At 41.2% G+C, this 57,671-nt stretch carries 51 protein-coding genes and 2 pseudogenes (1 of these 53 running past the window's edge); 41 read left to right on the top strand and 12 right to left on the bottom strand.

Features of this window, described 5'->3' with window-relative positions; all coding sequences use genetic code 11:
• From BO26_RS06775 to BO26_RS21970, 5 genes and pseudogenes are all read left to right on the top strand, one after another.
• On the top strand, positions 1-308 hold the 3' portion of the coding sequence (locus BO26_RS06775) for a VOC family protein (protein ID WP_036770229.1). 271 nt of this gene lie to the left of the window's left edge; 308 of the gene's 579 nt are visible here — the last part of the coding sequence; its start codon lies off the left edge, out of view; it ends in the stop codon at positions 306-308.
• A 682-nt stretch (positions 309-990) separates the two neighbouring features.
• Positions 991-2,016 carry a tRNA dihydrouridine(20/20a) synthase DusA gene (gene dusA / locus BO26_RS06770; RefSeq protein ID WP_036770227.1) on the top strand — a complete coding sequence of 342 codons (1,026 nt, stop codon included), beginning with the start codon at positions 991-993 and terminating at the stop codon, positions 2,014-2,016.
• A 177-nt stretch (positions 2,017-2,193) separates the two neighbouring features.
• Positions 2,194-2,510, top strand: a pseudogene (locus tag BO26_RS06765) (winged helix-turn-helix domain-containing protein); the annotation flags it as partial.
• A 311-nt stretch (positions 2,511-2,821) separates the two neighbouring features.
• A pseudogene (locus tag BO26_RS24605) lies at positions 2,822-3,322 on the top strand (hypothetical protein); the annotation flags it as partial.
• Positions 3,323-3,587: 265 nt separating this feature from the next.
• Positions 3,588-3,983 carry a DUF1240 domain-containing protein gene (locus BO26_RS21970; RefSeq protein WP_036811720.1) on the top strand — a complete coding sequence of 132 codons (396 nt, stop codon included), beginning with the start codon at positions 3,588-3,590 and terminating at the stop codon, positions 3,981-3,983.
• 171 nt (positions 3,984-4,154) lie between these two features.
• Here the strand turns inward: BO26_RS21970 and BO26_RS06755 are convergent, their stop codons facing one another.
• A complete protein-coding gene (locus BO26_RS06755; protein WP_036770223.1) occupies positions 4,155-5,138 on the bottom strand; it encodes a quinone oxidoreductase in 984 nt (327 codons plus the stop codon).
• Positions 5,139-5,310: 172 nt separating this feature from the next.
• On the opposite strand from BO26_RS06755, the gene dnaB reads away from it, so the two are divergent.
• From dnaB to BO26_RS06715, 9 genes are all read left to right on the top strand, one after another.
• Positions 5,311-6,720 carry a replicative DNA helicase gene (gene dnaB, locus BO26_RS06750; protein WP_036770221.1) on the top strand — a complete coding sequence of 470 codons (1,410 nt, stop codon included), beginning with the start codon at positions 5,311-5,313 and terminating at the stop codon, positions 6,718-6,720.
• A gap of 39 nt (positions 6,721-6,759) precedes the next feature.
• On the top strand, positions 6,760-7,839 hold the full coding sequence (gene alr, locus BO26_RS06745) for an alanine racemase (RefSeq protein WP_036770219.1): 1,080 nt from the start codon (positions 6,760-6,762) through the stop codon (positions 7,837-7,839).
• Positions 7,840-7,891: 52 nt separating this feature from the next.
• Entirely contained in the window at positions 7,892-9,088 is a 1,197-nt protein-coding gene (locus BO26_RS06740; RefSeq protein WP_036770217.1) for an amino acid aminotransferase, read from the top strand.
• Between the two features lie 327 nt (positions 9,089-9,415).
• The gene (locus tag BO26_RS06735; protein WP_036770215.1) at positions 9,416-11,200 is read left to right on the top strand and encodes a colicin-like bacteriocin tRNase domain-containing protein; all 1,785 of its coding nucleotides are present in this window, start codon (positions 9,416-9,418) and stop codon (positions 11,198-11,200) included.
• Between the two features lie 9 nt (positions 11,201-11,209).
• Positions 11,210-11,464 carry a colicin E3-like toxin immunity protein gene (locus BO26_RS06730; RefSeq protein ID WP_036770213.1) on the top strand — a complete coding sequence of 85 codons (255 nt, stop codon included), beginning with the start codon at positions 11,210-11,212 and terminating at the stop codon, positions 11,462-11,464.
• A gap of 172 nt (positions 11,465-11,636) precedes the next feature.
• Positions 11,637-11,912, top strand: a complete 276-nt coding sequence (locus BO26_RS21965; RefSeq protein ID WP_081861866.1) for a colicin E5-related ribonuclease — start codon at positions 11,637-11,639, stop codon at positions 11,910-11,912.
• A gap of 1 nt (position 11,913) precedes the next feature.
• The gene (locus BO26_RS06725) at positions 11,914-12,255 is read left to right on the top strand and encodes a hypothetical protein (RefSeq protein ID WP_036770211.1); all 342 of its coding nucleotides are present in this window, start codon (positions 11,914-11,916) and stop codon (positions 12,253-12,255) included.
• 835 nt (positions 12,256-13,090) lie between these two features.
• The gene (locus tag BO26_RS06720; RefSeq protein ID WP_036770209.1) at positions 13,091-14,182 is read left to right on the top strand and encodes a PfkB family carbohydrate kinase; all 1,092 of its coding nucleotides are present in this window, start codon (positions 13,091-13,093) and stop codon (positions 14,180-14,182) included.
• Positions 14,179-15,117: a pseudouridine-5'-phosphate glycosidase gene (locus BO26_RS06715; RefSeq protein ID WP_036770207.1), complete on the top strand. Its 939-nt coding sequence runs from the start codon at positions 14,179-14,181 to the stop codon at positions 15,115-15,117. Before BO26_RS06720 ends, BO26_RS06715 begins: the two co-directional genes overlap by 4 nt.
• Positions 15,118-15,165: 48 nt before the next feature.
• On the opposite strand, the gene uvrA is transcribed toward BO26_RS06715, so the two are convergent.
• On the bottom strand, positions 15,166-18,000 hold the full coding sequence (uvrA, locus tag BO26_RS06710; RefSeq protein ID WP_036770206.1) for an excinuclease ABC subunit UvrA: 2,835 nt from the start codon (positions 17,998-18,000) through the stop codon (positions 15,166-15,168).
• 349 nt (positions 18,001-18,349) lie between these two features.
• Between uvrA and BO26_RS06705 the strand changes: the two genes are divergently transcribed.
• Positions 18,350-18,883, top strand: coding sequence for a single-stranded DNA-binding protein (locus BO26_RS06705; RefSeq protein ID WP_036770204.1), 534 nt, complete (start codon positions 18,350-18,352; stop codon positions 18,881-18,883).
• A 215-nt stretch (positions 18,884-19,098) separates the two neighbouring features.
• Here BO26_RS06705 and fghA read toward each other — a convergent pair whose 3' ends face one another.
• Together fghA and BO26_RS06695 are read right to left on the bottom strand one after the other, a co-directional pair.
• Positions 19,099-19,947 carry an S-formylglutathione hydrolase gene (gene fghA, locus BO26_RS06700; protein ID WP_036770203.1) on the bottom strand — a complete coding sequence of 283 codons (849 nt, stop codon included), beginning with the start codon at positions 19,945-19,947 and terminating at the stop codon, positions 19,099-19,101.
• Between the two features lie 118 nt (positions 19,948-20,065).
• Positions 20,066-21,175 carry an S-(hydroxymethyl)glutathione dehydrogenase/class III alcohol dehydrogenase gene (locus BO26_RS06695; protein ID WP_036770202.1) on the bottom strand — a complete coding sequence of 370 codons (1,110 nt, stop codon included), beginning with the start codon at positions 21,173-21,175 and terminating at the stop codon, positions 20,066-20,068.
• 488 nt (positions 21,176-21,663) lie between these two features.
• Here BO26_RS06695 and BO26_RS06690 point away from each other — a divergent pair, with 488 nt between their 5' ends.
• Positions 21,664-22,125, top strand: a complete 462-nt coding sequence (locus BO26_RS06690; protein WP_236637358.1) for a DUF6392 family protein — start codon at positions 21,664-21,666, stop codon at positions 22,123-22,125.
• 1,124 nt (positions 22,126-23,249) lie between these two features.
• Here BO26_RS06690 and BO26_RS06685 read toward each other — a convergent pair.
• On the bottom strand, positions 23,250-23,582 hold the full coding sequence (locus BO26_RS06685; RefSeq protein ID WP_036770201.1) for a hypothetical protein: 333 nt from the start codon (positions 23,580-23,582) through the stop codon (positions 23,250-23,252).
• Between the two features lie 811 nt (positions 23,583-24,393).
• Between BO26_RS06685 and BO26_RS06680 the strand changes: the two genes are divergently transcribed.
• The 3 genes from BO26_RS06680 (at position 24,394) to BO26_RS06670 (ending at position 26,528) form a co-directional block, all read left to right on the top strand.
• Positions 24,394-25,005: a hypothetical protein gene (locus BO26_RS06680; protein ID WP_036770200.1), complete on the top strand. Its 612-nt coding sequence runs from the start codon at positions 24,394-24,396 to the stop codon at positions 25,003-25,005.
• Positions 25,005-25,487: a surface-adhesin E family protein gene (locus BO26_RS06675; RefSeq protein ID WP_036770199.1), complete on the top strand. Its 483-nt coding sequence runs from the start codon at positions 25,005-25,007 to the stop codon at positions 25,485-25,487. The genes BO26_RS06680 and BO26_RS06675 overlap by 1 nt, the downstream gene beginning before the upstream one ends.
• A 288-nt stretch (positions 25,488-25,775) precedes the next feature.
• Positions 25,776-26,528 carry a sulfite exporter TauE/SafE family protein gene (locus BO26_RS06670; RefSeq protein WP_036770198.1) on the top strand — a complete coding sequence of 251 codons (753 nt, stop codon included), beginning with the start codon at positions 25,776-25,778 and terminating at the stop codon, positions 26,526-26,528.
• Between the two features lie 387 nt (positions 26,529-26,915).
• Here BO26_RS06670 and BO26_RS24825 read toward each other — a convergent pair whose 3' ends face one another.
• Positions 26,916-27,119 (bottom strand): hypothetical protein, encoded by a 204-nt coding sequence (locus BO26_RS24825; protein ID WP_477707010.1) that lies wholly within the window; start codon positions 27,117-27,119, stop codon positions 26,916-26,918.
• 216 nt (positions 27,120-27,335) lie between these two features.
• Here BO26_RS24825 and BO26_RS06660 point away from each other — a divergent pair, with 216 nt between their 5' ends.
• On the top strand, positions 27,336-28,682 hold the full coding sequence (locus tag BO26_RS06660; RefSeq protein ID WP_036770196.1) for an NCS2 family permease: 1,347 nt from the start codon (positions 27,336-27,338) through the stop codon (positions 28,680-28,682).
• Between the two features lie 270 nt (positions 28,683-28,952).
• The gene (locus tag BO26_RS06655; RefSeq protein ID WP_036770296.1) at positions 28,953-30,602 is read left to right on the top strand and encodes a Na+/H+ antiporter; all 1,650 of its coding nucleotides are present in this window, start codon (positions 28,953-28,955) and stop codon (positions 30,600-30,602) included.
• A 45-nt stretch (positions 30,603-30,647) separates the two neighbouring features.
• Here the strand turns inward: BO26_RS06655 and BO26_RS24820 are convergent, their stop codons facing one another.
• Positions 30,648-30,815 carry a hypothetical protein gene (locus BO26_RS24820; protein WP_477707009.1) on the bottom strand — a complete coding sequence of 56 codons (168 nt, stop codon included), beginning with the start codon at positions 30,813-30,815 and terminating at the stop codon, positions 30,648-30,650.
• A complete protein-coding gene (metR, locus tag BO26_RS06650; protein ID WP_036770195.1) occupies positions 30,809-31,765 on the bottom strand; it encodes an HTH-type transcriptional regulator MetR in 957 nt (318 codons plus the stop codon). The genes BO26_RS24820 and metR overlap by 7 nt, the downstream gene beginning before the upstream one ends.
• A 108-nt stretch (positions 31,766-31,873) precedes the next feature.
• Here metR and metE point away from each other — a divergent pair, with 108 nt between their 5' ends.
• Together metE and BO26_RS06640 are read left to right on the top strand one after the other, a co-directional pair.
• Positions 31,874-34,150, top strand: coding sequence for a 5-methyltetrahydropteroyltriglutamate--homocysteine S-methyltransferase (metE, locus tag BO26_RS06645; protein ID WP_036770194.1), 2,277 nt, complete (start codon positions 31,874-31,876; stop codon positions 34,148-34,150).
• A gap of 250 nt (positions 34,151-34,400) precedes the next feature.
• Complete coding sequence (locus BO26_RS06640) at positions 34,401-35,234, top strand: intradiol ring-cleavage dioxygenase (RefSeq protein WP_036770193.1); 834 nt, start codon at positions 34,401-34,403, stop codon at positions 35,232-35,234.
• Between the two features lie 243 nt (positions 35,235-35,477).
• On the opposite strand, the gene pcp is transcribed toward BO26_RS06640, so the two are convergent.
• Complete coding sequence (gene pcp, locus BO26_RS06635) at positions 35,478-36,134, bottom strand: pyroglutamyl-peptidase I (protein ID WP_036770192.1); 657 nt, start codon at positions 36,132-36,134, stop codon at positions 35,478-35,480.
• A gap of 700 nt (positions 36,135-36,834) precedes the next feature.
• Here pcp and udp point away from each other — a divergent pair.
• The 11 genes from udp (at position 36,835) to hemB (ending at position 46,370) form a co-directional block, all read left to right on the top strand.
• Positions 36,835-37,590 carry a uridine phosphorylase gene (gene udp / locus BO26_RS06630; RefSeq protein ID WP_036770190.1) on the top strand — a complete coding sequence of 252 codons (756 nt, stop codon included), beginning with the start codon at positions 36,835-36,837 and terminating at the stop codon, positions 37,588-37,590.
• A 96-nt stretch (positions 37,591-37,686) separates the two neighbouring features.
• Positions 37,687-38,469, top strand: coding sequence for a tyrosine-protein phosphatase (locus BO26_RS06625; RefSeq protein ID WP_036770189.1), 783 nt, complete (start codon positions 37,687-37,689; stop codon positions 38,467-38,469).
• Positions 38,470-38,537: 68 nt separating this feature from the next.
• Positions 38,538-39,074 carry a DedA family protein gene (locus BO26_RS06620; protein WP_420864684.1) on the top strand — a complete coding sequence of 179 codons (537 nt, stop codon included), beginning with the start codon at positions 38,538-38,540 and terminating at the stop codon, positions 39,072-39,074.
• A 150-nt stretch (positions 39,075-39,224) separates the two neighbouring features.
• Positions 39,225-40,535 carry a DNA recombination protein RmuC gene (gene rmuC / locus BO26_RS06615; RefSeq protein WP_420864688.1) on the top strand — a complete coding sequence of 437 codons (1,311 nt, stop codon included), beginning with the start codon at positions 39,225-39,227 and terminating at the stop codon, positions 40,533-40,535.
• 72 nt (positions 40,536-40,607) lie between these two features.
• Entirely contained in the window at positions 40,608-41,363 is a 756-nt protein-coding gene (ubiE, locus tag BO26_RS06610) for a bifunctional demethylmenaquinone methyltransferase/2-methoxy-6-polyprenyl-1,4-benzoquinol methylase UbiE (protein ID WP_036770291.1), read from the top strand.
• A 1-nt stretch (position 41,364) separates the two neighbouring features.
• Positions 41,365-42,015 (top strand): ubiquinone biosynthesis protein UbiJ, encoded by a 651-nt coding sequence (gene ubiJ / locus BO26_RS06605; RefSeq protein WP_036770188.1) that lies wholly within the window; start codon positions 41,365-41,367, stop codon positions 42,013-42,015.
• Positions 42,002-43,639 (top strand): ubiquinone biosynthesis regulatory protein kinase UbiB, encoded by a 1,638-nt coding sequence (gene ubiB / locus BO26_RS06600; RefSeq protein WP_036770187.1) that lies wholly within the window; start codon positions 42,002-42,004, stop codon positions 43,637-43,639. The genes ubiJ and ubiB overlap by 14 nt, the downstream gene beginning before the upstream one ends.
• A 103-nt stretch (positions 43,640-43,742) precedes the next feature.
• Positions 43,743-44,003, top strand: a complete 261-nt coding sequence (gene tatA / locus BO26_RS06595; RefSeq protein WP_015835962.1) for a Sec-independent protein translocase subunit TatA — start codon at positions 43,743-43,745, stop codon at positions 44,001-44,003.
• A 3-nt stretch (positions 44,004-44,006) separates the two neighbouring features.
• Entirely contained in the window at positions 44,007-44,450 is a 444-nt protein-coding gene (tatB, locus tag BO26_RS06590) for a Sec-independent protein translocase protein TatB (protein ID WP_036770186.1), read from the top strand.
• A 21-nt stretch (positions 44,451-44,471) separates the two neighbouring features.
• A complete protein-coding gene (gene tatC / locus BO26_RS06585) occupies positions 44,472-45,248 on the top strand; it encodes a Sec-independent protein translocase subunit TatC (RefSeq protein WP_036770183.1) in 777 nt (258 codons plus the stop codon).
• A gap of 108 nt (positions 45,249-45,356) precedes the next feature.
• Complete coding sequence (hemB, locus tag BO26_RS06580) at positions 45,357-46,370, top strand: porphobilinogen synthase (protein ID WP_036770181.1); 1,014 nt, start codon at positions 45,357-45,359, stop codon at positions 46,368-46,370.
• 51 nt (positions 46,371-46,421) lie between these two features.
• On the opposite strand, the gene rfaH is transcribed toward hemB, so the two are convergent.
• Entirely contained in the window at positions 46,422-46,910 is a 489-nt protein-coding gene (gene rfaH / locus BO26_RS06575; RefSeq protein ID WP_036770178.1) for a transcription/translation regulatory transformer protein RfaH, read from the bottom strand.
• A 492-nt stretch (positions 46,911-47,402) separates the two neighbouring features.
• Here rfaH and ubiD point away from each other — a divergent pair, with 492 nt between their 5' ends.
• Together ubiD and fre are read left to right on the top strand one after the other, a co-directional pair.
• On the top strand, positions 47,403-48,905 hold the full coding sequence (gene ubiD / locus BO26_RS06570) for a 4-hydroxy-3-polyprenylbenzoate decarboxylase (RefSeq protein ID WP_051690895.1): 1,503 nt from the start codon (positions 47,403-47,405) through the stop codon (positions 48,903-48,905).
• Positions 48,886-49,587: an NAD(P)H-flavin reductase gene (gene fre / locus BO26_RS06565; RefSeq protein WP_036770169.1), complete on the top strand. Its 702-nt coding sequence runs from the start codon at positions 48,886-48,888 to the stop codon at positions 49,585-49,587. Before ubiD ends, fre begins: the two co-directional genes overlap by 20 nt.
• 85 nt (positions 49,588-49,672) lie before the next feature.
• Here fre and fadA read toward each other — a convergent pair whose 3' ends face one another.
• Positions 49,673-50,839, bottom strand: coding sequence for an acetyl-CoA C-acyltransferase FadA (fadA, locus tag BO26_RS06560; protein WP_036770166.1), 1,167 nt, complete (start codon positions 50,837-50,839; stop codon positions 49,673-49,675).
• 11 nt (positions 50,840-50,850) lie between these two features.
• Positions 50,851-53,037: a fatty acid oxidation complex subunit alpha FadB gene (gene fadB / locus BO26_RS06555; protein WP_036770163.1), complete on the bottom strand. Its 2,187-nt coding sequence runs from the start codon at positions 53,035-53,037 to the stop codon at positions 50,851-50,853.
• 275 nt (positions 53,038-53,312) lie between these two features.
• Between fadB and pepQ the strand changes: the two genes are divergently transcribed.
• From pepQ to BO26_RS24815, 5 genes are all read left to right on the top strand, one after another.
• Positions 53,313-54,647, top strand: a complete 1,335-nt coding sequence (pepQ, locus tag BO26_RS06550) for a Xaa-Pro dipeptidase (RefSeq protein WP_036770160.1) — start codon at positions 53,313-53,315, stop codon at positions 54,645-54,647.
• Positions 54,647-55,258, top strand: a complete 612-nt coding sequence (locus tag BO26_RS06545) for an IMPACT family protein (RefSeq protein WP_036770157.1) — start codon at positions 54,647-54,649, stop codon at positions 55,256-55,258. Before pepQ ends, BO26_RS06545 begins: the two co-directional genes overlap by 1 nt.
• A gap of 37 nt (positions 55,259-55,295) precedes the next feature.
• Positions 55,296-56,747 (top strand): Trk system potassium transporter TrkH, encoded by a 1,452-nt coding sequence (gene trkH, locus BO26_RS06540; protein WP_036770155.1) that lies wholly within the window; start codon positions 55,296-55,298, stop codon positions 56,745-56,747.
• 23 nt (positions 56,748-56,770) lie between these two features.
• Positions 56,771-57,307 carry a menaquinone-dependent protoporphyrinogen IX dehydrogenase gene (gene hemG, locus BO26_RS06535; RefSeq protein ID WP_036770153.1) on the top strand — a complete coding sequence of 179 codons (537 nt, stop codon included), beginning with the start codon at positions 56,771-56,773 and terminating at the stop codon, positions 57,305-57,307.
• A gap of 119 nt (positions 57,308-57,426) precedes the next feature.
• Positions 57,427-57,558 carry a hypothetical protein gene (locus BO26_RS24815; protein WP_477707004.1) on the top strand — a complete coding sequence of 44 codons (132 nt, stop codon included), beginning with the start codon at positions 57,427-57,429 and terminating at the stop codon, positions 57,556-57,558.
• Positions 57,559-57,671 lie beyond the last annotated feature (113 nt).

The following is a 57,671-nucleotide window of genomic DNA, read 5'->3' as shown; positions in this document are numbered from 1 at the left end:
AGGCTAATGACATTGGTGGTGTCGGGCATATTTGTTTTAGAGTACAAGATATAGATAGTGTATTTGAGCACGTAAAAAATTTTCCTGGTGTCAGATTGATAAACCCATCACCATTATATAAAGCCTATAAGATAGATGAAATCACGAGCGATGAGTTTATGTTCTTTAATGAGGAAGATGAAAAAAATACTGTTCTAAAACAAGAAACCTGTAAGATTATAGGCAAGATAAGGTATTTTTATTTTATAGACAAATATAATATTCAATGGGAGTTTGAAGAAGGGCATGATGATATTGGATCTAATTAATTGACTCAAAAACATACTCAGTTTAGTACGAATATGTTTGATTAATTGAAAAATATACATGTAAATATTTAATTATATTTACATGTATAATTAATAATTTTTTATAGTTTTCATATCATTATATGATGATAAACATCTGAAGTGAGAGTTTGCTATTTTACATAATAGATATTCAATGTTATATATTTGGTTGGAACCTACCCGTGATAGCTTTATCATGTATCAGTATATACCCTTCATCTTTCAAGCTGCTGCTTTGTTGGCTGCGTTCACTTGCCGCCGCCCTGCAATTTGAAATCTATTGGGTATATTTCATAAAGGATAATAAAAATTTTATTTTACGAATTATTTATGAAATTCGTTTGGTATACCGGCTATAAATTAGGGTGAAAATATATTGCTTTGATAATCTAATAGTGATTTTCTCCAATATTATATTTGAAGAATAGCTATTTTTATTAGTTAAGTAACTTATTTTTCTTGTTATTCTTTGTCTTATGCTTAGCTAATTTTCTGAGGTATGATTCTCCAGGTAAATATATTTCTTATCTATTTTGTACTAACTGTGTAGTGATTTTTTCTAATATCATCAGTACCTATGTTATAATAAGTGATATTACCACGATTTCCGTGTTTGATTCCCTGTGATATTTGGGAGATTGAGAGAGTTAAATTAGTAAAAATGTATGAAAATAAAGAAATTGTAAATAACAAAGAAGCCAATATTTCCAATAAGTTATGGCCTGGTCGTTTCTCTGTTGCCCCAATGCTCGATTGGACGGACCGTCATTGCCGTTATTTCCATCGTTTATTGAGTCAGCAAACTCTGCTATATACCGAAATGGTAACAACGGGGGCGATTATTCACGGTAAAGGCAACTATCTGGCATATAGTGAAGAGGAACACCCGGTTGCATTGCAACTGGGGGGCAGTGATCCGCAGGCGTTGGCGCATTGTGCGAAGATTGCTCAGGAACGTGGCTATGATGAAATTAACCTGAATGTAGGTTGTCCCTCTGACCGGGTACAAAATGGCCGTTTTGGTGCTTGTTTGATGGGAGACGCTAAACTGGTCGCTGATTGTGTTAAAGCCATGCAGGATGTGGTAAATGTGCCGGTGACCGTTAAAACCCGTATCGGTATTGATGAACAGGACAGTTACCAATTCCTGTGTGATTTTATTGATATTGTTGTGCAACGCAGTGGGTGCAATATATTTACCATTCATGCCCGTAAAGCCTGGCTTTCTGGTTTAAGTCCAAAAGAAAACCGTGAGATCCCACCGTTGGATTATCCACGGGTTTATCAGCTGAAAAAAGATTTTCCTCAATTAACGATTGCTATTAATGGCGGTATTAAATCGCTGGAAGAAGCGAAGCTGCATCTACAACATGTAGATGGGGTTATGGTTGGGCGTGAGGTGTATCAGAATCCGGCTATTTTGGCACAAGTTGATCATGAATTATTTGATGCTTCAATGCCGGTAGTTGATACCGTTGCAGTGGTCAGAGCGCTTTATCCTTATATAGCGCAAGAACTTTCACAAGGAACATATTTAGGGCATATCACTCGCCATATTTTAGGTATTTTTCAGGGGATTCCGGGGGCGCGTCAGTGGCGTCGTCATCTTAGTGAGAATGCTCATAAACCGGGCGCAGATATTTCCGTTGTAGAACAGGCGTTGGCTATGGTAACAGAGCGGATGTAATATCCGCTCATTTTACTGTTAAAGGCACAGTCATATATGAGAATTGAGCACTAAAATATTTATGGGTATTGCGTGATTTTTTACTGTGCTTTAATTTGTTTTTTCGAGTTAGTTCTTCATTATCGGACAAAAATAGATATCTATATATTTGTGTGAAACTGCTCGAATAAATTAATTTGTGGTTATTTGATGCCCGTGGCTGATACTGCTGGGATGAAGATAGGGAATAAGAATATCACCCACGTGCACCGAGAATGTATCTGTATCATGCTTATCTGTCTTTTATGGAGGCACATGGCTTTGAACGTCCGCTCACACTGACCAGGTTTGGTGAATCACTTCCCAAAATTATGCTGGAGTATTGCAAGGAGTATCGGAAAGTGCGAACTAATAAAGGTTACTCTTATAATGTTGAATTATCGGGAGAAGCCGAAAAGTGGCTGCCGTCCGTGCCTGAGTTACGAAACAGGATGGTTATATGGGCGATTTTTTAAGGGGTAATGTAGGGATTAATCAGCTAAAACCCCAGCATGAATTTTTTGATGCCGTTGGGTTAGAAAAAGTATTGAGTGATAATACCCAATATCACTTTGTTCTCACATTAGCGCAAGCCAAAAGCATTATTGAGGATATTAGTCCCTCCCATCCACAAACCCCAAGTCATGGAGAAGCATTTGCAAGAGGTACGGAAGCAGAAAATCTAAGTTACGGAGACGAATTTGCAAGAGGCACGGAAGCAGAAAATCTAAGTTACGGAGACGAATTTGCAAGAGGCACGGAAGTAGATAACAAGAAAAAAAATCCTATGGCGTATGTATTTTCTGTCACAGATCCTATTTCCACCTATGCGGGAAATATTTATGATTCACATGGGTTTTCTGATGTTTGCCGGGAATTTAAGAGGTTAAGTATTACTGCAAAAACTTATGTGGGAGAAAATGGGAAAAAATATATTCATCTGTCAGGTCATGCTGGTCTTAGGCGTCTTGTCAGGGGAACCCGATACGGTGCTAGCCACCCTCAAATGTTAGCCATGGGGATAGGACAGCAGGGTCTTAATGCTAGTATTATCAAAGGTGTTAGATTCTGTATTGTCTTTTCGATTGGTTATAGATTGATAGAAAGTATTTTTAAGGATGAATATACTTTAGCCGATTTTATCGGTAACATAACAATGGATATGGCTAAAACTGCTATTATTGCTGCTTCCTCTTGGATTGTAGGATCACTTTTAACTGCCACTGCTTTGGTAGGTGGAAGTATTATTGTTGTTGCGGGAATAGTTTTAGTTGTTGGAATTCTAGCGGCTATCGGTTTATACCCGTCATCTTTCAAGCTGCTGCTTTGTTGGCTGCGTTCACTTACCCCAGTCACATAGCTATCTATGCTCCTGGGGATGCGTTCTCTTGTCGCCGCACTGCAACTTGAAATCTATTGGGTATAGATCTTGTTGATAAGCAATATGGAATAAGCGAAAAATTAATAGCACTTTTGAAAGAAGAAATGAAGAGAAAGCCAAGAACACCGGAAGCAGACTTACAATATTTTTTTTATACGATGGGAAGAATTAGGTGAATAGCAAATATTTAAAAGCCTTGGGTGGAGTAATATTGTTATTATTCCTTACATTTCTGATGTGCTTCATTATTAAATCTGCTGTTTCATTAGTATTAATGAAAGATGAAATAACATTCTCCAGCGCAGTTATTATAAGTATTCTATCTTTCCCTATAATATTTTACTCTTTATCAGGTTCTATTTTTTTCTTTATATTTGATAGATTACCTAAATACAATAAGATACTTGTTAAGTACCTGAGTAGATTGATGATTGCATCATTTGTCATTAGCTTACCTATCTCTTTTTATGTTGATTATAAGTTAAAAAATGATGGTTATTTGACATGTGATAAAATATCGTGGATGTCACCAACAACCTACGTAAAAAATTTATTACTTTGTAAATGAAAAGCTTTGTATACCCAATAGATTTCAAGGTGCATCGCGACGGTCAGGGAGCGAACCCCCGGGAACATAGCTATCTATGCTCCTGGGGTGAGTGCAGCCACAAAAGGCAACTTGAAAGATAACGAGTATATTAGACTTGCTGGCTTAGTTAATAATCCGCTCAACTTACCGTTAAGGGATCAGTAAACAAGACCCTTGTGTTGCTCGATTTTCCAGAATCTGATGTGCCTTGGTCGCTTCACTTAGCGGGAACTTCTGATTGTCGGGTACATCGACATTAATTTTGCCGCTGGCAATCAGATTAAATAATTCTTTACTTGCTTCATCCAATTCTTCTCGCGTTGAAATATAGCCGGCGATAGAAGGGCGGGTAACAAATAGTGAACCTTTTTGATTTAAAATTCCTAAATCGACACCAGTAACAGGCCCGGATGCGTTACCAAAACTGACCATTAATCCGTGACGTTTTAAGCAATCTAGTGAATCTAACCAGGTCGATTTGCCAACAGAATCATAAACTACACCGACTTTTTCGCCGTTGGTGATTTCATAAATTCGTTCGACAATATTTTCACGGTTATAGTTAATAACCTGCCATGCACCGGCATCTTTAGCGCGTTGTACTTTCTCTTCAGAACCGACTGTTCCAATCAGTTTTGCACCCAAAGCTTTTGCCCATTGGCAGGCAATTAGTCCAACGCCACCGGCGGCGGCATGAAACAAAAAGGGTTCTCCGGACTGGATTTTGTAGGTACGACGTAGAAGATAGTAGACTGTCAGCCCTTTTAGGAAAGAAGCAGCAGCTTGTTCGAAGGAGATGGCATCTGGCAGAACAGCGACTTTGTTTTCCGCGACATTATGCACTTCACTGTAAGCACCTAAATTTGATTGTGCATAAACTACACGGTCGCCGACTTTTATGGTTGTGACAGCAGAACCAACTTTGGTTACTACGCCTGCGGCTTCAATACCCAAGCCACTTGGTAATTGCGCCGGTGGATAGAGTCCACTACGAATATAGGTATCGATATAGTTGATTCCAATAGCTCTGTTTTCTACTTGAACTTCATTATCGGCAGGGGTTTTAGGGGTGAATTCGCAATATTTCAGGACATTAGGGCCGCCAGTTGTGGAAAATTCGATATATTTTGCCATGACTCAACCTCTTAAATGTTGGTAGAACACGTTTATACGTAACAGTTGAACTCATTGTAAACGGGCTTTAGTGTGTCAGAAATAATTACAAACTATATATAATTACTCAAGGCACTTCATAGCGTATACTCATGTGCTGTTGCAGATTTATCAGTAGATTATTGCGGGATTCATGGCGGGAAAAAAATCAACTCACAACAAAGCGGTCGAACCTAAAGATCGCCAAATGGAAGGACTGAAGCTTCCGCCACATTCCTTGGAAGCAGAGCAGTCTGTACTAGGCGGTTTAATGCTAGATAACGAACGCTGGGATAATGTATCCGAACGTGTTACTAGCAACGATTTTTTCAGCCGTCCACACCGGCGCATTTTTTCTGAAATGCAGCGATTGCTGGAGATGGGTAATCCAATCGATCTGATTACGTTATCTGAATCTCTTGAGCAAAGTGGTGACCTGGGTAATGTAGGTGGTTTTGCTTATCTGGCCGAGTTGTCAAAAAATACGCCAAGTGCGGCTAACATTAATGCTTATGCAGACATTGTCCGTGAACGTGCTGTTGTCCGCGATATGATCGCCGTTGCGAATGAAATTGCAGATGCAGGTTATGATCCGCAGGGTAGGAACAGCGAAGAATTATTGGATCTGGCAGAATCGAAGGTATTCCAGATTGCGGAAAATCGTGCCAGTAAAGATGAAGGGCCAAAAGGAATAGAACGTATCCTTGAGGAAACGGTGGAGCGTATTGAACAACTCTATCAGCGCCCTCATGATGGCGTAACCGGTGTTTCTACCGGTTATCAGGATCTGGATAAGAAAACCGCAGGGTTACAGAAATCGGATCTGATTATTGTGGCTGCGCGCCCTTCTATGGGTAAAACTACTTTCGCTATGAACCTGTGTGAAAATGCAGCCATGACGCAGGATAAGCCGGTTCTGATTTTCAGCCTTGAGATGCCTGGCAACCAGATTATGATGCGTATGTTGGCATCTCTTTCTCGAGTGGATCAGACTCGTATCCGCACTGGCCAGCTTGATGATGAGGATTGGGCGCGGATCTCCAGTACGATGGGAATATTGCTGGAAAAACGCAATATGTATATTGATGACTCATCGGGTCTGACGCCTACCGAAGTCCGTTCCCGCGCCCGGCGTGTCTTTCGTGAAAATGGTGGATTGAGTCTTATCATGATCGACTACCTGCAATTGATGCGTGTTCCGTCCTTATCTGATAACCGTACCCTAGAAATTGCAGAGATTTCCCGTTCATTAAAGGCGTTGGCTAAAGAGCTTCAAGTGCCGGTGGTTGCACTTTCTCAGCTCAACCGTAGCCTTGAACAGCGGGCAGATAAACGCCCGGTTAACTCTGATTTACGTGAATCCGGCTCTATTGAGCAGGATGCCGACCTAATTATGTTTATCTATCGTGACGAGGTTTACCATGAGAACAGCGACATGAAAGGTGTGGCTGAAATCATTCTTGGTAAGCAGCGTAACGGCCCAATCGGTACAGTTCGCCTGACGTTTAATGGCCAATGGTCGCGGTTTGATAACTATGCCGGACCAAGTTATGACGACGAATAAGTATTAACCACCAAAGAATCAATAAATTTAAGGAATAGAATGAAAGCGGCAACCGCAGTTATTGACCGCCGCGCTCTGCGACATAATTTGCAACGGGTAAGGGAGATCGCCCCTAAAAGCAATCTGATTGCAGTTGTGAAAGCAAACGCTTATGGCCACGGTTTACTGGAGACAGCACATACGCTGGACGACGCCGATTGTTTCGGTGTAGCGCGAATTGGTGAAGCATTGACGTTGCGTCATGGTGGTATCGTCAAACCGATTCTATTATTAGAAGGATGCTTTGATGCGGCTGATTTGCCGGTATTGGTTGCTAACCATATTGAAACTGTAGTTCACAGTATTGAACAGTTGGAAGCACTGGAGCAGGCTAAGTTATCTCATCCGGTAAAAGTATGGATGAAACTGGATAGCGGGATGCATCGCTTAGGTGTAAGGCCGGAAGATGCCGAAGAATTTTACCAACGGTTAAGTCGTTGTGAAAATGTACAGCAACCGGTCAACATTGTCAGCCATTTTGGCAGGGCTGACGAACCAACAGTAGATACAACTTGCCGGCAGATAGCCTGTTTTCAGGCTTTCTGTACTGACAAACCGGGAGAAAAATCTATTGATGCATCGGGAGGTATCCTGTTGTGGCCGGAAGTTCATCAGGATTGGGTGCGTCCTGGGCTGATGATGTATGGTGTCTCGCCATTGTCCGATAAAACGGCAGCGGATTTTAACTTGATTCCCGCGATGACCTTAAAATCGAGCTTAATTGCGGTTCGTAAGCATAAAGCTGGCGAGGCGGTTGGCTATGGTGGGACTTGGATCAGTGAACGCGATACCTGTCTTGGGGTTGTGGCTATCGGCTATGGTGATGGTTATCCGCGTAGTGCTCCTTCAGGAACACCAATATATATTAATGGCCGTGAAGTACCGATTGCTGGCCGTGTCTCGATGGATATGATCTCCGTTGATTTGGGGCCAGATGCGACAGATAAAGTCGGTGATGAAGCAGTTCTTTGGGGAGATGTGCTGCCAGTGGAACGGATTGCTGAATGCACGGGTATCATCACTTATGAGTTGGTGACCAAACTCACTTCCAGAGTGGTAATGGAGTACCTGGACGAATGATTTTGTAGGTTAATTGTTCATGAAATAATTCACTAATAAGGAGTAAAGCCTGATGTTCCAGAATGTTGATGCTTATGCCGGTGATCCTATTCTTTCGCTGGCTGAAGAATTTAAAAAAGATCCTCGTGCGGAAAAAATTAATCTGAGCATCGGGCTTTATTACGATGAGCAGGGTGTGACTCCGCAATTGCAGGCGGTGGCTACCGCAGAAGAACACCTTAGAGCGTTATCACAGACGGCCTCTCTTTATCTGCCAATGGAAGGCTTGGAAGCATATCGTCTCGCGGTTCAGGAACTGTTATTTGGTAAAGATCATCCAGTGTTGAAACAGCGGCAAGTGGCAACGATTCAAGCATTAGGCGGTTCTGGCGCTCTTAAAATTGGTGCTGATTTTTTGCATCGTTATTTCCCTGATTCAGAAGTATGGTGCAGTGATCCAACCTGGGAAAACCATGCTGCTATTTTTGCAGGTGCTGGTATTAAGGTGAACTATTACCCTTATTTTGATACACAGACTAAAGGGGTAAAGTTCAGTGAAATGCTGGAAACATTCGAGAAGTTACCAGCAAAAAGCATTATTTTGATGCACCCTTGTTGCCATAATCCAACAGGATCTGACTTGACCTATGATCAATGGGATCAGGTTGTTCAGATTGTTAAAGAGAGAGAATTACTGCCATTCCTTGATATTGCTTATCAGGGGCTTGCAGATGGTATGGAAAAAGATGCTTATGCCATTCGTGCTATGGCGACAGCCGGATTGCCTTGTTTGGTAAGTAATTCTTTTTCTAAGATATTCTCTATGTATGGTGAACGTGTTGGTGGCTTGTCTGTTATTTGCGATGATGAGCAGACTAAAGAGCGAGTGTTGGGGCAATTGAAATCGGGTGTTCGTCGTGTCTACTCTAGCCCACCGAATTTTGGTGCACTGGTTGTCGCTAAGGTGCTGACTGATTCTGCGTTGAAAGTGCAGTGGTTGGAAGAGGTTGAGCGTATGCGCTTGCGTATTTTGGAAATGCGCACAGTGCTGGTGGATGCCCTGAAAACCGCATTACCAGAGAAAAACTTTGATTATTTGCTGAAACAGCGTGGAATGTTCAGTTATACCGGTTTTAGCAAGCAACAGGTGGATCGTTTGCGCCAAGAGCTTGCTGTTTATCTGGTTGGTAATGGTCGAGTCTGTATGGCGGGTGTTAATCACCGTAATGTTGCACGTATTGCGGAAACATTTGCGGCAGTAAATAAGTAATAAACTCTAATGTAATTGAGCTGCTGTTGATGATGGTGATCGGCAGTTTTGTGAAATAGTAGTATACCCTCTTTAGAAGCGTACCGTGTATGGTGCGCTTAATTTTAACTTCAATCAATTGAATTATAATATTTTTTCTCTGTGTTTTTTCATCCTGCAATTATTAATTAAACTATTAACTAGTATCACTAATCTTAAATGGTGTTTATTATTATATAAATAATGATAATCATTCTTACTTGAGATAAACCTATTTTTGCTCTAATTTTCTGTCTGCATATACAGTGATTCTATGCATTTTTTATTTGATATAAACAGGAGGATACGATGCGTGAGGGAGATAGAAAGGGCTATGACCGTAATAATATGCAGACGACAGAGAGCGTAAGTAGTAAAGGAGAGGACAAGGATGTTCTAGACAATCATGACACAATGACTGTGACATCAGGCGGCAAGTCTGACCGAGGGTGGGGAGGTGGCAGTGGAAACTCAGGAGATCATGAACGGATTGATCGTACAGGAAAAAATAAGGGGGTGAATCTATCCTTGTTTCCAGAGGCACAGGCATCAGCGGCTATCGGTGCTCAGCCGATGAACATTACTGTCATTGATGGGTTGTGGGGATTTACGTTATTCCGACAACAGATAGCCAGCGCTGTGAGTTCAGTATTAACCCGATTGGGAAGTGTTACATTGGATGCTGCGCCCTATGCGGGACGTTTTGCTGGTGTGGCAGTGGGAGCTTTGTGGCCGGGTGACTTAAAAGTACCTGAAAGTGGAAAATTTAAAGCAGAGCGGCAGAGGATGATTGTTCAGGCAATACAAGCTAGCCAGGTTACGAAAACTTCTGTATCTCAGTTAGCTACAATGTCTAGTGTAGTCACTGATGTTCAGGTACAAGATGTTATTGAGGGAGATAAACAGACACTAGCCATTGTCAGAACACCAACTAAAACTGTAAATGTGCCTGTAGTTAAAGCGGAAAAAACTAAACGACAGAATGTTTTTACCGCAAAAGTGGTTCCGGGTATGCCTCCAGTGCATATCAGAATAAGTGATCCTCCAAAAAGAAATATATTTAGTAGAAAAGAGGTGACACCTGTAGCTGATGTGCCAGTCAAATCATATACACCTATGCCGGTTAAAAATACGCTAGATGCAATCGTCCATTTTCCGGTGGGTTCAAATGCAGAGCCAGTGTATGTTTCAGTAACGACAGTACTGAAACCGGAGGAAGTGAAAAAACAGGCAGCAGAGGCGAAGCGGCAACAGGAAAAGTGGGAAAAAGCACATCCTGTTGAAGCAGCGGAACGGCGGCTTTATGAAGCAGAACAAGTATTCAAATCGCTTGATAAAATTTATCAGGAAAAGTTGAAGATATTAAATCAAGTAAAGAGTACTCCAGAAGGAAAAGCGCTAGCAGATCCTGTAAAAAATCCACTTGTTTTTACAGAGGATCTTGAGCTAGATGGGAAGAAACTTAAAGTAGAGATAAAGACAGATAGCAAAAAAGGCTTGGACGTTCTTTTAAAAGAAGGAGTAAAAGCATACATGTTTGCTATGACTCGTTCAGATTTTGAGAAATTGCAGGGTATTAAAGATCCCAAAGAAGCTCAATTGCAATCAATGGCAGCGATTTTAAAAGTGGCATATTATGAGCGTTTTGGTCGTCGGTTGTTAGACGCTTGGAAGAAAATAAATCCAGTGCAAAGGGAATTTAACATTGCAATGGAAAACCGTAAAAAAGCGGAACAGGCAAAAAGTGAGGCAGAAAAGAACCGGGATAAGGCCAGAAAGGAAGATAAAGATAAAAAAAGTAAAATAACTAAAGAGTATGGACATCGTTATCATGATGCCCCAGAAACGCAAGATATTAAAGGATTTAGTGATTTAAAGGAAACTCGTCCCAAAACACCGCGGCAGGGAGGGGGAGGGCTAAGAAAGCGCTGGATCGGAGAAAAAGGCCGCAAGATTTATGAATGGGACTATCAAGAAGGTGAATTGGAAGGTTATAGAGCCAGTGATGGGCAGCACATCGGTTCTTTTGATCCCAATACGGGGAAACCATTAAAATCAGCTGATCCAAAACGAAACATAAAAAAATATTTGTGAGGTAGAAAAATGGGATTAAAGTTAAGACTCGAGTGGTTTGATAAAAAAACAGATTATCTTGTGGGGAAAGAAAATTCAAAGGATTTTGGTGATGATGGTTCTATTATTGAAAACCTGGATTTAGAGATTGATAAGACAATTAATCAAGGCGTTTTTGAGGTACGAGATGGATGGATTCAAGCTATTCAGCCTTATTTTATTCATCATATTGACTTAAAAAAATATGATTACTTTGTTGGATTTGCTTACCGAGATAAATGGTAATTATTTGTTCTGACTTAAACCTTACTAATGTAAATTGTTTAAAGAATTAGATAGATACCAAGAACTGAGTTCTATATTTTATAGAACTCAGTTCTTTTAGTTTGTTTTAATTTTGTGAAACCTTCTTTAAGGTAACCAGGTAAAAACGGAGAGCAATCCTAAAAACTTAGTTATTGATGATAAAATACGTGATCAGATATCTAGTCGTGGATGGACTGAAAAAGATATTAAAGATGTTGTTGCAAAAGGACCAACTGGAAAATCAACTGATAATCGTCGACCTAATAAAACGCCAGATAAATTAGGAAGGAATGATACAGCGACAGTATATGGTACTCCTCCGAATGGATATATAGTAGTAAATGATAGAACGGGAGAAGTTACTCAGATAGCTGATAAAACGGACTCTGGTTGGAATGCTGATAGTCGAATTAAGTGGAGTAAATAAAATGAGTATATCTATAGATAAGTTACGTGTTTATACTAATCCTAATGAGTTTTTTACCTTAGGTGGAAGCGTGATAATGAAGTTAACACCTCAAGCGGCGATCGGAGTCTGTGAAATTGCGACTAATAAGAATTTAGTAATTTCACGTATTGAAGGTTTTATTTGGCATCGTAACACCGGAAAATTTGAAGCTAGGTTAGATGCTATTTGGGACGGATTAATGAACCCAGAAAGTGATTTAGAGAAGGTGAAAAAAAATAATAAAGAAGCTATAGAAAACATCCGGGAAGATGAAAAAAGTGGACATGATGTATTTATTATTACTATAGCTAAAAAGCGATAAATTACTAGATTATAGCTACCTTGTTTGAATTGATCCCAAGATGTCAGATAGGAATCAGGGATTAATAAGGGCTGAGCTCTATATTGAGTAGGGCTTGGTCCTTTGAAGTTAGGTTTGATCTTGTTGTAATTTTGAATTAGATATTAACTTTGTTTGGCAAATTGTTCGTCCTGATATTTATAAGGAAAATAATATTTAAGGTCATTATATAAATCCATTGATTAACTACTATGAATGAAGAATTTACGTAGGTAGAAAATAATTCATTGTGTCAATATACAGATATAAATTGCTATGGGAGTCATGTTAATCAAGATTTGGTGAATTGATCAGTTTGCCAAAAATACTACCATATGAGTATGATCTAAATAGCGTTTCATAATTCTGCTACACATGGCCTTCTTCAACCCATTGTTATATATGGAATTATTAGTGGTATAAGGTGTAGCACTATTTTAGAATCTTATTTAGCTCTCGCTATTTATTGTGAAGCAGATCAATTTTTCATGAAACATGTTTCAGATGGTGAAAAGTAATCTTCACCATTTCAAGGTATATCCAAACATTTGTTAGCTTTCGACAAGGATTTACTTAATGCTTTGTTTTATTGAATTTATTTCTGGCACAAAATACCGGTTGATTATTAATATGCAGCAAAAAGGATTGTTCAGCAGGATTTAGCTTGATGGTTATCACATAAAATAGGACTGAAAACTCAGCAACCCATTCTTACGATCACTCTCCCAACTTCGTTATAAAGTGAAAAATCTTCTTTACTGTTTTGCGATTCACGCATAAAACAAACGTATGTTTAGAAACAAACAAGTGCCTAAAAATGACGAACCGGGAAAAACAAATATTGTATCTTCTGAGACAAGATCCGTTGATCCCACAGCAGGAAATTGCCAATATTTTAGGGATAAGCCGCTCTGGTGTCGCTGGTCACATTATGAATTTAATGAATAAGGGATATATAAAGGGGAAAGGTTATATTTTATCTGATCACAACTATGTGGTGGTGGTTGGCTCTATTAATATGGACGTCTGTGGTTATGCCTCTTCTAAATTAATTTATGAAGATTCTAACCCAGGAAAAGTGAAGTGTGCACCTGGTGGTGTAGGGAGAAATATTGCCCAAAATATCGCGTTGTTAGGTAAAGAGTGTCATCTTATTTCTGTTGTTGGTGATGATTTCTATGGTAGCACTTTGTTGGATTTAGCCAAACGCGCAGGTGTTAACATTGATCATTGCTATAAGCTTCATGGTGAGAATACCTCAACTTATATCTCTTTATTAGATGACAATGGTGAGATGTTAGTCGCCATTAACGACATGCATATTCTGGAAAAACTGACACCATCATTGTTGGTGGATAATTGTGAGCTTATTCAACATGCTGGAGTATTGGTGGTTGATTGCAATTTGTCCGAAGAAGCTTTGACCTGGCTGTTTACCAATGCCGGAACAATCCCTGTATTTGTCGATCCCGCATCTGCGTTTAAAGCACCTAAAATTAAAAATTGGCTTTCCTATATCCATACTTTAAAACCTAATCGTCTGGAAGCAGAGGTGCTTAGTGGCATGAAAATAACCCATCTTTCTGATGTTCCTGGTGTAGCACAGTGGTTTCACGATCAGGGAGTGCAGCGATTGGTGCTTAGCATGGGCATGGAAGGTGCCTATTTCAGCGAAAGTAATGGCGTGGCCGGCTGGTCACGTCCCATCAATAGCAAGATTGTCAATGTAACAGGTGCCGGCGACGCTATGATGGCCGGGCTAGTGAGTTGCTGGTTCGAGGATATGACGCTGGCCGAAAGTGCTCGCTTTGCTCAAGGATGTTCTGCGTTAACGCTATCTTGCGAATTTACTAATAATCCAAATTTGTCGAATGGCAGTGTTCAAAAACTTTTGGAATTACGATCATGAAAAATCACGCTATTGGAAATGAGTATCTGGATATTTCCCCAGAAGTTACAGAGGCTTTAGCAAATAATCAACCGGTCGTAGCGTTTGAATCCACGATTATTGCTCAAGGGATGCCCTATCCGCAGAATGTGGAGGTTGCCTTACAGGTTGAACAGAAAGTCAGAGAAAATGGAGCTATTCCCGCAACGATAGCTGTCATCAATGGGCGGATGAAAGCAGGATTGTCGCATGAAGAAATAGAGCTTTTGGGTAGTGAAGGCTACAAGGTGACTAAAGTCAGTCGCCGTGATTTACCTTTTGTTATTGCTACCGGAAAAAATGGTGCGACTACGGTTGCTTCTACCATGATTATCGCTGAAATGGCGGGCATTAAAATTTTCGCTACTGGCGGGATTGGTGGTGTACACCGTGGAGCAGAACATACTTTTGATATTTCCGCCGACTTGCAGGAATTGGCTAAAACCAATGTCGCGGTAGTTTGTGCCGGGGCTAAATCTATTCTGGATCTTGGTTTGACAACAGAATATCTTGAGACTCATGGTGTACCACTAATTGGGTATCAGACTCACTCTTTGCCGGCGTTTTTCTGCCGTACCAGTCCATTTTCGGTCAGTGCTCGCCTGGATTCCCCAGAACAGATAGCCCTGGTAATGGCGATAAAATGGCGTACAGGATTACAGGGAGGATTAGTGATTGCTAATCCGATTCCTGAGCAGTATGCCATGCCAGAAGAGGAGATTAATTCTGCTATCGAGCAGGCAGTGCGTGAGTCTATTGAGCAGGGAGTCAATGGAAAAGAGTGCACGCCGTTTTTGTTGGCCAGAGTGGCTGAGTTGACTGGAGACAATAGCCGGTCTTCTAATATTCAGTTGGTACTCAACAACGCTGAATTGGCGGCGAAAATTGCTTGTCATTATTGGGAAAACTATGTGTGAAGTTGCTGCCAGGAAATAGAGGGGCCCAACTAAGCCCCTACCTGCGCGTTATGCTTTTTTCTGCAATATAGGTTTCAGGAAACGGGCGGTATGTGATTTTTCACACCCGGCTACTTCCTCTGGGGTACCAGTAACCAGAATTTCACCGCCGCCGCTACCTCCTTCAGGACCAAGATCAATGATCCAGTCAGCGGTTTTAATAACATCAAGGTTGTGCTCGATAACTACAATAGTATTCCCTTGATCGCGTAACTGATGCAAAACCGTTAGCAATTGTTGGATATCAGCAAAGTGCAAACCCGTTGTTGGCTCATCAAGAATATATAATGTTTGTCCTGTGCCGCGTTTGGATAACTCGCGTGCCAGTTTTACTCGTTGAGCTTCGCCACCTGACAATGTTGTTGCTGATTGCCCCAGTCGAATGTAGGAAAGGCCAACATCTATTAATGTTTGCAATTTACGCGCCAAAGCTGGAACAGCATCAAAGAATTCACGAGCTTCTTCGATAGTCATATTTAGCACTTCATTGATATTCTTGCCTTTATACTTTATTTCCAATGTTTCACGGTTATAACGCTTACCTTTACATTGATCGCAAGGTACATAAATATCGGGTAGAAAGTGCATTTCTACTTTAATCACACCATCACCCTGACAAGCTTCACAGCGTCCACCTTTAACATTAAAACTGAATCGTCCAGGTGTATAACCACGGGCGCGGGATTCCGGTACACCAGAGAATAATTCACGGACTGGCGTGAATACGCCGGTGTAAGTTGCCGGGTTAGAGCGAGGAGTTCGGCCTATCGGACTCTGGTCAATATCAATCACTTTATCGAAATGTTCCAGCCCCTGAATATCAACATAAGGAGCGGGATTGATATTGGTCGCACCATTTAACTGACGTTGTGCAATGGGGAACAGAGTGTCATTTATTAGCGTCGATTTACCAGAGCCAGAAACCCCGGTAATACAAGTGAATAACCCGACAGGCAGATTGAACATCACATTTTTCAGGTTATTACCCTTGGCTCCAATCAGTTTCAGCATCTTTTTCGGATCTGCCGGGATACGTTTTTCTGGGATCATAATTTCCCGTTCACCACTCAGGAATTTACCTGTCAGTGAATCTTTGCTTACCATGATGTCTTTCACTGTGCCTTCTGCGACGATTTTACCGCCGTGTACACCCGCACCGGGGCCGATATCAATGATATGGTCAGCAGCCCGGATAGCATCTTCATCATGTTCAACCACAATCACGGTATTGCCCAGGTTGCGCAAGTGGATGAGTGTTTCCAGCAAGCGTTCATTATCCCGCTGATGTAATCCGATAGAAGGTTCATCCAGTACATACATGACTCCCACCAGGCCAGCACCAATTTGGCTGGCAAGACGGATACGCTGGGCTTCGCCTCCGGATAGCGTTTCGGCAGAACGGGAGAGTGTCAGATAATTCAGACCAACATTAACCAGAAATTTCAGGCGGTCGCGGATCTCTTTTAATACTTTCTCAGCAATTTTCGCACGTTGACCGCTGAGTTTAATATTTTGAAAGAAGTTCATCGCATGGCCGATACTGAAATCTGAGATTTCCGGTAGGGTGGTATTCTCAATAAATACGTAACGAGCTTCTTTGCGTAAGCGGGTTCCGTGACAGGAAATACATGAACGATTACTGATATATTTCGCCAGCTCTTCACGAACAGCCGTAGATTCCGTCTCTTTATAACGGCGTTCCATATTATGCAGTACACCCTCGAACGGATGGTTGCGTACTGTGGTGTCGCCACGGTCATTGATGTATTTAAATTCGATGGATTGTTTACCAGAACCGTACAACACCACTTTCTGAATACTGCTGCTAAGGGAGCTGAAAGGTGCTTCAATATCGAATTTATAATGTTCGGCCAGTGAACATAACATCTGGAAATAGTAGAAATTACGACGATCCCAGCCACGAATTGCACCACCGGCGAGGGAGATATCACCATTTTGAATCACTCTGTCAGGATCGAAAAATTGCTGGATGCCTAAACCATCACAAGTTGGGCAAGCACCGGCTGGGTTGTTAAAAGAGAATAGGCGAGGTTCCAGTTCACTCATACTGTAGCCACATGTTGGACACGCAAAGTTGGCGGAGAAAATCAGTTCCTCAGCCTGAGCGTTATCCATATCGGCGATAATGGCTGTACCGCCTGAAAGCTCCAGAGCGGTTTCAAAAGATTCCGCCAGACGCTGCATCAGATCGGCACGGACTTTAAAACGATCAATGACCACTTCAATGGAGTGTTTCTTCTGTAATTCCAGTTTTGGTGGATCGGATAAATCACAGACTTCACCGTCAATGCGCGCTCGGATGTAACCTTGTGCTGCCAGATTATCGAGTAATTTAGTGTGTTCACCTTTGCGCTCTTTTACAATTGGCGCCAGCAGCATCAAGCGATTACCTTCTGGCAGTGCCAGCACATTATCTACCATTTGGCTGACAGTTTGTGCCGTCAATGGAACATCGTGATCAGGGCAACGCGGTTCACCTACGCGGGCAAACAGCAAACGTAGATAATCATGAATTTCGGTGATTGTTCCCACGGTTGAACGTGGGTTGTGGGAAGTGGATTTTTGCTCAATGGAAATAGCCGGTGATAGTCCTTCAATATGGTCAACATCGGGTTTCTCCATCAGTGATAGAAACTGGCGTGCATAGGCTGAAAGTGATTCAACATAACGACGCTGTCCTTCTGCGTAAAGCGTATCAAATGCCAGAGAAGATTTACCAGAACCGGACAAACCCGTGATAACGATCAGCTTGTCTCGAGGAATTATCAGATTGATATTTTTGAGATTATGGGTACGTGCGCCCCGAACTTCGATGTTATCCATGAATCATTTCCCGGATTATTCATACGTGCATATACCCGTCATCTTTCAAGTTGCCTCTTTGTTGGCTGCATTCGCTTACCCCGGTCACATAGTTTGCTATGTTCACTCCCTTACCGCCGCGATGCATCTTGAAATTCATAGGGTATATAATAATAAGTGAGTTATTATTACACAGAGTTGACTGATTAGATATACAGTATTTAAGTGAAATAATGTAATAAGTACAGTATGAAAGTACGGTAAGCTTCGCAAAGTTCGCTTTAAAGCGGTCACGTTTCATTTTTAGCGTCGCATGTTAAACTGCGCTGCTTAATAATTGTAGAAATTCATTTCATCAGGAGTATTCCCAATGGCCAGCAGAGGCATAAACAAAGTTATTTTAATTGGTAATCTGGGGCAGGACCCTGAAGTCCGCTATATGCCAAACGGTGGAGCAGTTACCAACATTACTCTGGCAACTTCTGAAAGCTGGCGCGATAAACAAACCGGCGAGATGAAAGAGAAGACTGAATGGCACCGGGTTGTTTTATTCGGCAAACTGGCAGAAGTTGCGGGTGAATATCTGCGTAAAGGCTCACAGGTTTATATTGAAGGCTCCCTACAAACTCGCAAGTGGCAGGATCAAAATGGTCAGGACCGTTACACCACTGAAGTTGTGGTAAATATGGGGGGATCCATGCAAATGCTGGGTGGTCGTGCTGGTGGTAATTTCCAGGAAGGGCAACCACAAGGCGGTAGCTGGGGGCAGCCACAGCAGCCACAATTACAGCCACAGCAATCTCAGCAGTTCAGCGGCGGCGGTGCTCCTTCACGTCCAGCTCAATCCTTTGCTCCACAAAGCAATGAGCCACCAATGGATTTTGATGATGATATTCCGTTCTGAGTGCGGAATTTTTATTTATAAAACAACTGATTATCATATCTGTGAGGGAATGCGAAAATACGCAGCCTGATGCACGGTTTGATGAGAAGCCGCTGGGGAGATGACTTTAAACCAGCGGTTTACTTTACAGAATTGCCCTTCACTAAATGTAGTGATTAACCCCCAAATGGTTTTGGTACTCTTTATCGTAAAAATATTATAGATTCGTATGCGATTTATTGATTACCAGAACAAGTCCCCTTCAATATCCTGGCATGATACGCGATATGTTCGTCGATAAAACTGGTGACGAAATAGTAGCTATGGTCATAGCTGGGGCGTAGGTTTAGTGTGTAGGGATGTCCTGTTCTTTCGCATACATCTTTTAGTCGTTCAGGGCGCAGCTGTTCTTCAAGAAATGGGTCATCGGTACCGATATCAATTAACACATGCAATGGTTCAGTGCTATTGGCTAGCAGCTCGACTGTATCATAGGTTTTCCATGTGTCACGATCTTCGCCCAAGTAAGCGCGAAAAGCTTTTTCTCCCCAGGGAACCTGAGAGGGCGCAACGATCGGTGAAAAGGCCGATACACTGCGGTAACGATTTGGATTACGTAGCGCGATCATCAGTGCACCATGACCGCCCATAGAATGACCACTGATGGCTCTGGCGGTTGTTGCCGGGAAGTGTGCTTCGATCAGTACCGGTAGTTCTGACACCACATAATCGTACATGCGGTAGTGCAATGCCCAGGGTTGCTGTGTTGCGTTGAGGTAAAAACCGGCTCCCTGACCCAAATCATAAGCGCTATCATCAGCAACGTTCTCACCACGCGGGCTGGTATCTGGAGCGACAAGGATAATACCCTGTTCGGCAGCATAACGTTGAGCACCCGATTTAGTGATGAAATTCTGCTCATTGCATGTTAAGCCTGAGAGCCAGTACAGCACCGGTAATTTCTGATGTTCAGCTTGAGGAGGAAGGTAAACGGCAAAGTTCATGGTACAGCCAAGCGTAGCTGATTTGTGCTGATAAACATCCTGCCATCCCTCAAAACAAGTGTGGCGTTCAATCCTCTCCATTCTTTTTCCTCTTTGTAAAACTAACAGGTTCACTCATTTCACGGTGAACCCGGCCATCGTTGCCTGTTTTGTTAAAAACCGTCTGTCACAGCACGGTTTTTAACTTTTGCAAAACGGATTAGTAATGGATAACTGTGCGAATCGATTTTCCCTCATGCATTAAATCGAATGCTTCATTGATGCGTTCGAGCGGCAAGGTGTGAGTAACAAAGGGTTTTAACTCAATTTCACCTTTCATTGCCTCTTCCACCATTTTAGGCAACTGACTGCGGCCTTTAACACCGCCAAAAGCGGTACCTCGCCATGAACGGCCAGTGACTAGTTGGAATGGTCGGGTTGAGATTTCTTGCCCTGCACCGGCTACACCAATAATGACTGATTGTCCCCAGCCACGGTGTGCACTTTCGAGCGCGGCACGCATGACATTGACATTACCAATACATTCGAAGGTATGATCCACACCCCATTCCGTCATCTCGATAATGACCTGCTGAATAGGTTTGTCGTAGTCTTTCGGGTTCAGGCAGTCGGTTGCACCGAATTGTCTGGCTAGCTCAAATTTTGCCGGGTTTGTATCGATGGCAATGATCCTGCTAGCTTTTGCCTGACGAGCGCCTTGGATCACGGCAAGGCCAATGCCGCCTAGTCCAAAGACGGCGACAGAATCACCGGGTTGCACTTTAGCTGTATTGTGTACGGCACCAATACCGGTAGTGACACCACAGCCCAGCAGGCATACTTCTTCATGGTTTGCTTCCGGATTGATTTTTGCCAGCGATACTTCGGCTACGACTGTATATTCGCTGAATGTAGAGCATCCCATATAATGATAAATAGGCTGTCCTTTGTAGGAAAAACGGGTTGTGCCATCCGGCATGACACCTTTCCCCTGAGTTGCCCGTACAGCTACACACAGGTTGGTTTTTCCTGATTTACAGAACAGGCATTCCCCGCATTCTGCGGTATAAAGAGGGATAACGTGATCACCGGGCTTGACGCTGGTGACGCCTTCGCCAACCTCAACGACTACGCCTGCGCCTTCATGTCCAAGTATGACCGGAAAAACACCTTCCGGGTCATCCCCTGACAGGGTGAAGGCATCTGTGTGACACACACCGGTATGGCTGATTTTGACCAGTACTTCACCGGCCTGGGGCGGGGCAACATCGATTTCAACGATCTCAAGGGGTTGATTTGACCCAAATGCAACAGCGGCTCGTGATTTCATAATCTTTCCTTTTGAATAGACTGTGTCATGTGTTCACGAATACAGATTAATAAAGTCAGTCGGTTTGTCAGCGAAAATGATGTTCGGATCAGAGAAACGGCATCTTAGATCGAGGTTTTCTGTGCTTCAATTTGGCCTTTGCTCCTCCTGACTCGAGTGAGAACGCGTTTTTTCTCTTTCTGACGAATGGGTATAAAACAAGTATCTCCTGAATAGTGGGGGATGTATACCTAATAGATTTCGAGTTGCAGCGCGGCAGCAAGTGAACACATCCCCAAGAGCATAGATAACTTCAGTTGTATCTCGTCTATCCCCCTTTTACAGGCTTTGATGTTAATAATACGTTTATAAATCGTTATAAAACATAAGTTATTGCCTGTGTTTGAGGCGATAAAATCAGCCATACGGGAAGAGGGGCATACTGATGAGCAGTGAAGCAAATCGTTGGAAGATCTACACCGATTGAACAAAGAACAAGGGTGGTATGAATGATGGTGGATATTATCGCAATCATAAAAAGCTTGGGGCTGACGGCAGATTTTTTGGTTGAAAAAAAAATTATTTCTGCTGGAAAATTTAAATATTTGTTTGAGGGAGATGAAGAATTTTTTTACAAACCTGAATCAGGTATGAGGCTTATTTTTGATGATGTCTCAAAGCAGCTAAAATCGATACAGTTCACATTGATCAATATCTATGACAATAGTGGTGTATATAGTGGAGAAATGCCTTACCCATTTTTACATTCAATGGATAGAGCAATCGTTAGAGCACTTATGGGAGAACCTAATTCTGTTGGTAGTCCTGAGAAAATCCCTGTCATTGGTATCGTTGGCGGATATGATTCATATACACATAAGCTGAGTGAACAATATCCTAATACAGAAATTCGTTTTCTCTATTTGGCTGATCTGCGGGTGCATGCGTTAATATTTGAACATTTTGCATAAATGCTTTCTGTAATATTTCTCTTTTATTGGATAACGGTTAATAAACCGTTATCCGTGTTTATATGTTAGTGGTAGGATATGAATAAAGAGTTTATATAAATAATAATGGTCAATGTGGAGACACTAATAAACAATCTAAGAAGAACTTATCAGGAAATTTTTATTGAAAAGTAATCTCTTATTTGTTTTTTATATAATAATATGTTAATTACGATTATTTAATCTATCTACGAAAAAATTTACTTCAGGTTGAAAGCGTTAATAAAATCATTCCCTTTTGGAAAATACACTTTCTGATTAAACGACTCATATTATTATTTTTATTTTTTCCAAAAAGAGATATAAGTATTCACCACGTTAATTTTTGTTTCTCATTTTTCACTGATGGTTTTATAATAAACCAGTTTTAAACTATTTTAAAAGTCATAGTATTAATCCTTGGTTTTAATCGGGATAAAGTTTTAACCGTTGTTTTAACCACATTTAACGCCTGATTTTTAGAAAATTTAATCATCATGGCATATAGTGGTTTTACGTTTAATGAACATTAATCATAGCCGATTTTAGCTTTAATAACGCGGTCTTACCAGCAATCCTGAATAGTTTTAATAAGGCATTCTCTTTATGTTTTTACGGATAATCAATCCTTTAATCGGAATAAACGAGATAATGTTATGTTTATTATACCCAATAGATTTCAAGGTGGATCGCGACGGCAAGGGAGCGAATCCCCGGGAGCATAGATAACTATGTGACCGGGGTGAGTGTAGCCAACAAAGAGGCAACTTGAAAGATAACAGGTATATATGCTTGAAAATTTATTTGGCTTATTATTAAGGGAAAATTCCGGGTTGATTTTAGCGTTAATTTTGTCAGGGACTTAGATTTAGTTGAAAAGTGATGATAAAAATTGGGTGATTATCAATGTTAAGTTTAGATATTTAAATGAGTAACTTATTTATATAAAACTTCCCATAAATTAAAGGTTTATTTCTTAAATTTTATCATTTAATTTGTTAAAGTAAATTTTTTCCACAAGTATGTATGAAATAGATAGGATTTATCTAGACAAGGAAAGTAGATTTTTAGCTTATAAGGCCCAGCATAAACTGGGCCTATATGTATTACTGTGTAACATCGATCAAACCAAGATCATTATTTAATGTTGTGCCACTAATCATATAGTTGGCGATTGTTTTATTTCCTTTTTTGTATGAAAAAACTTGATGAGCTTCATTATCACGACCCCATACTACAAAAACATGCATATAAACCATTGCCCCATCAGGAACCCCAAGATCACCTGGATCAATAGTCTTTGTTACGCCAAGAGTAATATCATCACCTTGTTTACTTAGAAATTTTTCACCGTCAGCATCAATATAACTAAATTGGATTCTGGCAACAAATCCACCTGAATTTTTCAGGCTCATTTGTCCAATTTTTTGAAATTCCATAATAATTTCCTCTTAAGAAAGACGCTAATAACATTGAGATATTCGACTACACAAATCGTCCAGGATTTATAAAAAAATAAATAACATCTTAAAACAACCAGGGCAAATAAATATTATGTTTTTTTAGAAATAATAAAATTATCCTGATGAGTGTCAAAAATATATGATTTATTTATTTTTATTTTCATAGATATTTAATATAGTTCATGTTTTTCTTTGAAATATAAATCAATTAATAATTTGTTCCTTATTATATAGTAACATCTTTATTGTTTTGATTGGTAATAATTCCAATGTGTAATATTTTTCTCGTTTGGAGCAGGCAAGACGATTTGATCTTTTTATTAAATCAATATTGGTTGTTTGTCATTCTGGAGTATCAGTTTATAATTCTATTTTATAAAAATATAACATCATCAGATTGATTAGGGAAATGTACAAATTTTTGGTGTTCTATTCGAGTATAAATAATTTAAGATTTTTAAATGACAATACATTTGGAATGATATTATGAAAAGACATTTGATAGCGTGTGTTTGTTGAAGACTTATCGATTAAAATAATGATTGCTTATTTAATATCAGGAAATGAAAGATCATAAGCTTGGCAAGCCGGAAACCTTTTGATATCTTTGCAATAACTTGCCTTTGTAATATGCTTTTTTTAGCTGATTAGGTAACCAAAATATACAAGAGGGATTAAAAACCTATCTAATAGGAGTTATGCAATAGGTGAGTATCTTCACTAATTCAGATTCTGGTTTTAATATGCAACGATTGCCACTGACGGTAAAAAATATTAAAGGAAAATTATGTCTGTTTTTAAATCTTTATTGATGACTGCGGTTTTGGGGGCTTCTGTTAACACGGTTGGGGCGGCAACGTTGACTGATAGTTTGCTTCAGTGTAATCCTCAATTCTTCCAAACACTTTATCAGCATCGTGCAGCTTTAAGTAAAGTCGTGAATGTTGAGCATGATAATAAAGGGAATGCCTGGATTCCGGTGAAAGATGAGGAAGTAGGAATCGCGTTTTTTACTCAACCTATCCACGATAAAAAATTGACATTGTCTGGTTATTATGAACGGTTTTATGACTTGGATAAGCTGGGAAAATACTATTTTTGGGGTTTTTTAATCAACGAACCAATAGAGGCTGTTGTTGCTGCGACACCAGAAATGGGCTGGCAACACAGTGACGATCTCTACATTGCCAATCCACAAATTAAACTCAAGCAGGATATGCCTTGGCAACCTAATCCTTCTACGACTAATGGAATTGCCCCGATGGTGGGTAGTGCGGAGAAAGTGTTAATGCTCAGCAGCAAAAATGGAAAATCGATATTACATTGTTCTATTCAGGGCAGTATCGATCAGGCATTACTTTATCAAGAACGACCGGATATCGCAGCAGGGAATCAATAATGAAACGTTTATTTATTATCGCTGGGATATCACTGTTAGCTGGCTGTGCCAATTATGCAACGCAGGGAGTTAAGCCGCCTAATATGGTTAAAGTACTTGATAATGACAGGGCCACAACCTATTTTTCTTTTGAGGGAATTGCAGCCTACAATAATAATCCACATCTTCGTCAGTTTTATACAATTAATAATTACAAAGAGCCTGGGGTGATCTCGAAGGAAAAAAATTTGTCTATTTATAGTTCACGAACGATCAATGTAGTGAACTGTGATCGAATGGAAACCGCTGCATTTGAACTCACATTCTTTTCTGAGCCTTTCGCCAGAGGTTTGGTTATTGCGAGGCGGGATGAAGTGGGGCAATGGAGAACGTTTTCTGAACAGTCGATCATAGAAATGATTCGTGGGTTAGTGTGCAGAATTGAGCCGTCCCGGCTGAAACCCGCTTTGCCTAAGGATACACAAACACCATTATTAGGGTAGTTGTTTCAGCTATAGAGAATTGAACAGGTCATTGGGATTTGTCAGCAGTCTGAAACCCATCGAAGGTGGGTTTCGGCTTCTGAGATATATCGGTTTTACTCATGATATTAACCGCGTAGCTTGGTTCCTTCATTTTTTCCACTAGCCAATTATCAGCATCATTTGTACATAAGCGTATCCTGTTGGTGCTCCCATTTTGAGCAGATTGTCCTGACAAACGATAGTAAAAACTATTAATATTGAGAAAACGATCACTTTGGTTTTAAAACCGTTTGCAAGGAAATATAAATGTTACATGTACTGGCATGGTCTGAGCTGCTTATTTGCATTTTTGTCGTTTTCTTTGCTTATCTGGTTTTTGGTATGGCAGGGTTTGGTTCTGCACTTATTGCCAGCCCGATTTTGGCTCTCTATATTCCGATAGCAAAAATTGTCCCTTTATTAGCGTTGATAGATCTAACCGCTGCAGTGATTAATCTCGCGAGAGAAGGTAAAAAAACAGAATTCAGCGAAATCAAATTAGTTATTCCGTTAATGATTATAGGTAGCTTGATTGGAGCAACTATTTTATTAATGGCGCGACCCGATGTTTTAGTTTTGGTATTGGGGTTATTTGTTGTTTTCTATTCACTTTATTCTCTGTTCGTGGGTAGAATTTATCATCAGTTCCCAATTAAAGCAGCTATTCCATTTGGTCTTGGTGGCGGTATTTTCAGCGCACTATTTGGTAGCGGTGGTTTTCTTTATGCAATTTATCTGGCGGGGCGGATACCAGATAAGGAAATTTTCAGGATCACTCAGACGACTTTAATTGGCTTCAGTACCTTGACAAGGGTGATTATTTTTATTGTCATGGGGGCTTATCTGGATACCTCATTTTTATTATTAATACTGGTATTTATTCCAGCGATGCTGTTGGGAATCTATTTTGGCCGCCAGGTGACACTGAAAATTTCCAGGGAAGTTTTCCTCAAGTTTATCAATATTCTTGTGCTGGTTTCTGGCTTAATGTTGATATATCGTTATATATTTACTCTTTGAAATAGTAACTAATAATTAATGTATTTCGTATGATTTTATTAACTTGTTGTTTTCTATTTTGTTTCGTATTTATTCTGTTTGTTTTTGCTGGATAGGCATAAATAAAATGAATATTCGTGATTATATACCCTATGGATTTCAAGATGCTTAGCGACGGCAAGGGAGCGAATCCCCGGGAGCATAGATAACGATGTGACTGGGGTGAGTGAGTGCAGCCAACAAAGAGGCAACTTGAAAGATAACAGGTATAAGTAGTATAGCGGTTATTGGCATTGTCATTGGTTTGACTATCCCAATGATAGTGCTACATTTGAATAGCCAGGGGGTTCAGGATATTGGTTGTTTATACGACGGTCTTTACTATCAGTCAGTTGTTTGGTCCCTCTATTATTGTTCTGATGGCAAGTTTTCGAGCTGGTGAACCACTGATCCAGTTTGACCAGGTGGACCCCCCGCCGCTGCGGCATTATTTCTGGTTTCGACAATAGATCGGTTTACTCCACAGAATGATAATGGCTGAAGATTGTTACTGTTATAGAAGTGGTTGTAAGTAGCAGCCAGTTTTCGAAGAGTGAATAAATTGATCTTCAAATAATATCGTTAGCTATTGATTTCGACACTATGATCACTGGATAATCTTTCGCCTTAAATTCTCTCACTGTTTTCCACTCTAAAAGCCAAACGATTGCTTTTATGGTTTATTGAACCGATTGGTGCAATATTCATTAGTTGTTATTAAGTGAGGTAATCGTTTTCGTTTGATTAGGAAGTGGAAGAAGTACCATGAACATAATGCAGGGGAACAATATGTCTGGCACTCAGGCACCAGTTAAATGCAGACTGGATAAGTATTTTAAATTGACTGAACGTGGCACAACGGTACGCCGCGAGATTCTGGCTGGACTCACAACTTTCCTGGCGATGGTTTATTCAGTCATTGTTGTACCAGGGATGTTAGGGCAGGCAGGGTTTCCCCATACGGCTATCTTTATTGCGACTTGTTTGGTTGCCGGTTTTGGTTCTTTGTTAATGGGGCTTTGGGCTAATTTGCCGATGGCAATTGGTTGTGCAATTTCATTGACTGCATTTACCGCATTTAGTCTGGTTTTAGGGCAGCAAATCAGTATTCCAGTTGCACTTGGGGCAGTCTTCCTGATGGGTTGCTTGTTTACGGTGATTTCTATTACGGGTATTCGTTCCTGGATTTTACGTAATATACCCATGGGTATTGCGCATGGAGCTGGGATTGGTATTGGGCTGTTTTTGCTATTGATTGCATCAAACGGTGTTGGCCTGATCATCAAGAACCCGCTGGAAGGTTTGCCTGTTGCTTTGGGTTCGTTTACCTCTTTTCCTGTGGTGATGACTCTGCTTGGGTTGTCTGTTATTTTCGGCCTGGAAAAATTGAAAGTTCCCGGTGGTGTGTTATGGGTGATTGTTGTGATTTCTGTTGTTGGGTTGATTTTTGATCCAGCGGTGAAATATCAAGGGTTCTTTAAGGTACCGAGTTTGGACGATGATGGATTGTCCCTGATTTTTAGCATGGATGTTCTGGGGGCTTTACAGCCAATTGTATTACCTAGTGTGTTAGCGTTGGTGATGACTGCTGTATTTGATGCGACTGGTACCATCCGTGCGGTCGCAGGGCAGGGGAATTTGTTGGATAAAGGCGGGCAGATTATTAACGGCGGTAAAGCGCTGACTGCGGATTCTGTCAGTAGTATTTTTGCCGGCGCTATCGGTGCTTCTCCGGCTGCGGTATATATTGAATCAGCAGCGGGTACCGCAGCAGGTGGTAAAACAGGTTTAACCGCAACAGTTGTCGGTATCCTGTTCCTGTTAATTTTGTTTTTCTCTCCACTTTCATATCTTGTGCCGGCATATGCAACGGCACCGGCGCTGATGTATGTTGGTTTGCTGATGTTGAGTAATGTCAGGAAGCTGGATTTCAATGATTTTGTTGGGGCTATGTCCGGTATGCTCTGTGCGGTCTTTATTGTTCTGACCTGCAATATCGTGACCGGTATTATGCTGGGCTTCAGCTCTTTAGTTATTGGTCGTATTTGTTCCGGTGAATGGCGTAAATTGAACATGGGAACAGTGGTGATTACGATTGCTTTAGTAGCATTTTATGCTGGTGATTGGGCTATTTGATTGATTAAAAAGTGCGTAGGGGGTGTCTGTGCCTGCGCATTTTACCATTTCTTGCGATTACTTTTAAATTCTCAATTATTTCCCCTCTATTTATCTGGTTAGTTTACAATATTCCTGCAATTCTTTTGGATACGGCTCAGCATGTATCCACCTTTTTCGATTGATTCAGTTATTTTAGTATTAAGATTTATTCTCACTGTTTTTGTTTTGACGGAAAGAAAAAGTCTCAATCTATATACCAATGGTTCTCAGGTAAATTGTAAGGGCAACATGGAAATATTCTTTACTATTCTGATCTTGATTTTGGTGGTTTCAGTTTCTGGCGTTCTGACTAAGGTGATTCCGTTCCGCATACCTTTGCCGTTAATGCAAATTGCCATGGGGGCATTACTGGCTTGGCCACATTTTGGCTTACATGTTACTTTTAATCCCGAACTATTTCTCGTTTTGCTAATTCCTCCTTTGTTATTTGCTGATGGCTGGAAAACACCAACCAGAGAGTTTTTTCAGTATGGGCGGGAAATTTTCATACTAATGCTGGTATTGGTGCTGGTTACTGTTGTCGGTATTGGTTATCTAATTTACTGGCTGATGCCAGGCATTCCATTAATTGCTGCTTTTGCCCTTGCTGCTGTGCTATCGCCAACAGATGCGGTAGCGTTATCATCCATCGTTGGAAAAGGGCGAATTCCTAAGCGCATAATGAGTGTAATGGAAGGGGAAGCGTTAATGAACGATGCTTCTGGCCTGGTAGCTTTAAAGTTTGCTGTAGCGATAGCGATGGGAACGATGGTATTTACTGTTACCGGTATGACTATCGAATTCTTCAAAGTTGCTATTGGTGGTTTGTTATCTGGTATTGCAGTGACCTGGTTGTACAGCAAATCTCTGCGCTTGATGAATCGTTGGAGTGGTGGCGATCCAGCAACGCAAATTGTTTTCATGTTGTTGTTGCCGTTTGCTTCCTATTTGATTGCAGAACATATTGGTGTTTCAGGCATCTTGGCTGCGGTCGCTGCGGGTATGACTATCAGTAAATCTGGGGTGATCCGTAATGCGCCGTTGGCGATGCGTTTGCGTGCTGATAGTGTCTGGTCAATGCTAGAGTTCGTATTTAACGGCTTAGTATTTATTATGTTAGGTCTGCAATTACCCGGGATCTGGGAAACTTCTGTCGTACAGGCAGAACTTGATCCGACAGTTGAGACCTGGATGCTGTTTGCCGCAGTTGCAGTGATTTATGTTGCGCTTCTACTACTGCGTTTCTGTTGGTTGTGGCTGATGAAGAATATCAGCAAAGCCTTTATGAAAAAAAATCCACTGAATTTTGCGACTTATACCACCCGTGAATTGTGGTTGGCCTCTTTTGCCGGGGTTCGTGGTGCAATCACACTTGCCGGTGCACTGTCTGTTCCTCTGTTTCTGACGGATGGCACCCCATTCCCGGCACGCTATCAGCTTATCTTTATTGCTGCTGGGGTCATCCTGCTCTCGTTGTTAATCGGTGTTATCTCTTTGCCATTTCTGTTACGGGGAATTCAACCTTCTGATAAAGAGGCAGATATCAGTGAAGTAAGAATGGCTCGGGCAGCCATGGCGGAAGTGGCTATTGTCAGTATGAATAAGATGGAAGAACGTCTTTCAGCCAGCACTGAAGAACAACTGGATGCCGAAGTTATTACTGAAGTTGCTTCCAGGGTAATTGGTCATTTGCGTCGTCGTACTGTGGGACAAGATGAGATAGAACATAACCTGCTGGTGGAAGATTTGGAACGTCGTTTTCGTCTGACTGCATTAAGGGCAGAGCGTGGTGAGTTATATCATCTGCGTGCAACCCGGAAAATCAGCAATGAGACACTTCAGATCTTACTGCGTGATTTGGATTTACTGGAAGCTCTGCTGGTAAAGAAAGAGCACTGATATCCTGCAATTTGTTGGTTGTCACGACAACAATATTGTGCCGCTTTATTCGGCCTGATCGGTGAATAGCTCGCCTGTCAGGTTGATAGCGGATTTGTGATATTTGCTCATGTCTGGCTGGTGGTATTGATTTTTCCGCCGTAAATACCGGAACCTCCCTGCTAATGATAGAAAATACGTTGGTTCCGGTGGAATGGCTGATAAATTTACCATTGGAGGGAGTTTTCTGGTTGCGTTGCTTTGGGTTCATTTGTGCTTGATTTTGAAATTCCTTTCACAAATGGCAGATTCTGCATTGCATGTTGGCGCGCAGAACGAATAAACGCATCAATCTCAGGCTGTCGCTGCTCACCGTCCCGGACAGCCGCGTATAGTCTGCTCCATAAACCCTCCCCTAGCGTTTTAGTTATCACTAGCCCTTGCCTTTCAAATGATTCAACGACCCAATGTGGCAAAGCCGCGATCCCCATGCGGGCGGCAACCATCTGAATGAGTAACAACGTGTTATCCACATTTTTCAGCGTGGGAATAACACCGGCTGGTTGTAGGAAACGCCGCCAGATATCAAATCGCTGACGTTGAACAGGATAGATCATCAATATCTCATCAATTAAATCATTTGGTTGGATATGCAGTTTATTTGCCAGAGGATGATCCGGTGCTATGACTAGTTTGACTTCGTAATCAAATAGCGGTGTGTAGTGCAGGTTACTGTCAGGGAGAATATCTGATGTTAGAACCACATCCAGTTCCCGTTTTTGTAGTGCAGGTTGTGGATCAAAAGTGACACCAGATTTGAAATCTACATTGACCTGTGGCCAGGTTTCGCGGAAATGTTTGAGTGCGGGGGTTAGCCACTGGATACAACTGTGGCACTCAATGGCGATACGTAGATTTGTCTGGCTTGGTTCCTTGCATTCGCAGAGTGCGTTTTGCACCAGAGGAAGAACTTGTTCTGCCAGCCGTAATAAAATCTCACCCTGTGGCGTGAAACGAAGTGGCTGACTTTTACGAATGAACAGCCGGAAGCCAAGGCGATGTTCAAGATCACTAAACTGATGAGACAAAGCAGACTGTGTCTGATGCAGGTGATTGGCTGCTGCCGCTAATGAACCAAAATGACTCAATGATTGTAATGTTTTTAGATGTTTTATTTCGATCATGAGAAACCTTCAGGATGATAATGAATAAATTGCGCTTGTGGTTTATACCTTACCTGTTGATTATGGATGTGTAAACATCTAGACGGCTAAAAATGACGGGATAATGAAATGACGATTATTAATCACACACTTGGCTTTCCACGTATCGGTTTGAAAAGAGAACTTAAAAAGGCTCAGGAAAACTATTGGGCGGGGAAAATTTCCCAGCAAGAATTATTGGAAACTGGCCGTGAGTTACGTGCCCGTCACTGGGAACAACAGAAGCAGGCTGGTGTTGATTTAGTGCCGGTTGGTGATTTCGCTTGGTATGATCATGTTTTGACAACCAGTTTACTGCTCGGCAATGTGCCACCGCGTCACCAGAACCCAGATGGCTCGATTAATCTGGATACACTGTTCCGTATTGCTCGTGGTCGTGCACCGACGGGTGAACCTGCCGCCGCCGCAGAAATGACTAAATGGTTTAATACTAACTACCATTATATTGTGCCAGAATTTCAGCAAGGGCAGGAATTTAGACTGAGCTGGACTCAGTTACTAGAAGAAGTGGATGAAGCGTTGGCTTTGGGCCATCAAGTAAAGCCAGTTTTACTGGGGCCGGTAACTTACCTGTGGTTGGGTAAAGTGAAAGGCCAGGTATTTGATCGTCTCTCTTTATTGAAAGATATTCTTCCTGTTTATCAGCAAGTATTGGCTGAGCTAGCTAGACGTGGCATTGAATGGGTTCAGATTGATGAACCTGCGCTGGTGCTGGAACTGCCAGCAGAGTGGCTGGCAGTTTATCCGATTGCTTATCAGGTACTTCAGGGGCAGGTTAAGTTATTGTTGACTACCTATTTTGACAGCGTTGGTCACAATCTAGAAACGATCAAATCCTTGCCGGTACAAGGGCTACATGTGGATTTGGTTGCTGGTCAGGATGATATTGAGCAACTGAATAAGTCATTGCCAAAAGAATGGGCGCTTTCTCTTGGTGTGATTAATGGTCGTAATGTATGGCGCGCTGATTTAACTACCAAATATCAGTTGATTAAGCCATTGATAGGTAGCCGTACTCTGTGGATTGGTTCTTCCTGCTCTCTTCTGCATAGTCCTATCGATTTGAATGATGAGACAGCGCTTGATGCAGAAGTGAAAAGCTGGTTTGCGTTTGCATTGCAGAAATGTGAAGAACTGGCTCTGCTGACCTCGGCATTGAATCAGCCAGAAGGTAGTAAACAAGCAGAGTTAGATGCTTACAGTGCGCCGATCTGTGCTCGTCGTGAATCTAAACGGGTAAATAATCCGGCAGTTACTGAGCGCCTTGCGGCAATTAATCCACAGGATAGTGAGCGTAATCAGCCATATCCACAGCGTGCCGAAATACAGCGTCAGCGCTATAACTTGCCATTGTGGCCGACAACAACAATTGGATCATTCCCGCAAACAACGGAAATCCGTGGCTTGCGTCTGGACTTCAAAAAAGGCCGAGTAGATGGTGCTAACTATCGAACCAATATCTGTGAACATATTAAGCAGGCAATTAACGAACAAGAACGTTTAGAGTTAGATGTATTGGTTCATGGCGAAGCTGAGCGTAATGACATGGTGGAGTACTTTGGGGAACACTTTGACGGCTTTGTCTTTACGCAGAATGGTTGGGTTCAGAGCTATGGCTCCCGTTGTGTTAAGCCTCCGGTAATTATTGGTGACGTTAGCCGTCCTGAGGCGATCACTGTGGAGTGGGCCAAATATGCTCAATCATTGACGGAAAAACCTGTCAAAGGAATGTTAACCGGGCCGGTGACTATTCTCTGTTGGTCATTCCCAAGGGAAGATGTTAGCCGTGAGACGATTGCTAAGCAGATTGCATTGGCACTGCGTGATGAAGTGGATGATTTGCAGAAAGCTGGTATTGGTATCATCCAGATTGATGAGCCTGCATTGCGAGAAGGTTTACCGCTGCGTCGTGAAGAATGGCAGGCTTATCTCGATTGGGCGGTGGAGGCATTTAAATTGAGCGCCGCAATTGCTAAAGATGACACACAGATTCACACTCATATGTGTTATTGCGAGTTCAATGACATCATGCCCTCCATCGCAGCATTGGATGCGGACGTGATTACCATTGAAACTTCCCGTTCAGATATGGAGCTGTTGGATTCATTCGAAAACTTCTCTTATCCGAATGAGATCGGGCCGGGTGTTTATGATATTCATTCACCTAACGTACCTAGTGTTGAATGGATTGAAGCACTGCTACGTAAAGCAGCTGATCGTATTCCGGTCGAACGCTTGTGGGTTAACCCGGATTGTGGTTTGAAAACCCGTGGTTGGACTGAAACTCGCCAGTCATTGGCTAATATGGTTCAGGCGGCGAAACGCCTCCGTGAGTCAGTGAAATAACTCAATCCAGCAATTTGCCTGTCACCTTTAAATGGGGGATGGGCATTTTTCGTAAAATAATCTTTCTTTTTGCAATAGTACGTATCGATGCGGCCTAACGGGAATCTTTTCTGTTACCAAACTTTTAGTAACTTATATATGCCATATTGGTATTTGAAAAAATACATTTTATTAACAAAATACCCACGACGTAACAAAATGGAAATTGGAAGCATTGTAATAGAAACTAAATAATTAAAGAGAGGATTATATGGATGTTAATAATTTGCAAGGTAAGAAAAGTAGCTCTCGAAGAGATTTCCTAAAAAGTGGTGCGGCTATTACGGCTACGGCTGCACTTGCTCCAATTGGTCTGGCCCATGCGGAAGGGAAATTATCGCCACAGAATGGAATTGGTGTGTGTACACTTGCACCAGAGCAGATATCGGGACCGTATTTTCGAGATAGTAAAATTGTAAGGAGAGATATTACAGATTCAGAAGCAGGAATACCTTTTTTATTAAAAATAACTATTTTAGATGAGAAAACATGTAAACCTGTTGATAAATTATTTGTTGATATTTGGCACTGTAATAGTCGTGGAAAATATTCTGGTTGGAGTTATATAAGCCCGGATATACCACCTGAAGCCGGTGAAATATCCGCTATCAACAGAACTGATGATAAAGTTTTTCTAAGAGGAGCTCAACAATCGGATAAAAATGGGGTGGTTAATTTTACTACTATTTATCCTGGTTTTTATGTTGGTAGAGCAACTCATATTCATATTGCAATTAGACAGCTTAGCAAAGATATAAATGAAAAAGAGCATTTTGCCTTTATTGGTCAAATGTATTTTCCTGAAGAAATTAATACAGATATTTATAAATATGATCTGTATTCCAAACGCAGGATAATAAGAACAAAAAATCATGAAGATAACTATTTTAAAAATATGAATGGTCATCTTTCAGAAATAAAAATAACCAAAATAGACGAATCTGATATTAACCGTGGGATACTGGGTGAAATAATTCTATCAATCGACCTGGAAAATATATCTAATTTCATAACTAAAGATGATTTATATTCCCATACTGTATGACTGGCTTTGTTGAATAAACTAAATTTCAATGTAATAACAGTCGAAATTATAAAGTAACCTATGTAAATGGTATGCTGATTAGTAAGTTAAGAGAATATCAGATGCTTGATATTTACATACGGATATTGTGCAGGCACAGAGAGGATTATCTTTGTTGTTTGGTTAATATTATCCAATAGATCGTGTTTCTCTGTGCCTGTCATTTTCGTGGAAAATTTTCAACAGCGTGAGCGGAACATTAAATTAATGAGTAGCACCTCCACTAATGATGATATCTTCACTGTTTTTTAATGCTTCATCGATGGCGATTTCCAGTGCTGTTATGACTGTTTCCAGAGACATACTTGGTGTGCCAGAATATCGCACTGCCTGTTCAGGCAGATAAGGGATATGGATAAAGCCACCGCGTATTTCAGGATTGGTATGCGCTAAATGGTGCAGCAAGCCATACATAACATGATTACAGACGAAAGTGCCCGCAGTTTGTGAAATTGACGCGGGGACTCCTGCTTTACGCAAACCTTTGACTATCGCATTGATCGGTAATGTGGAGAAATAGGCCGCAGGGCCTGTTACGACTATGGGGGTATTGATAGGTTTATTACCTTGATTATCGGGAATGCGAGCATCATTGATGTTAATTGCCACGCGTTCTACGGTAATATCTGGCCGACCACCCGCTTGCCCCACTGAAATCACTAGATCAGGTTGTATTTCATCAATAGCGGCGTATAGGCAAGCAAGAGAGACATCGAATACGCATGGAAGTTGGCGAGCTTCGACCCGTGCTCCGCATAGCCTGCGACCCTGTAACTGTTTGGCTGCTTCCCATGACGGATTTATCGTTTCATTGTCGAAAGGATCAAAACCGGTAATTAAAACTGTTTTTTGTGTCACCATAGATAGCACTCCTACATGTTGGAAAAATTCTAATATGTTCAAGCAATATGCATTCTATAAAAAGGTGACTGTGATATTTATATTTGTCAATTGCTAAATTTTTATTGGAAACAAAATCATGATATCATTGAAAATAATAAAGAAAAATATTTTATTAGATATGGAAATAAAACATGGTTTGTTTTTTTAATTTTTCACGATAATAAAGAATTGATGTGAATATAATTTGGTGTATTGTATTGTGGATTTATAAACATCAGATTAGGTAATTTTAATAATGGTGATAATTTATATTTAATGAGGTTGTAGACTTTTTTTTCCTTCTTCACGGTTAATAAATCAAATCAGATGTTTGGGGATGTTTTTTTTCTTGGTGTTGTTTTAAATATAAATATAATTAAATAATTTGTTTGTTTCCCGGTGTGAATGTATTCAGGTAGTTTATGGTTGAGAGAAAATATTTGGCTTTTTTGTTAAATTTGCAATAGTTATTCAACCTTGTGTTAATCTTCAGCAACAGTTGGTCCACCCGTTTTTCTTACTTTTATGGTTGTTTTTGTGATTTGAGTCACAAAATAATGTACGTTTTTCTTTTTTATATTACTTTAAAGTGATTTTTATCACTAAAAGATGTCTAAATACTTAATACAGTAAGTTTCAATTAATTTCATTATAAATTCTTCCCGTGGAGGAGTCTGATATGTCTGATGTGTTTCACTTGGGTCTGACCAAAAGCGACCTGCAAGGCGCAACTCTAGCTATTGTTCCGGGTGATCCGAAACGTGTGGAAAAAATTGCAAGATTAATGGACAACCCAGTTCATCTTGCTTCTTTGCGTGAATTCACGTCCTGGCGAGCAGAAATTGATGGTAAAGCGGTTATTGTTTGTTCTACGGGCATAGGTGGCCCATCAACGTCCATTGCTGTTGAAGAATTAGCGCAATTGGGGGTTCGTACTTTCCTGCGTATTGGTACAACAGGTGCAATTCAAGAAAATATTAATGTTGGTGATGTACTGGTAACCACGGCGGCTGTTCGCTTGGATGGTGCTAGCTTACACTTTGCCCCGATGGAGTTTCCGGCAGTGGCAAATTTTGAATGTACAACTGCATTGTATGAAGCGGCAAAAGATTTAGGTGCAACGACACATGTTGGCGTAACAGCTTCTTCAGATACTTTCTATCCTGGCCAGGAGCGTTATGATACCTATTCTGGCCGTGTTGTGAGTCGTTTCAAAGGGTCAATGGCTGAATGGCAGGCAATGGGTGTCATGAATTATGAAATGGAATCTGCAACTTTGTTGACTATGTGTGCAAGCCAAGGGTTGCGTGCGGGTATGGTTGCTGGTGTCATTGTTAACCGTACGCAGCAGGAAATTCCTGATGTTGAGTTGCTAAAGAAAACCGAGAGCAGTGCATTGATGATCGTAGTAGAGGCCGCTCGCCGCCTGTTGTAAATCATATTCTTTGGGGCCGGAATATTCCGGCCCACTCTTCTTTTTAGATAGAAATCTGTTAATGTCTTAACATTCTACAGCTAATTAAGAGTAATCATGATTACAACATCCTTATTGCATCCATCAGCACTTCCCCTCTATGGAGGGATTAATTTTCGTGATTTAGGTGGTAAAACTGTAGTCAGTGGAGGGAAAATCAAATCAGGTTTACTTTTCCGTTCTGGTTCTCTGGATCGTTTGACAGAAAGAGATCAATCTTTCCTGGTAAAGAAAAACCTATTCCAAATTATAGATTATCGTGACATAAGTGAAATAGAGGATAAACCCGATCAGATATGGAATGGCGCTAATTATCATCATGCCCCGGCTAATCCATTGTCTGAGGAGGTGAATGCTAATCTGGAAAAGTTGGCGTCAGAAATGCTGGAACAATTTAATCCACAGGCGTTTATGTTCCGTCTTTATGAATTATTGCCTTTAAAAAACCCCGCTTATAAGACGTTGGTTAACTTACTGCAACAACCGGAAAAAGGTGGGATAGTACAACATTGTGCAGTAGGTAAAGACAGAACTGGTGTAGGCTCTGCATTGGTGTTGTTTGCACTTGGTGCTGATTTAGATACGGTAATGGAAGATTATTTGGTGACTAACTCTACACTGGCATCTTACCGTGAGTATTTGTTGAATGAACATGCGAAAACCATGAGTGACAATGTGGTTGAGAAATTCGCTTATGTCTATTCCGTCAGAGAAGAATTTCTTATGACCGCCCTAAACAGTATTAATCAGAATTATGGCAGTGTAGATGTATGGCTGGAGAAAGATTTCGGCCTTGATTGTGCAGCCCGTAGGAAATTACAAGATTATTTCCTTGAATAAAATATTGGTTTAATTCTGGTTAATACGGCAGCGGTTAAATTGAATGTGGTATTAATCAATACAGGAATATGAATTTGAGTCTCCATGAACTAGTTGATCTGGTAATAGGTTTTGTTAAAGCCCATGATACCTGGATCATACCGATAATTTTCTTACTCGCTTTTGGTGAATCTTTAGCTTTTTTCTCTTTGTTATTACCTGCAACTATCATATTGCTTGGATTAGGTGCATTAATAGGTGAAAGTGGTCTTAATTTTTGGCCGATGTGGTTGGCAGCCGCAGCAGGGGCCTTCTTCGGCGATTGGGTATCCTATATTGTTGGTGCTTATTTTAAAGGTGATGTTGTTAAAATTTGGCCGATTTCTCGCAAACCACAACTGTTGACACGAGTACATCATTTCTTTGATCGTTGGGGTATCTGGAGCATTTTCTTCGGTAGATTCTTTGGCCCATTCCGTGCAATTGTGCCATTGGTGGCGGGCATATGTACTATGCCGTTGCGCTATTTCCAAATTGCTAATATCTGCTCCGCGCTTATTTGGTCTTTTGGGGTGTTAGCTCCAGGCGTTTTTGGTCTGCAATGGTTGGCTAATTGGATGAGCTAATTGCGAGTGGCTTCGCAAACTGAACCACTTGTATAAATCGATCTGGACATCTATACAGTATCTATTTAACTTAATTGGCTGAAGAATGTAACAGAGGAAGTATAGGTGGATATCCAATTGTTATATGCGTTGATTGGTATTCTTGGTGGCTTGTTGGGTGGAGGTGCTATTGTTTGGTTTTGTGTTTATCAACGTATTCAGCAGCAAGAACTGGAATTTCGGGAACTCAACAGCCAACTTGCAGTTGCCAATGAAAAACTTGAGCAGTTGGCTTATTGGCGGGTTGAATGTGAACAATTGAATCAGGAATTGCGAGCCCAGAGAGAAATTAACAGTGTGCAGGAATCTGAGTTACGGGAGGTGACTACACGGCTGGAAGAGAGTCGCCTTGCTGCCGAGGAGAAACAGCGGTTATTGATCAATAGTGAATTACGTCTGAATACTCAATTTGAAAATCTGGCTAACCGTATTTTTGAACAAGCTGGTCGTCGGACAGATGAACAAAATCGACAGAGTCTTAGTAGTCTTCTGACTCCATTTCGTGAACAACTTGATGGTTTTCGCCGCCAGGTACAAGAGAGTTTTGGTCAGGAGGCCCGTGAGCGGCATACTCTTGAACATGAAATCCGTAACTTACAGCAACTGAATGCTCAGATGGCGAAAGAAGCTATCAATCTGACAAATGCTCTTAAAGGTGATAACAAAATTCAGGGGGATTGGGGGGAAGTCGTGTTGGCCCGTATCCTGGAAGCCTCTGGTCTACGGGAAGGGCATGAGTTTTGTACTCAAGTTAATATTAAGACAGAAGGTAATAGTCGTTTTCAACCTGATGTTATTGTTCACTTGCCGCAAGGAAAGGACGTAGTGATTGATGCTAAAATGTCGCTGGTGGCTTATGAGCGTTATTTTAACAGTGGCGATCAGCACCAACAGGAATTGGCCCTTCAGGAGCATATCAGCTCAATTAAAGGTCATATCCGCGGTTTGAGTCGTAAAGATTATCAGCAGTTACCTGGACTGAAATCGTTGGACTATGTACTGATGTTTATTCCGGTTGAACCCGCTTATTTAGTCGCGCTTAACAGGGCGCCTGAGCTGCTTGATGAAGCACTTAAACATAATATTATGCTAGTTAGCCCATCAACATTATTAGTTGCTGTGCGTACCATTAATAACTTGTGGCGATATGAATATCAAAGCCAAAATGCGCGTTTAATCGCAGATAAGGCTTCTCGTATGTACGATAAGATGCGTTTGTTTGTTGATGATATGCAAAGTTTAGGGCAAAGCCTGGATAAGGCTCAGATTAATTATCGGTTGGCAATGAAAAAGTTGACTGAGGGGCGTGGAAATCTGATAAGCCAGGCGGAAGGTTTTCGTAATTTAGGGGTTGAGGTGAAACGTCCTATTGATCCTGAATTAGTCGATAGGGCTAACCAACCATCCTGTGTTAATGATTAACGCCAGGATAGGGTTTTGTATGAAAGGCTGATACACTTTTATAACAGCTTGATTAAAAAGTGGGCAAATAACATGGTAGACCAAACGAAACAAACCACACATTTTGGTTTCCGCACTGTAGCTAAAAATGAAAAAGAAAGCATGGTAGCTGAAGTATTTCATTCTGTTGCTGCAAAATACGATTTAATGAATGATTTGATGTCGTTTGGCATCCATCGTATTTGGAAACGTGTGGCTATTAGTGCCAGTGGTGCTCGCCGGGGGCAGCGGATACTTGATTTGGCTGGCGGCACTGGAGATCTGGCAGCTAAATTTTCCCGCATAGTTGGTGAGAAGGGGGAAGTTGTCCTTGCTGATATCAATGAATCTATGCTGAAGGTTGGGCGAGAGAAATTACGTGATACCGGTATTGTTGGTAATGTCAATTATGTGCAGGCCAATGCGGAAGCTTTACCTTTTCCTGATAATTATTTTGATTGCATCACTATCTCTTTCGGTTTACGCAATGTGACGGAAAAAGAAAAGGCTCTGCGTTCAATGTTTCGGGTTTTGAAACCTGGTGGGCGTTTATTGGTGCTTGAATTTTCCAAGCCTTTGCTGGCGCCGTTAAGCAAAGCCTATGACGCTTATTCTTTCCATGTATTGCCAAAAATGGGGCAGATTTTTGTGCAAGATGCTGACAGTTATCGTTATCTGGCTGAATCCATTCGTATGCATCCTGATCAAGAGACACTTAAAATAATGATGGAAGATGCTGGTTTTGAACAGGTGACTTATACCAATATGACTGGCGGTATTGCTGCATTACATAGAGGTTTTAAATTCTGAGATGGAAAGACCATCACTGAGTAACACTATTAATTCCACATTGATGCCGGTTTTAACCGCAGTGATGGAAACATCGTTGAATCACCTGTTATACAGCGAACCTGTGTTAAGGCAAGCTCGTATGCGACTGGTGGGTAAAGTTTTGTCTATTGGGCTGAAAGAAATAAATACACCATTTACACTGGTATTCAGTGAAAAACAAGTGGACGTATTAAGCCAATGGGCCGGATCTGCTGATTGTACAGTTAAAACCAATTTTTCTGCTTTGCTTAAGCTACGAGATCGCCAACAGCTTTCTGGGTTACTTCATCGTGGTGAAATCGTTATTGAAGGGGATATGCAGGTTGTTCAGCAGTGGTCTGTTCTGTTGGATATGGTTGAATGGGATTTGGCCCATTATCTTTCCCCTTATTTTGGGGATATCGCTGCTGAGAGTATCAGTCAGGTAGTTAAAAAGGGATTCCAGTTTGTTTCCGGCTCAATAACGTGTCAGAAAAATTATTTGGCGGAAACATTAACAGAAGAATGGAAATTGGCGCCAAATAAGCTTGAAGTGGCTTATTTTAGTGAAGAAGTTAGCGTGTTGACCGACGATATCAGGCAAATAGAACAGCGATTGGCGGTATTAGAGGAAAAATATGACTCCAGGTGAATTAAGGCGCCTTTATTTAATTATACGAGTTTTTCTTTCTTACGGATTGGATGAACTGATTCCTCGGATTCGTTTGACTTGGCCTCTCCGTTTTGGACGTTATTTATTCTTTTGGATACCAAATAAGCACAAAGATAAATCACTAGGGGAGAGGTTGCGACTTGCCTTACAGGAACTGGGGCCTGTCTGGATTAAATTTGGGCAGATGCTTTCGACACGGCGTGATCTGTTTCCTCCAGCAATAGCTGATCAATTGGCTCTGTTACAAGACCGGGTTGCCTCTTTCGATGGTGTGCTAGCCCGCCAATATATTGAAACTTCTTTAGGGGGAACGCTGGAAACTTGGTTTGATGACTTTGAACCTAAAGCTCTGGCCTCTGCTTCAGTTGCTCAGGTACATACCGCCCGGTTGAAAGAGAATGGTCAGGAAATCGTTATCAAAGTAATCCGCCCTGATATTTTGCCAATTATTAAAGCGGATATCCGATTAATGTACCGTCTGGCTAATTGGGTACCAATGTTATTACCTGATGGGCGCCGTTTGCGTCCTCGCGAGGTTGTGCGGGAATACGAGAAGACGTTGATTGATGAGCTGAATTTATTGCGTGAAGCAGCCAATTCAATTCAACTTCGTCGTAATTTCGAAAAGAGTTCAATGCTCTATGTGCCAGAAGTTTATTCTGATTATTGCCGCGAAAATATTCTGGTGATGGAGCGGGTTTATGGTATTCCGGTTTCTGATATTGAAGCGTTGGAAGCGCAGAATACCAATATGAAATTGCTGGCTGAACGGGGCGTTCAGGTCTTTTTTACTCAGGTTTTCCGTGACAGTTTCTTCCATGCGGATATGCATCCAGGAAATATTTTCGTCAGTTATGAACATCCTGAAGATCCATTCTATATTGGTATTGATTGCGGTATTGTTGGCTCTCTTAATAAAGATGATAAACGTTATCTGGCTGAGAATTTTATTGCCTTCTTTAATCGTGATTACCGGAAAGTTGCTGAGCTTCATGTGGATTCAGGTTGGGTTCCCAGTGATACCAATGTTGAAGATTTTGAATTTGCAATCCGTACAGTTTGTGAGCCAATATTTGAGAAGCCGCTTGCAGAAATTTCGTTTGGTCATGTTCTTTTGAATCTGTTTAATACTGCACGCCGTTTTAATATGGCAGTGCAACCCCAGTTAGTTCTTCTGCAAAAGACGCTTTTGTATGTAGAAGGTTTAGGACGACAACTCTACCCACAACTTGATTTATGGAAAACAGCAAAACCATTTCTAGAGGAGTGGTTACATAGTCAGGTCGGATTACCTGCGGTTATTCGCGCACTAAAAGAGAAAGCGCCTTATTGGGCAGAAAAGTTGCCAGAACTACCCGAGTTAGTGTATGACAGTCTTCAGCAGCATAAATATTTACAAGCCAACATTGATAGACTATCAGATCAGCTAAAAGGGCAGCAGATAGGGCAGCGACAGTCACAATATTTGCTCGGAGTTGGTGCGACGTTGTTTCTTTGTGGGAGTTTATTTTTGTTGTCTGGCTTAGCCAATATTCCTTGGTTATTTATAGGTGCCGGTGCCGTTTCGTGGTTGTTTGGTTGGTATCGGTTGAGTAAAGTTTAGTAATATTTGTCTTAGGGAAAATTTTTTCGAAAGATCGGTTATAGTTCTTCGTATGTATAGTGAACTATTAATAATAATCATTGTTAAATAGAGGTAAATCAGAATGGGCGGTATAAGCATTTGGCAATTACTCATCATTGCGGTCATTGTGGTGCTGTTGTTCGGCACGAATAAGCTCCGCACTTTGGGTTCTGATCTTGGAGAATCTATTAAAGGTTTTAAAAAAGCGATAGGGGATGATAATCAGCCTCAGCAAGCTCAAAAAACCAGTAATGATGCTGATTTTGAGACTAAAAACATTACTGAAAAACAATCTGTAGCTCGATCTGAGACATCTGAGAGCAAAAACAAAGAGCAGGTATAAACCGTGTTTGACATTGGTTTTAGCGAGCTACTGTTGGTTATGGTCATTGGCTTGGTGGTTCTGGGGCCAGAACGGCTACCGGTGGCAGTAAAAACGGTTGCTGGTTGGATCAGAGCATTGCGTTCTTTGGCTGCTAATGTCCAAAATGAGCTTGCCCAGGAACTGAAATTGCAGGAACTCCAGGAAAGTTTGAAAAAAGTTCAAGAAGAAGCGGGGTTGCAGAATTTATCTCCGGAATTAAAAGCTTCGATGGATGAGCTAAAAGAAGCTGCTGAGTCTTTGAAAAAAGCATACCAAAATGAACCTGATGAGGAGAGTATGAAAGCATCGGAAATAAATAAGGTGGCACAAAAGTCGGCAATACCTCAGGTTACGGATTCATCCGAATCTTCCTCTACAGTGGATGATAAAACGGCTTCTGAAACGAAGAAAAAAACTTCTGATTAAGTTAATGGTGAACACTAAAACATGGCTGTTGATGATACCCAACCACTTATCAGTCACCTTATTGAACTGCGTAAGCGAATTCTAAACAGTTTGTTGACTGTATTAGTGGTTTTTTTAGCATTGGTTTATTTTTCTAACGACATCTATCAGATGATCTCTGCACCTTTGATTAAGCAATTGCCTCAAGGTGCAAGTATGATAGCGACAGATGTTGCTTCTCCCTTTTTTACACCGATAAAATTGACCGTTATGGTGTCGATATTTGTATCTGCACCTATGGTTCTTTATCAGGTATGGGCGTTTATTGCTCCTGCATTATATAGGCATGAGCGCCGTTTGATGATCCCTCTGCTTGTTTCCAGCAGTCTATTGTTCTATTTAGGGATGGCATTTGCCTACTTCGTTGTATTTCCGATAGCTTTTGGATTTTTTGCTAAGACGGCTCCTGCAGGGGTTTTGATTGCAACGGATATCAGTAATTATTTGAGTTTTGTAATGGCACTGTTTATGGCTTTTGGTGTTTCTTTTGAAGTGCCAGTTGCCATTATTTTGTTATGTTGGAGTGGGGTGGTGACTCCTGAATCTCTGAAGAAAAAGCGTCCGTATATTTTGGTAGGTGCTTTTGTTGTTGGCATGTTGTTGACGCCTCCGGATGTTTTCTCGCAAACTTTACTAGCTATTCCTATGTATCTGTTGTTTGAACTGGGTATTTTGCTCTCCCGTTTTTACACTGGACAGCGCAAATTGGGGGATCGTTCAGAAGACGAACAAGCATCGGAAGCAAATACGGAAAAGTGATAATAGTAATCTTAATATGTCGTTCTGTAGTGCTAAGATATTAACACAAAGCAGTAGCATATTAATAAACCCAGCGCCAGTGCGCTGGGTTTAAGTTAGGAGAGCTATATGAGCTATGTATTTCCAGGTACTTTCCCCGGTCGCCGTATGCGTCGAGTGCGCCGCCATGATTTTTCCCGTCGTTTAGTTGCTGAGAATCAATTAACTGTTAATGATTTAATCTATCCTGTATTTGTAATGGAAGGGACTAATTGTCGTCAGGAAGTTTCTTCTATGCCAGGGGTGTATCGTCTGACAATTGATCTTTTGTTGAAAGAAGCTGAAGAGATTGCCCGGTTGGGTATTCCTGTATTGTCTCTGTTTCCTGTTATTGAAGCAGATAAAAAATCTCTGGATGCGAAAGAAGCCTATAGTTCTGATGGACTCATTCAACGGACTATACGTACTCTGAAAGAAGCGGTTCCTGAACTGGGATTACTGACTGATGTAGCATTAGATCCGTTCACTACACATGGTCAGGATGGAATTATTGATCAGGATGGTTATGTAATTAATGATGTGACCAAAGAGATCCTAGTCAAACAGGCACTGTCACATGCGGAGGCTGGTGCTGAGATTATTGCGCCAAGTGACATGATGGATGGACGGATTGGTGCAATTCGAGAGAAGTTTGAAGAGGAAGGTCATGTAAATACTCAGATTATGGCTTATTCTGCTAAGTATGCTTCTGGTTATTATGGTCCTTTCCGTGATGCTATAGGCTCAAGTAGCAATCTAAAAGGTGGTAATAAAAAGAATTATCAAATGGACCCAGCTAACAGCGATGAAGCATTGCAAGAAATTGCTCAGGATTTACAGGAAGGCGCTGATACTGTGATGGTTAAACCGGGTATGCCTTACCTGGATGTTATCCGTAGGGTAAAAGAGACATTTGGTGTTCCAACCTTTGCTTACCAGGTATCTGGTGAATATGCCATGCATATGGCTGCTATTCAGAATGGTTGGTTACAGGAACAGGTAATTATGGAGTCCCTGTTATGTTTCAAGCGAGCGGGGGCAGATGGTGTACTGACATATTTTGCAAAACAGGTTGCTCAACAGTTATTTGAGCTGCGGTTTTAATATCGATTAAAAACGGGTGAAGAATAAGAATTCTGCCCGTTTTTTGTTTGGTTAGATCTTCACAAACTGCTTGTTATCAAGTGCTTTGGGTAATTGCTTATTCAGAATATTGAGTAACAAAATAGAGCGAGTTTCTCCATCTGGTTCATTGTAGATAGCTTGTAATCCTTCAAAAATTCCTTCGGTGATTAATACCGTATCACCTGCTACGGGTGTATCTGGTGATACGTATTCTTGCTCAGTTGCTGACACGATTTCTTTAATCAGAGTTTCCGGTACGATTGCCGGATGCACACCAAAACGGACAAAATGGCTGACACCGCGCGTTGAATTGATAGTCGTAGTATGAATGACTTCTGGGTCAAACTGAACAAACAGGTAATTAGGAAAAAGTGGCTCTGTATTCACAGTACGTCTACCACGGGTTATCTTTTCAATTCTCGCGGTAGGAGTCAGGCAAGCAACATCCTGTCGTTCCAGATTTTCTATTGCTCGTGAAATTTGTCCACGTTTACAGTAGATGAGGTACCAGTTTTCCATGTTTATTTAACCTTGATCCAATGACTATTAAGCATAGCAAAATAGACAGGGGCATTACAGGCATTATCTTAGTGATAATTGTTTGATGATAGATATTTATTGTTATGAGTGAGTACTGTATTTTTAGTAAAAAAGTGATGAGTAATATCATGGGAAGTCACGGATAAAGTAATCAATATAAGGTTGGTGCTTTTTTCTGTAGTTAAGATAAAGATTAAGTATTTCTGTTGAGTAATGGCAAACTTTCAGATGACTCGGACTGATTGAGTTATGCTCAAGATCTATTGAATATAATAATTACTAAATATGGTATCTGTGCTGTGATGTGAATTTCAGATGTATTTGGCTTTGAGATCTCAAGGTTGAATTAAACTCATTGCTTTTTATTAAGTTATTGGTTTACTTTGTAGTCTTCCAAAAAAACACAAAAAAGCTGAACGGAATAGCTTATAATGTTTTCTCTCCCCTTAAAAACCGGCATGAATGGATAGTATGAAATACCGTGACTTGAGAGATTTTCTGACCTTATTGGAACAGAAAGGTGAGTTGAAACGTATCAGTCTTGAAGTTGATCCTTATTTGGAGATGACTGAAATTGCGGATCGTACCCTTCGCGCTGGTGGGCCCGCCTTGTTGTTTGAAAATCCCAAAGGTTATTCAATGCCTGTATTGTGTAATTTGTTTGGTACTGCCAAACGGGTTGCTATGGGAATGGGGCAGGATGATGTTAAAGCTTTGCATGATGTAGGTAAATTGCTGGCTTTTTTGAAAGAACCCGATCCTCCTAAAGGTTTTCGTGATTTGCTAGATAAGTTGCCGAAATTTAAGCAAGTTCTTAATATGCCGACTAAACGGCTTAATACTGCTGTTTGTCAGGAGCAAATTTGGGTTGGTGATGATGTCGATTTAAACCGTATCCCTATAATGCACTGTTGGCCAGAGGATGCTGCCCCGTTAATTACTTGGGGGTTGACAGTAACACGTGGCCCAAATAAAGAGCGGCAAAATCTTGGTATTTATCGCCAGCAGGTGTTGGGTAAAAATAAACTCATTATGCGTTGGTTATCCCATCGTGGGGGGGCCCTTGATTTTCAGGAGTGGTGTCAGGCTCACCCTAGAGAACGTTTCCCAGTTGCTGTCGCGTTGGGGGCTGATCCGGCGACAATATTGGGTGCTGTGACGCCAGTTCCTGACACGTTGTCAGAATATGCATTTGCAGGGTTGTTAAGAGGACATAAAACAGAAGTTGTGAAATGTCTTTCAAGTAATTTGGAGGTACCAGCAAGCGCTGAGATCATACTGGAGGGATATATTGAGCCTGGCGAGTTAGCTCCAGAAGGGCCATACGGTGACCATACAGGTTATTATAATGAAATCGATATGTTTCCAGTGTTCACTGTGACACATATTACTCAACGTCACGATGCTATTTATCATTCGACTTATACTGGTCGTCCACCAGATGAACCTGCTGTATTAGGTGTTGCATTGAATGAAGTGCTGGTACCGATCTTACAAAAACAATTTCCTGAAATTGTTGATTTTTATTTGCCTCCAGAAGGTTGCTCCTATCGTCTTGCCGTTGTAACCATGAAGAAGCAGTATGCAGGTCATGCCAAGCGAGTCATGATGGGGGTTTGGTCATATCTGCGGCAATTTATGTATACAAAATTTGTTATTGTTTGTGATGATGATATTAATGCCAGAGACTGGAACGATGTCATTTGGGCAATAACTACGCGAATGGATCCGGTAAGAGATACGGTATTAATGGAGAATACCCCAATCGATTATCTCGATTTTGCATCACCAGTTTCAGGGTTAGGTTCGAAAATGGGAATGGATGCAACGAATAAATGGCCGGGGGAGACGCAGAGGGAATGGGGACGTCCTATCGTGATGAGTGAAGAAGTGCGTACCCGCGTCAACAAGATTTGGGATGAATTAGATATTTTAAGACCATTAGAGGGAACGCATGACAACACTGAGCTGTAAAGTAACCTCTGTAGAGGCTATTACTGATACGGTTTATCGGGTTCGGTTACTTCCTGATTCTCCGTTCTCATTTCGTGCCGGTCAGTATCTGATGGTGGTGATGGATGAGAGAGATAAACGTCCGTTTTCAATGGCTTCAACGCCCTCAGAAAAGAAGTTTATTGAATTACATATTGGTGCTTCTGAACTGAATCTGTATGCAATGGCTGTGATGGATAGAATTTTTGATCGGAAAATAATTGATATTGATATCCCTCATGGTAAAGCTTGGTTCCGTCAGAGTAGCACTAATCCGCTGTTATTGATTGCAGGCGGTACGGGGTTTTCTTATACCCGTTCTATATTGCTGACAGCTTTGGAAGAACAACCTGAGCGTCATATCTCTGTTTACTGGGGGGGGAGAGAATTACAACATTTATATGATCTTGCTGAATTACAGTTACTTACAGATAGTTACCCTAATCTGACAGTTGTTCCAGTTGTTGAACAGTCGGAGAATGACTGGTGTGGGCGTACTGGGACAGTTTTAAAAGCAGTACTGGAAGATTTTGGCAGTTTAGCTAATTATGATATTTACATTGCTGGGCGCTTTGAAATGGCAAAAATTGCTCGTGAACGTTTTTGTTGCGAGCGTGATGCCTCTATTGACAGTATGTATGGTGATGCTTTCGAATTTATTTAAAAAATAATAATAAAAAACCCGCCCCTGACAGGCGGGAATTACGGCAACAACGACTCAGTTATAATATTTTTTTACAGATAAGTTCTTAATCCATTCTTTCTATGATGGTAGCAATACCTTGACCTAAGCCGATACACATAGTTGCTAAGCCAAACTGAACATCGCGGCGTTCCATCAGATTCAACAATGTTGTTGTGATGCGAGCACCAGAGCAGCCTAATGGGTGCCCAAGAGCAATTGCGCCACCATTAAGGTTTACTTTGTCATCCATGCCATCCAGTAAATTTAGACCTTTCATACAGGCAAGTGACTGAGCGGCAAATGCTTCGTTGAGTTCAATCACATCTATATCAGACAGCTCTAGACCTGCTTTTTTGAGTGCTACTTGTGTAGCAGGAACAGGACCATATCCCATAATGGAAGGATCACACCCAACAACAGCCATAGAGCGGATACGAGCGCGAGGTTTCAGTCCCAGATTTTTGGCGTAGCTTTCACTGGTTATCAGCATTGCAGATGCCCCATCGGATAAGGCAGAGGCGTTTCCTGCGGTAACCGAGCCTGTTACCGGATCGAAGACAGGACGTAGAGCTGCCAGATCTTTCAGATTGGTATCTGGACGGATAACTTCATCGTAATTGAACAGCCTCAGTGTACCATCAGCATCGTGGCCGTAAATTGGTGATATCTCGTTGGAGAATGCCCCTGATTGCGTTGCTTGTGTTGCACATTGATGAGAACGAAGAGCAAATTCATCCTGCATTTCACGGCTGATATGGTGAGTCTTTGCCAGCATTTCAGCAGTTAACCCCATAACTCCTGCTGCTTTGGCGACACTTCGGCTCATTTTAGGGTGGAAATCTACACCATGAGTCATTGGAACATGACCCATATGTTCTACACCTCCAATCAACGTAATATTGGCTTCTCCGGTCATAATCATACGGGCGCCATCGTGCAATGCTTGCATTGATGAACCGCACAGCCGGTTAACGGTCACGGCTGGCACAGAATGAGGGAAACCTGCCAGCAATGCAGCATTACGGGCAATATTGAAGCCTTGCTCCAGAGTTTGTTGAACACAACCCCAGTAGATATCATCTACTTTGTGTTGCTGTATGGCCGGATTACGTTTAAATATCTCTTTCATCAGGTGAGCAGAGAGATCTTCAGCCCGGACCTGACGGAATGCACCACCTTTTGAGCGCCCCATGGGGGTGCGGATGCCATCAATAATGACTACATTTTCCATGTTTCCAGACCTCACGCTGTTGTTCCGGTGCTGACAGCAATAGTTGCTGCTGTAGGGTAGTAACTTTCATTACGTTCAGCTTTGGCTTTTAAACCAGGTGGAACCTGATAAAGAGCACCGAGGTGAGCATAATTTTTAGCCATTTTTACGTAAGCTGCTGTTCCCATCGTTTCCAGATAACGGAAAACGCCACCACGGAACGGAGGGAAGCCGAGGCCATAGACTAGAGCCATATCAGCTTCAGCAGGGCTGGCAATAACACCTTCTTCCAAACAACGGACAACTTCGTTGATCATTGGGATCATAGTACGGGCAATGATCTCCTCACCGGAGAAATTATTCTTCGGCTGGCAGATGGTTGCCAGAAGTTGATCTGTTTGCTCGTCCTGCTCTTTTTTGGGTTTGCCTTTCTTGTCCTGTGTGTATTTATAGAAACCGATACCGTTTTTCTGCCCGTAACGTTGATTGTCATATAAAACATCAATGGCATCTTTATAATCACGCTGCATACGATCTGGGAATCCTTGGGCCATGACTGATTGAGCATGATGTGCAGTATCAAGACCAATAACGTCGATAAGATAAGCAGGACCCATTGGCCAACCAAATTCTTTCTCCATGATTTTGTCTATTTGACGGAAATCACCACCATCACGTAATAAAAGACCGAAGCCAAGGAGATAAGGGAGAAGCACTCTGTTTACAAAGAATCCCGGACAGTCATTAACGACGATAGGAGTTTTCCCTATTTTACTGGCGTAGGCAACTACGGTTGAAATTGTCTTTTCAGAGGTTTTTTCACCACGAATGATTTCAACCAACGGCATACGATGTACCGGGTTAAAGAAGTGCATACCACAGAAATTTTCCGGGCGTTTTAGGGAGTTGGCCAATTCTGAAATTGGAATTGTTGAAGTATTGGATGCCAGGATACAATCTTCATTAACCAAATTTTCAGTTTCTGATAGTACAGCTGCTTTGATCTTAGGATTTTCTACTACTGCTTCAACTACAATTTGAGCCTGCTCGATGCCGGCATAATTTAGGGTAGGTTGAATGGAAGAGAGGGTTAGAGCCATTTTTATGGGGTCCAAACGGCCACGTTCAAACTGCTTGTTTAGAAGTTTTGCCGCTTCACTCATGCCTAATTCAAGAGCCTGTTGACTGATGTCTTTCATCATGACAGGAACCCCTTTGCGAGCAGATTGATAGGCGATACCTCCACCCATAATTCCAGCGCCTAGAACGGCAGCATATTCAGGTGTTATGACCTCTTTCAGATGTTTTTTAGCCAGCCCTTTTATGTACTGATCATTAAGGAAAATACCGACTAAAGCACGGGCAACATTTGTCTGTGCCAAAGGAATAAAGCTGGCAGTTTCTTGTTTCAGTGCTTCATCACGGCCAAGTGTAGCGGCTTTTTCTATGGATTTAACCGCAGTAATAGGTGCTGGGTAGTGTGGGCCGGCAACTTTCATCACCATACCTTTTGCTACACTAAAACTCATACCTCGTTCAATTTCATTGAGCTTCAAAGGCTCTAACTTTGGCTGGCGTGCTGCTTTCCAATCAAGATCTCCGGCAATAGCCTGTTCCAGCATTGAGACTGCAGAGTCAATCAGTTTTTCATTAGAAATAACGGCATCAATAAGGCCATTTTTCAATGCTTCTTCCGCACCAATGTCTTTACCTGCGGCGATGATATCCAGTGCATTATCTGTCCCGATAAGGCGTGGAAGGCGAACTGAGCCGCCGAAACCAGGCATAATACCAAGCTTGGTTTCTGGCAGCCCAATGCGCACGTCGGGGGAGGCTACACGGAAATCTGTAGATAGAACACACTCACAACCGCCACCAAGAGTATAACCATTTATTGCTGAAATGGTTGGAACGGGTAAATCTTCTATCCGATTAAAAATGCTATTTGAGAAATCAAGCCATTCTTGCAGTTTTTCTACGGGTGAATCGAATAAAGAGAGGAATTCAGTAATATCCGCACCAACAATAAATGCGGTTTTCTCAGAACGTAATAAAACGCCTTTCAGTTCAGTTTGTTGCTCCAGGCTAGCGACAGCCTTATCCAGAGATGCAACAGTTTTGGTATCCAGTTTATTAATAGCGGCTGGGGCATTGAAAACTAGCTCAGCAATGCCATCTTTCAGCCAGTTTACTTGAATTGTTTCACTTTGATAGAGCATGTCGTTCTCCTAAATGAGCGCATACCATCTGGTATGACCAGATGGGTTTGATTGTGGTTATTATGTTAAGTAAATGCAAATGAGTGATTAATTTTTTGCAAGGGTGATCACAAGTGAGATTTATATCTCATTGACAATAATTGTTTTTATATTTTGATAAATAAGGGATTAGTAGAGTCAGATAATATTGAGATGATTTTTGCGTGATACCTGCAAATATCAATGATTGTGATAAGCTAATGATTCAGCCATAAAATAAAAAAAGGTCAATTAAAATGGAAAAGTTGGCATCTCTATACCGCGAACATATCTCTACATTACAACAACGTGCTCGTGAAGTATTGGCACGTAATCAATTTGATGCTCTGCTTATTCACTCAGGAGAGTTACAACGTATTTTCCTTGATGACAGAGATTATCCTTTCAAAGTTAACGCTCACTTCAAAGCTTGGGTACCGGTAACTAAAATACCTAATTGCTGGTTATGGGTAGATGGTATTAATAAACCTAAATTATGGTTTTACTCGCCAGTAGATTATTGGCACAGTGTAGAACCACTACCAACCAGCTATTGGATTAAAGAAGTTGAAATGATTCATTTGGCAAATACCCAAGATATTAATTCGGAGCTAAAACCTTATGTAAAACATAATGTTGTTTATATCGGTTGTTCACCAAAAAGGGCAAAAGAACTTGGTTTCTCTGAACATAATATCAATCCAGAGGCTGTTCTGGATTATTTACATTTTTATCGTTCATATAAAACAGACTATGAATTAGCTTGTATGCGTGAGGCGCAAAAAATGGCAGTTGTCGGGCATCTGGCAGCTTATGAAGCATTTCAGGCTGGTATGAGTGAATTTGATATCAATATATCTTATCTGATGGCAACAGGTCACCGTGATACAGATGTTCCCTATGATAATATTATTGCTATGAATGAGCATTCGGCAGTTTTGCATTACACAGTATTACAGCACAGTGTACCTGCCGAAATACGTAGTTTTCTGATTGATGCCGGTGCTGAATATAATGGCTATGCAGCAGATATTACCCGTACTTATGCAGCAAAAAGTAATAGCGAGTTCTCCTCTCTGATTAAAGATATGAATGCTGAACAAAAAGCTCTCATCAGCACAATTAAAGTAGGAATTCGCTACACCGAATATCATATTCAAATGCATTATCGAATTGCTAAATTACTGAAAAAATACGGAATTTTGAAAAATATCAGCGAAGAAACTATGGTCGAAAAAGGACTAACAATGCCATTTTTTCCACATGGTATTGGCCATCTTCTTGGATTACAGGTTCATGATGTGGCAGGATTTATGCAGGATGATGCGGGTACACATTTAGCAGCCCCTGCTATATATCCATATTTGCGCTGTACCCGCATTCTGGAACCTCGTATGGTGTTAACCATTGAGCCGGGCCTCTATTTCATTGAATCGCTGCTTGCATCTTGGCGTGAAAGTGAATTTAGTAAACATTTTGACTGGAATAAAATAGAGATGTTTAAATCTTTCGGAGGTATACGTATCGAAGACAATATTGTTATCCATGAAAATAAAGTGGAAAACATGACTCGGGATCTTCAACTGCCATAATGAAACCTTATTTGATACCGGCAGCTTCAGTGAGTTGGACTGAAGAGATTAAAAAAAGCCGTTTTATTACTCTGCTAGAACACACTTGTGGAACAGAAGAGGCTAAGGCGTTTATTCAGCAAATTAAAGCTCAATACCCTGACGCTCGCCATCATTGCTGGGCATTTGTTGCTGGTGCACCAGATGATTCACAGCAATTAGGTTTTTCAGATGATGGAGAGCCTTCAGGAACTGCGGGTAAGCCAATATTATTCCAGCTTATGGGAAATAATGTTGGTGAAATAACAGCGGTTGTTGTCCGTTATTTTGGTGGAATAAAATTAGGTACTGGTGGACTGGTTAGGGCATATGGAAGTGGTGTCCAACAGGCGCTGAAGTTACTGGAAACAAAGTATAAGGTTCCACAGAAACTCTGTTCTTTACAGTGTGAGTATGCTCATATCTCTATGATTGAACAGTTATTAGAAAAATCAGCAGGGAAGATCATTTCCAGTGAATATACAGAGAATGTTACTTTGCAAATTTCACTCCCAGCTACCCTGGTGAGTGAAGTCAGTGATAAATTACGGGATCTGAGTCGTGGTGTACTATATTTAACACCTGATCTGTAAATATTCTCTGTAACTGGATTTCTAAGGAACCAGCTGAATGCATTTTCGTGCCATAACCCGTATTGTTGGGCTGCTTGTCATTCTTTTCTCCGTCACTATGATTATTCCAGGGCTGGTAGCACTTATCTATCGTGATGGAGCTGGGCGTGCATTTAGTCAGACATTTATTCTTGCCTTAGTTATCGGTCTGATGCTTTGGATACCTAATCGGGAGCAAAAACATGAGCTAAAACCCCGAGAAGGGTTTCTTATCGTGGTTTTATTCTGGACGGTATTAGGAAGTGTTGGTGCTTTACCTTTCATTTTTTCTGAACAGCCAAATCTTTCTATTACAGATGCATTCTTTGAATCTTTCTCCGGTTTAACAACAACCGGCGCGACAACACTTATTGGACTTGATTCCTTACCTAAAGCGATTCTCTTCTATCGGCAGATGCTGCAATGGTTGGGGGGAATGGGGATTATTGTATTGGCAGTTGCAATATTACCTCTACTTGGGGTTGGGGGAATGCAGCTCTATCGAGCAGAAATGCCAGGGCCTTTGAAAGATAATAAAATGCGTCCGCGAATTGCTGAAACGGCAAAAACCTTGTGGTTGATCTATGTGTTACTGACAATCGCTTGCGCTTTGGCATTATGGGCAGCTGGTATGTCAGTTTTTGATGCTATTTCTCACAGCTTTTCAACTATCGCAATTGGTGGTTTTTCTACTCATGACACGAGTATTGGTTATTTCAATAGTCCTGCGATAAACACTATTATTGCGATTTTTCTGTTGATTTCTGGTTGCAACTTTAGCTTGCACTTCGCGGTGTTAACCGGGCGTAGCCTGACAGTCTACTGGCGGGACCCTGAATTTCGTATGTTTATCTCTATTCAATTAGTATTGGTTATTATCTGTGCTTTTATTTTGTGGCATTACGCTGTTTATGAATCTGGGATAGAGACATTGAACCAGGCTTTTTTCCAGGTTGTTTCAATGGCGACAACAGCCGGATTCAGTACAGATAGTTTTGCCCGTTGGCCATCATTTTTGCCGATATTACTATTGTGTTCTGCTTTTATCGGTGGCTGTGCAGGTTCGACTGGAGGGGGACTGAAGGTCATTCGTATCTTATTGTTATTCTTACAAGGTTCCCGTGAGTTGAAGCGGTTGGTTCATCCTAATGCGGTCTACACCCTTAAATTAGGGAGAAGGGCATTACCTGAACGTATTATTGAAGCTGTCTGGGGATTTTTTTCTGCTTATGCTTTGGTATTTATCATCAGCTTGCTGTTATTGATCGCAACAGGTGTAGACGAGCTTTCTGCTTTTTCTGCAATAGCCGCTACACTGAATAATCTGGGGCCAGGGTTGGGTGTTGTTGCTGATAACTTTACTGCAATGAATCCGATAGCTAAGTGGATACTAGTTATAACGATGTTGTTTGGTCGTTTAGAAGTATTCACCTTGTTAGTTTTGTTTACCCCGACCTTTTGGCGTGAATAGCCTATTGGGAAAAGGATGTAGATATGAATTGCTTATTGCTTTATTCCAGCCGAGATGGGCAGACGAAGAAAATTATTACCTGTATTGCTGAAAATCTACGTAGAGCAGGGGAATTATGTGATCTTAAAGACTTGGCAACAATAAAAAGAGTCAATTGGGAATCTTATGACAAGGTTATGATTGGAGCTTCAATCAGGTATGGCCATTTTAATCCAGTACTAAAAAAATTCGCTATTTGCCATCAACAACAACTTAATAAAATGCCAACCGCATTTTTTGGCGTTAATCTAACAGCAAGGAAACCAGAGAAATGTACTCCTGAAACGAATGTATATGTTCGTAAATTTTTGCTTAATACACCTTGGAAACCAGATTTGTGCGGTGTTTTTGCTGGTGCATTACTTTATCCTCGTTATCGCTGGTTAGATCGTATAATGATTAAGTTGATCATGAAAATGACTGGTGGAGAAACGGATACAACTAAAGAGATTGAATATACAGATTGGCAGCAAGTCGATCGTTTTACCGATGGTTTTCGCAGAATGGTATGCAAAAAATAATCAATTCGTTTTTTTGTCAGTGTTTTGTTGAAAAAATCCGCGAACGAAAGTTTTTTTCAAATAAACGCTTGCCAGCGCCGAAGAAGGCCCTATAATGCGCCACCACTGACCGACACAACGTGGATAAACCGGGTGAGGTCAGGCAGGGAAAAGGCAATAAGCGCTTGACTCTGCGGGCGAAAAGCGTAGTATACGCAGCCCGGCTGACGGAGAATGATAATTTTTATGTTGGCCCGCTCTTTAACAATTAATCAGACAATCTGTGTGGGCACTCACAAGACCGTATCACAAAAAAATACGTTTTAAAGTCTTGAAGAGTGAAGCGCAGTTAATTCATAACGAACTAACGGTGAGATTCTTTGAG

Source organism: Photorhabdus australis DSM 17609 (assembly GCF_000711895.1).
Taxonomy (GTDB): domain Bacteria; phylum Pseudomonadota; class Gammaproteobacteria; order Enterobacterales; family Enterobacteriaceae; genus Photorhabdus; species Photorhabdus australis.
The sequence above is the reverse complement of the archived record's forward strand: the minus strand, read 5'-3'. Positions and strand labels throughout refer to the sequence as shown.

Excerpts from the sequence above, each read along its gene's own strand:
- ubiD (WP_051690895.1), top strand. The coding sequence starts at position 47,403 with ATGAAATACCGTGACTTGAGAGATTTTCTGACCTTATTGGAACAGAAA.
- BO26_RS06625 (WP_036770189.1), top strand. The coding sequence starts at position 37,687 with ATGATTACAACATCCTTATTGCATCCATCAGCACTTCCCCTCTATGGA.
- fghA (WP_036770203.1), bottom strand. The coding sequence starts at position 19,947 with ATGGAGAGGATTGAACGCCACACTTGTTTTGAGGGATGGCAGGATGTT.
- BO26_RS06660 (WP_036770196.1), top strand. The coding sequence starts at position 27,336 with ATGTCTGGCACTCAGGCACCAGTTAAATGCAGACTGGATAAGTATTTT.
- ubiE (WP_036770291.1), top strand. The coding sequence starts at position 40,608 with ATGGTAGACCAAACGAAACAAACCACACATTTTGGTTTCCGCACTGTA.
- metE (WP_036770194.1), top strand. The coding sequence starts at position 31,874 with ATGACGATTATTAATCACACACTTGGCTTTCCACGTATCGGTTTGAAA.
- BO26_RS06755 (WP_036770223.1), bottom strand. The coding sequence starts at position 5,138 with ATGGCAAAATATATCGAATTTTCCACAACTGGCGGCCCTAATGTCCTG.
- BO26_RS06675 (WP_036770199.1), top strand. The coding sequence starts at position 25,005 with ATGAAACGTTTATTTATTATCGCTGGGATATCACTGTTAGCTGGCTGT.
- BO26_RS06690 (WP_236637358.1), top strand. The coding sequence starts at position 21,664 with ATGATGGTGGATATTATCGCAATCATAAAAAGCTTGGGGCTGACGGCA.
- metR (WP_036770195.1), bottom strand. The coding sequence starts at position 31,765 with ATGATCGAAATAAAACATCTAAAAACATTACAATCATTGAGTCATTTT.
- fre (WP_036770169.1), top strand. The coding sequence starts at position 48,886 with ATGACAACACTGAGCTGTAAAGTAACCTCTGTAGAGGCTATTACTGAT.
- BO26_RS06545 (WP_036770157.1), top strand. The coding sequence starts at position 54,647 with ATGAAACCTTATTTGATACCGGCAGCTTCAGTGAGTTGGACTGAAGAG.
- dnaB (WP_036770221.1), top strand. The coding sequence starts at position 5,311 with ATGGCGGGAAAAAAATCAACTCACAACAAAGCGGTCGAACCTAAAGAT.
- BO26_RS06670 (WP_036770198.1), top strand. The coding sequence starts at position 25,776 with ATGTTACATGTACTGGCATGGTCTGAGCTGCTTATTTGCATTTTTGTC.
- BO26_RS06720 (WP_036770209.1), top strand. The coding sequence starts at position 13,091 with ATGACGAACCGGGAAAAACAAATATTGTATCTTCTGAGACAAGATCCG.
- trkH (WP_036770155.1), top strand. The coding sequence starts at position 55,296 with ATGCATTTTCGTGCCATAACCCGTATTGTTGGGCTGCTTGTCATTCTT.
- dusA (WP_036770227.1), top strand. The coding sequence starts at position 991 with ATGTATGAAAATAAAGAAATTGTAAATAACAAAGAAGCCAATATTTCC.
- BO26_RS06640 (WP_036770193.1), top strand. The coding sequence starts at position 34,401 with ATGGATGTTAATAATTTGCAAGGTAAGAAAAGTAGCTCTCGAAGAGAT.
- BO26_RS06705 (WP_036770204.1), top strand. The coding sequence starts at position 18,350 with ATGGCCAGCAGAGGCATAAACAAAGTTATTTTAATTGGTAATCTGGGG.
- rfaH (WP_036770178.1), bottom strand. The coding sequence starts at position 46,910 with ATGGAAAACTGGTACCTCATCTACTGTAAACGTGGACAAATTTCACGA.
- hemG (WP_036770153.1), top strand. The coding sequence starts at position 56,771 with ATGAATTGCTTATTGCTTTATTCCAGCCGAGATGGGCAGACGAAGAAA.
- BO26_RS06620 (WP_420864684.1), top strand. The coding sequence starts at position 38,538 with ATGAATTTGAGTCTCCATGAACTAGTTGATCTGGTAATAGGTTTTGTT.
- uvrA (WP_036770206.1), bottom strand. The coding sequence starts at position 18,000 with ATGGATAACATCGAAGTTCGGGGCGCACGTACCCATAATCTCAAAAAT.
- BO26_RS24820 (WP_477707009.1), bottom strand. The coding sequence starts at position 30,815 with ATGGTAAATTTATCAGCCATTCCACCGGAACCAACGTATTTTCTATCA.
- hemB (WP_036770181.1), top strand. The coding sequence starts at position 45,357 with ATGAGCTATGTATTTCCAGGTACTTTCCCCGGTCGCCGTATGCGTCGA.
- fadB (WP_036770163.1), bottom strand. The coding sequence starts at position 53,037 with ATGCTCTATCAAAGTGAAACAATTCAAGTAAACTGGCTGAAAGATGGC.
- BO26_RS06685 (WP_036770201.1), bottom strand. The coding sequence starts at position 23,582 with ATGGAATTTCAAAAAATTGGACAAATGAGCCTGAAAAATTCAGGTGGA.
- pcp (WP_036770192.1), bottom strand. The coding sequence starts at position 36,134 with ATGGTGACACAAAAAACAGTTTTAATTACCGGTTTTGATCCTTTCGAC.
- pepQ (WP_036770160.1), top strand. The coding sequence starts at position 53,313 with ATGGAAAAGTTGGCATCTCTATACCGCGAACATATCTCTACATTACAA.
- BO26_RS06655 (WP_036770296.1), top strand. The coding sequence starts at position 28,953 with ATGGAAATATTCTTTACTATTCTGATCTTGATTTTGGTGGTTTCAGTT.
- BO26_RS06680 (WP_036770200.1), top strand. The coding sequence starts at position 24,394 with ATGTCTGTTTTTAAATCTTTATTGATGACTGCGGTTTTGGGGGCTTCT.
- ubiB (WP_036770187.1), top strand. The coding sequence starts at position 42,002 with ATGACTCCAGGTGAATTAAGGCGCCTTTATTTAATTATACGAGTTTTT.
- udp (WP_036770190.1), top strand. The coding sequence starts at position 36,835 with ATGTCTGATGTGTTTCACTTGGGTCTGACCAAAAGCGACCTGCAAGGC.
- ubiJ (WP_036770188.1), top strand. The coding sequence starts at position 41,365 with ATGGAAAGACCATCACTGAGTAACACTATTAATTCCACATTGATGCCG.
- alr (WP_036770219.1), top strand. The coding sequence starts at position 6,760 with ATGAAAGCGGCAACCGCAGTTATTGACCGCCGCGCTCTGCGACATAAT.
- tatA (WP_015835962.1), top strand. The coding sequence starts at position 43,743 with ATGGGCGGTATAAGCATTTGGCAATTACTCATCATTGCGGTCATTGTG.
- tatC (WP_036770183.1), top strand. The coding sequence starts at position 44,472 with ATGGCTGTTGATGATACCCAACCACTTATCAGTCACCTTATTGAACTG.
- BO26_RS06735 (WP_036770215.1), top strand. The coding sequence starts at position 9,416 with ATGCGTGAGGGAGATAGAAAGGGCTATGACCGTAATAATATGCAGACG.
- BO26_RS06725 (WP_036770211.1), top strand. The coding sequence starts at position 11,914 with ATGAGTATATCTATAGATAAGTTACGTGTTTATACTAATCCTAATGAG.
- fadA (WP_036770166.1), bottom strand. The coding sequence starts at position 50,839 with ATGGAAAATGTAGTCATTATTGATGGCATCCGCACCCCCATGGGGCGC.
- BO26_RS06730 (WP_036770213.1), top strand. The coding sequence starts at position 11,210 with ATGGGATTAAAGTTAAGACTCGAGTGGTTTGATAAAAAAACAGATTAT.
- BO26_RS06715 (WP_036770207.1), top strand. The coding sequence starts at position 14,179 with ATGAAAAATCACGCTATTGGAAATGAGTATCTGGATATTTCCCCAGAA.
- BO26_RS06695 (WP_036770202.1), bottom strand. The coding sequence starts at position 21,175 with ATGAAATCACGAGCCGCTGTTGCATTTGGGTCAAATCAACCCCTTGAG.
- BO26_RS06740 (WP_036770217.1), top strand. The coding sequence starts at position 7,892 with ATGTTCCAGAATGTTGATGCTTATGCCGGTGATCCTATTCTTTCGCTG.